41 protein-coding genes and 1 riboswitch are annotated in these 56,504 nt (G+C 72.6%); of the genes, 13 read left to right on the top strand and 28 right to left on the bottom strand.

Translation table 11 applies throughout. From position 1 onward, the window contains the following. Window positions 1–45: 45 nt before the first annotated feature. Window positions 46–2,955, bottom strand: coding sequence for a bifunctional GNAT family N-acetyltransferase/acetate--CoA ligase family protein (locus JHAT_RS13635; RefSeq protein ID WP_077798398.1), 2,910 nt, complete (start codon window positions 2,953–2,955; stop codon window positions 46–48). 175 nt (window positions 2,956–3,130) lie between these two features. Between JHAT_RS13635 and JHAT_RS13625 the strand changes: the two genes are divergently transcribed. Next, a complete protein-coding gene (locus tag JHAT_RS13625; RefSeq protein ID WP_019755624.1) occupies window positions 3,131–3,412 on the top strand; it encodes an HPr family phosphocarrier protein in 282 nt (93 codons plus the stop codon). Between the two features lie 117 nt (window positions 3,413–3,529). Here JHAT_RS13625 and JHAT_RS13620 read toward each other — a convergent pair whose 3' ends face one another. From JHAT_RS13620 to JHAT_RS13605, 4 genes are all read right to left on the bottom strand, one after another. Continuing rightward, entirely contained in the window at window positions 3,530–4,222 is a 693-nt protein-coding gene (locus JHAT_RS13620; protein ID WP_077798397.1) for a GntR family transcriptional regulator, read from the bottom strand. A gap of 259 nt (window positions 4,223–4,481) precedes the next feature. Beyond that, window positions 4,482–5,246 (bottom strand): M23 family metallopeptidase, encoded by a 765-nt coding sequence (locus tag JHAT_RS13615; RefSeq protein WP_077798396.1) that lies wholly within the window; start codon window positions 5,244–5,246, stop codon window positions 4,482–4,484. A gap of 12 nt (window positions 5,247–5,258) precedes the next feature. Next, a riboswitch (cyclic di-AMP (ydaO/yuaA leader) is annotated at window positions 5,259–5,422 on the bottom strand. A gap of 191 nt (window positions 5,423–5,613) precedes the next feature. Continuing rightward, window positions 5,614–7,002: a pitrilysin family protein gene (locus JHAT_RS13610; protein WP_077798395.1), complete on the bottom strand. Its 1,389-nt coding sequence runs from the start codon at window positions 7,000–7,002 to the stop codon at window positions 5,614–5,616. Next, entirely contained in the window at window positions 6,999–8,351 is a 1,353-nt protein-coding gene (locus JHAT_RS13605; RefSeq protein ID WP_077798394.1) for a pitrilysin family protein, read from the bottom strand. Before JHAT_RS13605 ends, JHAT_RS13610 begins: the two co-directional genes overlap by 4 nt. Before the next feature lie 298 nt (window positions 8,352–8,649). On the opposite strand from JHAT_RS13605, the gene JHAT_RS13600 reads away from it, so the two are divergent. Beyond that, window positions 8,650–11,106, top strand: a complete 2,457-nt coding sequence (locus JHAT_RS13600) for a DNA topoisomerase (ATP-hydrolyzing) subunit A (protein ID WP_077798393.1) — start codon at window positions 8,650–8,652, stop codon at window positions 11,104–11,106. Here the strand turns inward: JHAT_RS13600 and JHAT_RS13595 are convergent. Together JHAT_RS13595 and JHAT_RS13590 are read right to left on the bottom strand one after the other, a co-directional pair. After that, window positions 11,103–12,206: a GTP-binding protein gene (locus tag JHAT_RS13595; protein WP_077798392.1), complete on the bottom strand. Its 1,104-nt coding sequence runs from the start codon at window positions 12,204–12,206 to the stop codon at window positions 11,103–11,105. The genes JHAT_RS13600 and JHAT_RS13595 overlap by 4 nt on opposite strands. 135 nt (window positions 12,207–12,341) lie before the next feature. Then, on the bottom strand, window positions 12,342–13,484 hold the full coding sequence (locus JHAT_RS13590) for a citrate synthase/methylcitrate synthase (protein ID WP_077798391.1): 1,143 nt from the start codon (window positions 13,482–13,484) through the stop codon (window positions 12,342–12,344). Between the two features lie 112 nt (window positions 13,485–13,596). On the opposite strand from JHAT_RS13590, the gene JHAT_RS13585 reads away from it, so the two are divergent. The 4 genes from JHAT_RS13585 (at window position 13,597) to JHAT_RS13570 (ending at window position 18,370) form a co-directional block, all read left to right on the top strand. Then, window positions 13,597–14,871: a citrate synthase gene (locus JHAT_RS13585; RefSeq protein ID WP_077798407.1), complete on the top strand. Its 1,275-nt coding sequence runs from the start codon at window positions 13,597–13,599 to the stop codon at window positions 14,869–14,871. A gap of 54 nt (window positions 14,872–14,925) precedes the next feature. Beyond that, window positions 14,926–15,867, top strand: a complete 942-nt coding sequence (locus JHAT_RS13580) for a sucrase ferredoxin (RefSeq protein ID WP_077798390.1) — start codon at window positions 14,926–14,928, stop codon at window positions 15,865–15,867. 125 nt (window positions 15,868–15,992) lie between these two features. Further along, window positions 15,993–17,693: a sensor histidine kinase gene (locus JHAT_RS13575; protein WP_077798389.1), complete on the top strand. Its 1,701-nt coding sequence runs from the start codon at window positions 15,993–15,995 to the stop codon at window positions 17,691–17,693. Next, window positions 17,690–18,370: a response regulator gene (locus tag JHAT_RS13570; RefSeq protein ID WP_077798388.1), complete on the top strand. Its 681-nt coding sequence runs from the start codon at window positions 17,690–17,692 to the stop codon at window positions 18,368–18,370. The genes JHAT_RS13575 and JHAT_RS13570 overlap by 4 nt, the downstream gene beginning before the upstream one ends. 45 nt (window positions 18,371–18,415) lie before the next feature. Here JHAT_RS13570 and JHAT_RS13565 read toward each other — a convergent pair whose 3' ends face one another. From JHAT_RS13565 to JHAT_RS13555, 3 genes are all read right to left on the bottom strand, one after another. Further along, a complete protein-coding gene (locus JHAT_RS13565) occupies window positions 18,416–20,008 on the bottom strand; it encodes a cation acetate symporter (protein ID WP_077798387.1) in 1,593 nt (530 codons plus the stop codon). Then, complete coding sequence (locus JHAT_RS13560) at window positions 20,005–20,568, bottom strand: DUF485 domain-containing protein (RefSeq protein WP_077798386.1); 564 nt, start codon at window positions 20,566–20,568, stop codon at window positions 20,005–20,007. The genes JHAT_RS13565 and JHAT_RS13560 overlap by 4 nt, the downstream gene beginning before the upstream one ends. A 137-nt stretch (window positions 20,569–20,705) precedes the next feature. Continuing rightward, window positions 20,706–22,829: a type IIA DNA topoisomerase subunit B gene (locus tag JHAT_RS13555; protein ID WP_077798385.1), complete on the bottom strand. Its 2,124-nt coding sequence runs from the start codon at window positions 22,827–22,829 to the stop codon at window positions 20,706–20,708. Window positions 22,830–23,273: 444 nt separating this feature from the next. On the opposite strand from JHAT_RS13555, the gene JHAT_RS13550 reads away from it, so the two are divergent. Next, complete coding sequence (locus JHAT_RS13550) at window positions 23,274–23,504, top strand: hypothetical protein (protein ID WP_077798384.1); 231 nt, start codon at window positions 23,274–23,276, stop codon at window positions 23,502–23,504. Between the two features lie 139 nt (window positions 23,505–23,643). Here JHAT_RS13550 and JHAT_RS13545 read toward each other — a convergent pair whose 3' ends face one another. From JHAT_RS13545 to JHAT_RS13520, 6 genes are all read right to left on the bottom strand, one after another. After that, window positions 23,644–24,510, bottom strand: a complete 867-nt coding sequence (locus JHAT_RS13545; RefSeq protein ID WP_077798383.1) for a trypsin-like serine protease — start codon at window positions 24,508–24,510, stop codon at window positions 23,644–23,646. 155 nt (window positions 24,511–24,665) lie between these two features. Then, a complete protein-coding gene (locus JHAT_RS13540; RefSeq protein WP_077798406.1) occupies window positions 24,666–26,198 on the bottom strand; it encodes an RNA polymerase sigma factor in 1,533 nt (510 codons plus the stop codon). 518 nt (window positions 26,199–26,716) lie between these two features. Beyond that, complete coding sequence (locus JHAT_RS13535) at window positions 26,717–27,604, bottom strand: FadR/GntR family transcriptional regulator (protein ID WP_077798382.1); 888 nt, start codon at window positions 27,602–27,604, stop codon at window positions 26,717–26,719. 163 nt (window positions 27,605–27,767) lie between these two features. Next, window positions 27,768–30,203: an ATP-binding cassette domain-containing protein gene (locus JHAT_RS13530; RefSeq protein WP_077798381.1), complete on the bottom strand. Its 2,436-nt coding sequence runs from the start codon at window positions 30,201–30,203 to the stop codon at window positions 27,768–27,770. A 122-nt stretch (window positions 30,204–30,325) separates the two neighbouring features. Next, entirely contained in the window at window positions 30,326–31,084 is a 759-nt protein-coding gene (locus tag JHAT_RS13525) for an NUDIX domain-containing protein (protein WP_077798380.1), read from the bottom strand. A 294-nt stretch (window positions 31,085–31,378) separates the two neighbouring features. Then, complete coding sequence (locus JHAT_RS13520) at window positions 31,379–32,926, bottom strand: DUF4192 domain-containing protein (protein ID WP_077798379.1); 1,548 nt, start codon at window positions 32,924–32,926, stop codon at window positions 31,379–31,381. A gap of 142 nt (window positions 32,927–33,068) precedes the next feature. Between JHAT_RS13520 and JHAT_RS13515 the strand changes: the two genes are divergently transcribed. Both JHAT_RS13515 and JHAT_RS13510 read left to right on the top strand, forming a co-directional pair. Further along, window positions 33,069–35,234, top strand: a complete 2,166-nt coding sequence (locus tag JHAT_RS13515) for a RecQ family ATP-dependent DNA helicase (RefSeq protein WP_077798378.1) — start codon at window positions 33,069–33,071, stop codon at window positions 35,232–35,234. 283 nt (window positions 35,235–35,517) lie between these two features. Further along, window positions 35,518–36,132: a hypothetical protein gene (locus JHAT_RS13510; protein WP_077798377.1), complete on the top strand. Its 615-nt coding sequence runs from the start codon at window positions 35,518–35,520 to the stop codon at window positions 36,130–36,132. A 278-nt stretch (window positions 36,133–36,410) separates the two neighbouring features. Here the strand turns inward: JHAT_RS13510 and JHAT_RS13505 are convergent, their stop codons facing one another. From JHAT_RS13505 to JHAT_RS13495, 3 genes are all read right to left on the bottom strand, one after another. Next, window positions 36,411–37,061, bottom strand: coding sequence for a hypothetical protein (locus JHAT_RS13505; protein ID WP_077798376.1), 651 nt, complete (start codon window positions 37,059–37,061; stop codon window positions 36,411–36,413). 68 nt (window positions 37,062–37,129) lie between these two features. Continuing rightward, complete coding sequence (locus tag JHAT_RS13500; RefSeq protein WP_077798405.1) at window positions 37,130–37,831, bottom strand: ribonuclease HII; 702 nt, start codon at window positions 37,829–37,831, stop codon at window positions 37,130–37,132. A gap of 80 nt (window positions 37,832–37,911) precedes the next feature. Further along, the gene (locus tag JHAT_RS13495) at window positions 37,912–38,529 is read right to left on the bottom strand and encodes a TetR/AcrR family transcriptional regulator (RefSeq protein WP_077798375.1); all 618 of its coding nucleotides are present in this window, start codon (window positions 38,527–38,529) and stop codon (window positions 37,912–37,914) included. Between the two features lie 181 nt (window positions 38,530–38,710). Between JHAT_RS13495 and JHAT_RS13485 the strand changes: the two genes are divergently transcribed. Continuing rightward, window positions 38,711–40,258 carry an MFS transporter gene (locus JHAT_RS13485; RefSeq protein ID WP_077798374.1) on the top strand — a complete coding sequence of 516 codons (1,548 nt, stop codon included), beginning with the start codon at window positions 38,711–38,713 and terminating at the stop codon, window positions 40,256–40,258. A gap of 106 nt (window positions 40,259–40,364) precedes the next feature. On the opposite strand, the gene JHAT_RS13480 is transcribed toward JHAT_RS13485, so the two are convergent. From JHAT_RS13480 to JHAT_RS13470, 3 genes are all read right to left on the bottom strand, one after another. Beyond that, window positions 40,365–41,282 (bottom strand): ADP-ribosylglycohydrolase family protein, encoded by a 918-nt coding sequence (locus JHAT_RS13480; protein WP_077798373.1) that lies wholly within the window; start codon window positions 41,280–41,282, stop codon window positions 40,365–40,367. A 12-nt stretch (window positions 41,283–41,294) separates the two neighbouring features. Further along, window positions 41,295–41,954 (bottom strand): histidine phosphatase family protein, encoded by a 660-nt coding sequence (locus JHAT_RS13475; RefSeq protein WP_077798372.1) that lies wholly within the window; start codon window positions 41,952–41,954, stop codon window positions 41,295–41,297. A gap of 62 nt (window positions 41,955–42,016) precedes the next feature. Beyond that, window positions 42,017–42,622, bottom strand: a complete 606-nt coding sequence (locus tag JHAT_RS13470) for a YdbC family protein (RefSeq protein WP_077798371.1) — start codon at window positions 42,620–42,622, stop codon at window positions 42,017–42,019. Window positions 42,623–42,778: 156 nt separating this feature from the next. Between JHAT_RS13470 and JHAT_RS13465 the strand changes: the two genes are divergently transcribed. Beyond that, window positions 42,779–43,312, top strand: coding sequence for a TerD family protein (locus tag JHAT_RS13465; protein WP_077798370.1), 534 nt, complete (start codon window positions 42,779–42,781; stop codon window positions 43,310–43,312). 66 nt (window positions 43,313–43,378) lie between these two features. On the opposite strand, the gene JHAT_RS13460 is transcribed toward JHAT_RS13465, so the two are convergent. Together JHAT_RS13460 and nrdR are read right to left on the bottom strand one after the other, a co-directional pair. Further along, complete coding sequence (locus tag JHAT_RS13460) at window positions 43,379–46,273, bottom strand: vitamin B12-dependent ribonucleotide reductase (protein ID WP_077798369.1); 2,895 nt, start codon at window positions 46,271–46,273, stop codon at window positions 43,379–43,381. A gap of 165 nt (window positions 46,274–46,438) precedes the next feature. Next, window positions 46,439–46,990 carry a transcriptional regulator NrdR gene (gene nrdR, locus JHAT_RS13455; protein WP_077798368.1) on the bottom strand — a complete coding sequence of 184 codons (552 nt, stop codon included), beginning with the start codon at window positions 46,988–46,990 and terminating at the stop codon, window positions 46,439–46,441. Window positions 46,991–47,558: 568 nt separating this feature from the next. Between nrdR and lexA the strand changes: the two genes are divergently transcribed. Beyond that, on the top strand, window positions 47,559–48,338 hold the full coding sequence (gene lexA, locus JHAT_RS13450) for a transcriptional repressor LexA (RefSeq protein WP_077798367.1): 780 nt from the start codon (window positions 47,559–47,561) through the stop codon (window positions 48,336–48,338). Window positions 48,339–48,439: 101 nt separating this feature from the next. Here lexA and JHAT_RS13445 read toward each other — a convergent pair whose 3' ends face one another. From JHAT_RS13445 to JHAT_RS13430, 4 genes are all read right to left on the bottom strand, one after another. Then, on the bottom strand, window positions 48,440–50,416 hold the full coding sequence (locus JHAT_RS13445; protein ID WP_077798366.1) for an ATP-dependent DNA helicase: 1,977 nt from the start codon (window positions 50,414–50,416) through the stop codon (window positions 48,440–48,442). 132 nt (window positions 50,417–50,548) lie between these two features. Next, on the bottom strand, window positions 50,549–51,289 hold the full coding sequence (locus JHAT_RS13440) for a GNAT family N-acetyltransferase (RefSeq protein ID WP_077798365.1): 741 nt from the start codon (window positions 51,287–51,289) through the stop codon (window positions 50,549–50,551). A 47-nt stretch (window positions 51,290–51,336) separates the two neighbouring features. Continuing rightward, entirely contained in the window at window positions 51,337–53,292 is a 1,956-nt protein-coding gene (locus JHAT_RS13435; protein ID WP_375603563.1) for an IucA/IucC family protein, read from the bottom strand. Between the two features lie 48 nt (window positions 53,293–53,340). Continuing rightward, on the bottom strand, window positions 53,341–54,801 hold the full coding sequence (locus JHAT_RS13430) for an aminotransferase class III-fold pyridoxal phosphate-dependent enzyme (protein WP_375603562.1): 1,461 nt from the start codon (window positions 54,799–54,801) through the stop codon (window positions 53,341–53,343). A 307-nt stretch (window positions 54,802–55,108) separates the two neighbouring features. Between JHAT_RS13430 and JHAT_RS13425 the strand changes: the two genes are divergently transcribed. Next, a complete protein-coding gene (locus JHAT_RS13425) occupies window positions 55,109–56,338 on the top strand; it encodes a serine protease (RefSeq protein ID WP_077798364.1) in 1,230 nt (409 codons plus the stop codon). Window positions 56,339–56,504 lie beyond the last annotated feature (166 nt).

Genomic DNA, 56,504 nt, shown 5'->3' with positions numbered 1-56,504 from the left:
GGGGCCGTCCCCGCGCGGTCGCGCTCGGCCGGTGCGCCGGGGGCGTCAGTACGCCGGAAGCATCCGCGGGCCGAGGTCGTCCCGGGCGGGTGGGGGCGCGAGGCGGACGGAGGCGCCGAGGACGCTCAGTCCGCGCGGGGCGACGACGACCGGCTCCAGGGTGACCGCGACGACCTCCGGGTGGTCGTCGACCAGCCGGGAGACGCGCAGCAGCAGTTCCTCCAGGGCGGCCGCGTCGACCGGGGCCGAGCCGCGCCAGCCGAAGAGGAGGGGCGCGGTGCGGATCGAACGGATCAGGGAAGTGGCCTCCCGGTCGGTGACCGGGATCAGCCGGTGCGCCGTGTCGCCGAGGAGCTGGGTGGCCGCCCCGGCGAGCCCGAAGGAGAGCACCGCGCCGGCCGCCGGGTCGATGACCGCCCGGACGACCGTGTCGACGCCGCGCGGCGCCATCCCCTGTACCACCGGCCGCAGTTCCTCGGGCCTGCCGAAGAGCTCGGTCAGCTCGGCGTAGGCCCGGCGCAGTTGTTCCTCGTCCGCGAGGTCGAGGCGGACGCCGCCCAGGTCGGCGCGGTGGCGCAGGTGCGGGGCGGTGGCCTTGAGGGCGACGGGGTAGCCGAGCGCGCCGGCGGCGGCGACGGCGTCGTCGGGGGTGGGGGCGGGCAGGGCGCGGTGGACGTGGATGCCGTACCTGCCGAGCAGCTCGCAGGTGTCGTCGTCGCCGAGCGCCAGGCCCTGCCCGCGCGCGAGGTGGCCCGCGATCAGCTCGGCGGCGCCCTTCTCGTCGATGTCGTCGTACTCCGGGACCTTGCCGGGGTCGGCGGCGTCGCGGCGCCACTGCGCGTAGGCGACGGCCTGGGCGAGGGCGCGGACGGCGCGTTCGGCGGCGGGATAGGCGGGGATGAGGCGGGCCCCTTCCGGGGCCTGGGCGGTCTCGGCGGTCTCGGCGGTCTCGGCGGTCTCGATGGGCGGCTCCGGCGCGGGGCCGCCGTCCGCGATGTCCGGGGTGCCTGGGGTGCCTGGGGCGCCTGGGGTGCCTGGGGTGCCCGGTGCCCCCGGGAGCGGGGGGCCCGGGGCGGCCTGCGGTGCGGTGCTCGCCGCGGCGGACAGGGCCTGGGCGAGGCCGCCCAGCTCCACGTGCACCACGAGGACGGGCTTGTCGGGCACCGCGGTCGCCGCCGAGCGCAGCGCCTCGGCCAGTGCCGCGTCGCCGGCCGCCCCCTCCCCCACCGTCGGGATGGCGGTCACCACCACCGCGTCGCAGGTGTCGTCGGCCAGCGCCCGGGACAGGGCCGCGTGGAAGTCCTGCGCGGAGGCCGCCGTCGTCAGGTCCAGCGGAGGGTGCGGCCGCAGGCCCTCCGACAGACACGCGTCGTAGGTGAGCAGTCCCAGGGACTCCGAGTTCCCGAGGATGGCCACCCGTGGACCGGCGGGCAGGGGCTGGCGGGCGAGCAGCAGCCCGGCGTCGACCAGGTCGGTGATCGTGTCGACGCGGATCACCCCGGCCTGCCGCAGCAGCGCGGAGACCGTCGCGTGCGGCAGCCGCGTCGCCCGTACGGCGTGGCCCTGCGGCGCGACGCCGCCGTGCCGGGCGCCCTGCACCACGACCAGCGGCTTGGACGCCGCCGTGCGCCGGGCCAGGCGGGTGAACTTGCGGGGGTTGCCGATGGACTCCAGGTACATCAGCGCGACGTCGGTCTCGGGGTCGTCGTACCAGTACTGGAGGACGTCGTTGCCGGAGACGTCGGCCCGGTTGCCGGAGGAGACGAAGGTGGACACGCCGGTCACGCCGGTGACCCCGCCGCCGCGCCGGTGCAGCCGGGAGAGCAGGGCGATGCCGATGGCGCCGGACTGGGCGAACAGGCCGATCCGGCCGGGGCGGGGCATCTCGGGGGCGAGGGAGGCGTTGAGGCGGATCGCCGGGGAGGTGTTGATGATCCCGAAGGCGTTGGGCCCGATGATCCGCATGCCGTACGTGCGCGCCTGGCGCACGAGGGTCCGCTGGCGTTCGCGTCCCTCGGGGCCGCTGTCGGCGTACCCGGCGGAGATCACGACGAGGCCCTGCACGCCGTGTTCGCCGCACTCGGCGACGACCTCGGGCACGTGCTCGGCGGGCACGGTGACGACGGCGAGGTCGACGGGGCCGTCGATGTCGCGCACCGAGCGGCGGGCGGGCACCCCGTCGATGTCCTTCAGGTCCTCGGGGAACGCCTTGTTCACGGCGTGGAGGCGGCCGGTGTAGCCCGCGTCCCGGAGGTTGCCGAGGATGCTGCGGCCGACGCCGCCGGGGGTGCGGCCGGTACCGACGACGGCGACGGAGCCGGGCTGGAGCAGGCGCTGCACCGAGCGGGCTTCCGCGCGCTGTTCGCGCGCGTACTGCACGGCGAGCGAGCGGTCGGTGGGTTCCAGGCCGAACTCCAGGCGGACCACGCCGTCCTCGAAGCTCCGCTTCTGGGTGTACCCGGCGTCCATGAACACCTTGATCATCTTGGTGTTCGCGGGCAGCACCTCGGCGGCGAAGCGGCGGATGCCGCGCTCCCGGGCGACGGCGGCGATGTGCTCCAGGAGCGCGGAGGCGACGCCCCGGCCCTGGTGGGCGTCCTGGACGAGGAAGGCGACCTCGGCCTCGTCGGCCGGGGCGGAAGCGGGTGTTCCGCCGGCGCCGATCCGGTCGTAGCGTACGGTGGCGATGAACTCGCCGCCGACGGTGGCCGCGAGTCCCACCCGGTCCACGAAGTCGTGGTGCGTGAAGCGGTGGACGTCCTTGGCGGACAGGCGAGGGTACGGCGCGAAGAAGCGGTAGTACTTCGACTCGTCGGAGACCTGCTCGTAGAAGCTGACCAGGCGCTCGGCGTCATCAACGGTGATGGGGCGGACGCGCGCGGTGCCGCCGTCGCGCAGCACCACGTCGGCTTCCCAGTGGGCGGGGTACTCGTGCCGGTCCGACGAGGTCTGCATGGGCCCCAGAGTACGGCTCGCGTACGACAACGGCGCGGGGCAGGCTGTGGAGGACGGAAGGTCGGGCCGAGGCCGCGGTCCGACGGCCGTCCCGGACGGTGCACGGCCGTCCGGCCATGCTTCATGATGTGGGAAACTGGTCTAGACAACCTGAACACCTGAAGGGCAGCAACACATGGCTGAGCGCCGCGTCAACGTCGGCTGGGCCGAGGGCCTCCACGCCCGCCCCGCCTCCATCTTCGTCCGAGCCGCCACGGCCACAGGCGTCCCGGTGACGATCGCCAAGGCCGACGGCAACCCCGTCAACGCGGCCTCCATGCTGGCCGTCCTGGGCCTGGGTGCCCAGGGGGGCGAGGAGATCGTCCTCGCCTCCGACGCCGAGGGCGCGGACGCGGCCCTGGACCGGCTGGCGAAGCTGGTCTCCGAGGGGCTCGAGGAGCTTCCCGAGACCGTCTGATGTGACGGCACCCCGAAAAGGCTCGCCCGGACCACCGGGCGGGCCTTTTCCCACCCCCGGTCCAGGCAGCGGAAACAGCCCCCTGAATTCCCCCCTTTTTCGTATACGGCACCCGTGTTAATTCCGCAGGACCGGCATGTTTACGGGACGTTGCGCATTCCTCACACCGCCCGGACGGTCGCCGGAGGTGAAGCGCAGCCGGTGCGCCGATGCCGACCGCTCGACGTGCAGCGCCATGAGCGCCCGCGCGCGGTCCCCGTCGCCGCGCGCCACCGCGTCGACGACCGCGCCGTGCTCCGCCCAGTGCTCCGCCGCACCGGGCGGCGTCTCCACGCGGTACATCCAGTCGATCTTGCGGCGCAGCTGGGTCAGCATCGCCGCGAGCGAGGGACTGCCGGCCGCCTGGGCGAGGGTCTCGTGGAACCAGCCGCCCAGCGCGCGCAGGTCCTCGCCGCGCCCCTGCCGCGCACGCTCCTGCCCCAGCCTGACCAGGCCCCGCAGCACCCTGAGGTGGGCCTCGGTGCGGCGCCGGGCCGCGCGGGAGGCGCCGAGGGGCTCCAGCAGCGTGCGGGTCTCGAGCAGGTCGGCGGCCTCCTGCTCGGTGGGTTCCGCGACGCACGCGCCCGCGTGCCGCCGGGTCACCACGAAGCCCTCGGCCTCCAGGGTGCGCAGCGCCTCGCGGACGGGGACGCGGGAGACGCCGTAGCGGCGGGCGAGCAGCTCCTCGGTGAGCCGGCTGCCGCGGCCGTGGACCCCGGCGACGATGTCGTCCCTGATCGCCGTGCACACCGAGTGCGCCGGAATGCGCATGTCCGACCTCCGCCTTGATCCCCGTGAAACGTCGACGATGGACACGTGTTTCCGTGACTCTAGGCCAATGCGCCGCGCTTTCGGACGGAGAGCGGGAATTCGTGGATGTTTTTTGGTCGTTCACGTGCCGGAAACGGGACGGGAAACGGCGGTAGGAAACGGCGGCGGCGAAACGGCGGCGGCGAAACCGGAAAGCCCGAAGGCCCGGGCTCGGGGAGCCGGGGCCTTCGGGATGCCGTGCGGACCGTGCCGCCCGTCGTCAGAGGTTCACGCCGTGGGAGCGGAGGTAGGCGACGGGGTCCATGTCCGAGCCGTACTCCGGGCTCGTGCGGGCCTCGAAGTGCAGGTGCGGGCCGGTGACGTTGCCGGTGGCGCCGGAGAGGCCGATCTGCTGGCCCGCGTCGACCGACTGGCCGACCGAGACGCCGATGGAGGACAGGTGGCCGTACTGGGTGTACGTGCCGTCGTGCATCCTGATCACGACCTGGTTGCCGTACGCGCCGCCCCAGCCGGCCTCGACGACGGTGCCGACGCCGACCGCGTGCACCGAGGTGCCGGTGGAGGCGTGGAAGTCGATGCCGGTGTGGCTGCCGGAGGACCACAGGGAGCTGCCGGCCCGGTAGGCCGTGGACACGTAGGAACCGGCGATCGGCGCGACGAAGGTGTTGAGGCGCTCGCGCTCCGCCTCGCGCGCGGCGCGCTCCTTGGCCTCGCGCGCCTCCTCGGCGGCCTCCGCGGCCCGCTCGCGCGCGGCCTCCATCGCCGCCTCGCGGGCGGCGGCGTCCAGGGCCGCCTGCTTCTGCGCGGCGGCCTGGGCGTCGATCTCGGCGGCGATGGAGTCGCCGATGGTGACGACCGGGGTCAGCCCGGTCTGCTCGGGCTCGGGCTCCGCGGCGAGGGCCGGGGCCGCGAGGGTGCCGACGACGCCGGTGGTGGCGAGGGCCGCGACGCCCGCCGCGCGAACGGTGGTGCGGTGCATGCGGCCGGGACGGCGGTGCTTCCCGGTGGCGCGCGTGAACGCCATGTAGAGGCTGGTCCTTTCCTTCCCTCTCGCCTACCGGGTTAGCTGACGGGTTCGGAGCAGGAAGGTCTCCTACGGACCCCCTCGCCGAAGCGCGGGCGTCCGATTCACCCCAGGGACTGCGATGGGTCCCCGGCTCCCCTGGCTCGCGCCGTACGGGGACTCGGCGATGACTGTCCGGTGCCGCGGGTGCGGCGCACTGCCTGACGAACAGCCCGGACGACGCTAGACGCGGCTGTCTTCGATCCTCAAACGCAACCGGCTTTTTGTAGCGCATGCCACAGGGCAGACGGGCAGCCTCTCCCCCAATTCGGACATACGGCGGCCCCGGTGACGCTCGGGTCACCGGGGCCGTCACGCGCGCGTACCGCTACTCGGCGGCCACCACGGTGACTTCGCCGATGCCGAGGGCCTCGACGGGCTCCTTGATCTGCGCCGCGTCGCCGACGAGGACCGTCACCAGACGGTCCACCGGGAAGGCGCTGACGACCGCCGCGGTGGCCTCCACGGTGCCCGTGGCGGCGAGTTGGCGGTACAGCGTGGCCTGGTAGTCGTCGGGCAGGTACTGCTCGACCTGGTCGGCCAGCGTGCTCGCGACGGCCGCCGCCGTCTCGTACTTCAGCGGCGCCACGCCCACCAGGTTCTGCACGGCGACGTCGCGTTCGGCGTCGGTGAGCCCGCCCTCGGCGAGCGTGCGCAGCACCGTCCACAGGTCCTGCAGCGCCGGGCCGGTGTTGGGCGTGTCGACGGAGCCGCTGATGGCGAGCATCGAGGCGCCCGTGCCGTCGGGCGCGGAACGCAGGACCTGCCCGAAGGCCCGCACGCCGTAGGTGTAGCCCTTCTCCTCGCGCAGGACGCGGTCCAGGCGCGAGGTGAGGGTGCCGCCCAGGCAGTACGTGCCGAGGACCTGCGCGGGCCACACGCGGTCGTGCCGGTCGGGCCCGGTGCGGCCGATCAGCAGCTGCGTCTGGACGGCGCCGGGGCGGTCCACGATGACGACCCGTCCGGTGTCGTCGGCGGTCACCGGCGGCACGGGGCGCGGTTCGGCGGCGGAACCGGTCCACGCGCCGAGGGTGTCACCGAGCAGCGCGTCGAGGTCGACGCCGGTGAGGTCGCCGACGATCACCGCGGTGGCCGCGGCGGGGCGGACGTGCTTCTCGTAGAAGGCGCGGACGGCCGCCGCGTCGATGTTCGCGACCGTCTCCTCGGTGCCCTGACGCGGGCGCGACATGCGCGAGTCGGCCGGGAACAGCTCCTTGGACAGCTCCTTGGCCGCGCGCCGGGAGGGGTTGGCGAGCTCGTGCGGGATCTCGTCGAGCCGGTTGCGCACCAGCCGTTCGACCTCGCTGTCGGCGAACGCGGGCGCCCTGAGCGCGTCGGCGACCAGACCCAGGGCCTTGGCGAGGCGCGAGACGGGCACCTCCAGGCTCAGCCGGACGCCGGGGTGGTCCGCGTGCGCGTCGAGGGTGGCGCCGCAGCGCTCCAGCTCGGCGGCGAACTCCTCGGCGGAGTGCTTGTCGGTGCCCTCGGAGAACGCGCGCGCCATGATCGTGGCGACACCGTCCAGACCGGCGGGCTCGGCGTCCAGGGGCGCGTTCAGCGAGACCTCGACGGCGACGACCTGCTGGCCGGGGCGGTGGCAGCGCAGCACGGTGAGGCCGTTGTCGAGGCTGCCGCGCTCGGGGGCGGGGAACGCCCAGGGCTTGGGCTCGCCGGCCTGCGGCTGGGGGTGGAATTCCATGGTGGCGAGCTCGGTCACTTGGCCGCCTCCTCGTCGTCGTCGGTGGCGTCGTTCTCGTCGGCGGGGGCGGTCGGCTCGTAGACGAGCACCGCGCGGTTGTCGGGGCGCAGGCGGGCCTTGGCGACCTCCTGGACCTCCTCGGCCGTCACCTCGAGCACCCGCTGCACGGCGGTGAGGGCGAGCTGCGGGTCGCCGAACAGGACGGCGTAGCGGCACAGTTCGTCGGCGCGGCCGGCGACCGTGCCGAGGCGGTCGAGCCACTCGCGCTCCAGCTGGGCCTGGGCGCGCTCCATCTCCTCGGCCGTGGGGCCCTCCTCGGCGAACCGGGCGAGCTCCTCGTCGATGGCCGACTCGATGACGGGCACCTCCACGTCACCGGACGTCTTCACGTCCAGCCAGCCCAGGGAGGGCGCCCCGGCGAGCCGCAGCAGACCGAAGCCGGCGGCCACGGCCGTGCGGTCGCGCCGCACGAGCCGGTTGTACAGGCGGGACGACTCGCCGCCACCCAGGACGGTCAGGGCCAGGTCGGCCGCGTCGCACGCGCGCGTGCCGTCCTCCGGCAGGCGGTAGGCCGCCATCAGGGCGCGCGCCGGGACCTCCTCCTCGACGACCTCGCGCAGCTGCTCGCCCATGACGTCGGGCAGCGAGCCGTCCCGGGGGGCGGGCTTGCCGTCGTGCGACGGGATGGAGCCGAAGTACTTCTCGATCCAGGCGAGCGTCTGCTCGGGGTCGATGTCGCCGACGACGGACAGCACCGCGTTGTTCGGCGCGTAGTAGGTGCGGAAGAACGCGCGCGCGTCCTCCAGCGTCGCCGCGTCCAGGTCCGCCATCGAGCCGATCGGCGTGTGGTGGTACGGGTGGCCCTCCGGGTACGCCAGGGCGGTCAGCTTCTCGAACGCCGTGCCGTAGGGCACGTTGTCGTAGCGCTGGCGGCGCTCGTTCTTGACGACGTCCCGCTGGTTCTCCATGGACTCCTCGTCCAGGGCGGCGAGCAGGGAGCCCATGCGGTCGGCCTCCAGCCAGAGGGCGAGCTCCAGCTGGTGGGCCGGCATGGTCTCGAAGTAGTTGGTGCGCTCGAAGCTGGTGGTGCCGTTGAGCGAGCCGCCGGCGCCCTGCACCAGCTCGAAGTGGCCGTTGCCCTTGACCTGGGCGGAGCCCTGGAACATCAGGTGCTCGAAGAGGTGAGCCAGACCGGTGCGCCCCTTGACCTCGTGGCGCGAGCCGACGTCGTACCAGAGGCACACCGCCGCGACCGGGGTCAGGTGGTCCTCGGAGAGCACCACGCGCAGGCCGTTGGCCAGGCGGTGCTCGGTCGCTGTCAGGCCGCCGGAGCCTGCCTGGGCTGTGGCCGTGTGACCCATGGGCATGTACGTCCCTTCGATCGCGGAAATCCGGATGGAAACATCGGGCGGAACTGCGGAATTCCGCCGGTCCTGCCACTGTATGCAAGCGTGCGGGCCGCCGGTGGAGTTCCCGGACCTCGTACGCCGAGAGCGAGATCGGGCCGGCGACCGCCGGGGACGGGGGCGCGGGGCGAGGGCGTACCCTGCGGGCAGCGCCGGGCCGGGCAGCCCGTGACGGGTCCTGGTCGGTCGCTGTCAGTGCCGCGGTCCACAATGGACCGCGTCAGATCACCGTTCACGCTTCAGCAAGGAGCCGGCAGCGATGGCCCGCCGTAGTACGAAGACCCCGCCGCCCGACGAGTCGTACGAGGAGAAGATCCTCGACATCGACGTCGTCGACGAGATGCAGGGCTCCTTCCTCGAGTACGCGTACTCGGTCATCTACTCCCGTGCGCTCCCCGACGCCCGCGACGGGCTCAAGCCGGTGCACCGCCGCATCGTGTACCAGATGAGCGAGATGGGCCTGCGGCCCGAGCGCGGCTACGTGAAGTGCGCCCGTGTCGTCGGCGAGGTCATGGGCAAGTTGCACCCGCACGGCGACGCGTCGATCTACGACGCCCTCGTGCGGATGGCCCAGCCCTTCTCCATGCGCGTGCCCCTGGTGGACGGCCACGGCAACTTCGGCTCGCTGGGCAACGACGACCCGCCGGCCGCCATGCGGTACACCGAGTGCCGGATGGCCGAGGCCGCCGGTCTGATGACGGAGTCGATCGACGAGGACACCGTCGACTTCGGCCCCAACTACGACGGCCAGGAGCAGGAGCCGGTGGCCCTGCCCGCCGCCTTCCCGAACCTGCTGGTCAACGGCGCCTCCGGCATCGCGGTCGGCATGGCCACGAACATGCCGCCGCACAACCTGCGCGAGGTGATCGCGGCCGCCCGGCACCTGATCCGGTACCCGAACGCCGACCTCGACGCCCTGATGAAGCACGTTCCGGGCCCCGACCTGCCCACCGGCGGCCGGATCGTCGGCCTGCCCGGCATCCGGGACGCCTACGAGACGGGCCGCGGCACGTTCAAGATCCGCGCGACGGTGTCCGTGGAGACCGTGACGGCCCGCCGCAAGGGCCTCGTCGTCACCGAGCTGCCCTTCGCGGTCGGCCCGGAGAAGGTCGTCGCGAAGATCAAGGACCTGGTCGGCTCGAAGAAGCTCCAGGGCATCGCGGACGTCAAGGACCTCACCGACCGCGAGCACGGACTGCGTCTGGTCATCGAGATCAAGAACGGCTTCGTGCCCGAGGCCGTCCTGGAGCAGCTGTACAAGCTGACGCCGATGGAGGAGTCCTTCGGCATCAACAACGTCGCCCTGGTCGACGGCCAGCCCCTCACCCTGGGCCTCAAGGAGCTGCTGGAGGTCTACCTCGACCACCGCTTCGACGTCGTACGGCGGCGCAGCGAGTTCCGGCGCACCAAGCGCCGTGACCGCCTCCACCTGGTCGAGGGCCTGCTCACCGCGCTGATCGACATCGACGAGGTCATCCGCCTCATCCGCTCCAGCGAGAACTCGGCGCAGGCCAAGCAGCGCCTGATGGACCGCTTCTCGCTGAGCGACGTCCAGACCCAGTACATCCTGGACACGCCGCTGCGCCGGCTGACCAAGTACGACCGCGTCGAGCTCGAGGCGGAGAAGGACCGGCTCGACGCGGAGATCGAGGAGCTGACGCGGATCCTCGAGTCGGACGCCGAGCTGCGCAAGCTGGTCTCCGCCGAGCTGGCGGCCGTGGCCAAGAAGTTCGGCACCGACCGGCGCACGCTCCTGCTGGAGTCGGCCGGCGCCCCGGTGGCCGCCGTTCCGCTCCAGGTGGCGGACGATCCGTGCCGGGTGCTGCTGTCCTCGACGGGCCTGCTGGCCCGCACGGTGAACGACGAGCCCCTCGTCACGGACGCCCGCGCCAAGCGCGTCAAGCACGACCTGATCGTGTCCTCGGTGCCGGCCACGGCCCGCGGCGAGATCGGCGTGGTGACGTCCGGCGGGCGGCTGCTGCGGGTGAACGTGGTCGACCTGCCCCAGCTCCCGGAACCGCAGCCCGCGCCGAACCTGTCGGGCGGCGCGCCGCTGGCGGAGTTCGTGTCCCTGGAGGACGACGAGACGGTCGTCTGCCTGACCACGCTGGACGAGTCCTCGCCGGGTCTGGCCCTTGGCACGGAGCAGGGCATCGTCAAGCGCGTGGTACCCGACTACCCGTCCAACAAGGACGAGCTGGAGGTCATCACGCTCAAGGAGGGTGACCGGATCGTCGGCGCGGCCGAGCTGCGCACCGGCGAGGAGGACCTGGTCTTCATCACGGACGACGCACAGCTGTTGCGCTACCAGGCCTCGCAGGTCCGTCCCCAGGGCCGCCCGGCGGGCGGTGTGGCGGGCATCAAGCTCGCCGAGGGCGCCAAGGTCATCTCCTTCACGGCGGTGGACCCGGCGGCGGACGCGGTCGTCCTCACGATCGCGGGTTCACGCGGCACGCTGGACGACTCCGTCCAGACCACGGCCAAACTGACGCCGTTCGACCAGTACCCGCGCAAGGGCCGCGCCACGGGCGGCGTGCGCTGCCAGCGGTTCCTGAAGGGCGAGGACTGCCTGGCCCTGGCCTGGGCGGGCCCGGCCCCGGCACGGGCCTCGCAGAAGAACGGCACCCCGGCCCAGCTTCCGGACCTCGACCCGCGCCGCGACGGCTCGGGCGTGTCGCTGCCGAAGACGGTGGCGGTGGTGGCGGGTCCCGCCTAGGACGTGAGCGGCGGCTCCCCGCCGCTCGGCTCCGCCGGGTCACCGTCCGGCCCGGGGTCACCGTCCTCCGGGTCCGGTACGTAGCGCAGGACGCCCCACATGCCGTGTTCGTCGGCGTGGAGGGCGTCGCTGCGGCACGCGTCGAGCTCCTTGCCGAGCACGGTCGCGTCGATGCCGGTGCCGATCAGGACGAGTTGGGTGAGGCGCGGCTCGGCGGACGCCCAGGGCTGCGGGTAGAAGCGCAGGAACCGTCCGACGGCGTGGACGGCGTACCGGTTGCGCCGGTCGTGCGGTCCGAAGTCGACGTGGCCCTTGATCCGGTACAGGCCCTCGGGCCGGCCGTCCAGGAACCGCATCAGCCGGCGCGGGTCGAGGGGCACGTCGGAGACGAAGGACACGCTGTCGTAGGCGGTGTGCAGATGGCCGGGGTGGGCGTCGTCCGGGGAATGGTCGTGCAGGTCGTCGAAGGACAGCTGCCCGATGCGCTCCTCGCCGGGCCGGCAGTCGAAGAGGAACTCGGGGTCGATGCGTCCGTAGGCCGCGGGGAGGACGGCCGCGCGGTCGGCGAGGGAGCGGACGAGGGCGAGGACGCGCTCGGCGTCCGGGACCCGGTCGGTCTTGTTGACCACCACGAGGTCGGCCAGCGCCAGGTGCCGGTCGATCTCCGGGTGCCTGGCTCGCGTGGCGTCGAACTCGGCGGCGTCGACGACCTCGACGAGGCCGCCGTACACGATCTCCCGCTGTTCGCTGGCGAGCAGCATGCGTACCAGCTCCTGCGGCTCGGCGAGACCGCTGGCCTCGATGACGATGACGTCGACGCCGGCGTCGGGCCGGGCCAGCCGCTCCAGGTAGCCGTCAAGTTCACCGGCGTCGACGGCACAGCACAGGCACCCGTTGCCGAGCGAGACGGTGGAGTCGCCGAGGGCGCCGGCCACGGCCATCGCGTCGATCTCGATGGAACCGAAGTCGTTGACGATGGCACCGATCCGGCTGCCCCCGCTGCGGTGCAGGAGGTGATTGAGCAGGGTGGTCTTTCCGGAGCCGAGGAACCCGGCGAGTACGACGACCGGGATCCGCCGGGAAGTCGGGCACTGCCCCACCACACGTCCTCTCTCTCACCTGCGCGTACGCCGGCCCGCGGCCCGAGTGCCCGCGGAACGGAACTGCCTGTTCAGGATACGAGCAGGTGAGGTAGCCCAGGACCGGACGATCGCGTTCTTCCCGGCCCGCCCTTCTCAGGCCGCCGCGGGCACCCCGACCGGCGCCGGAGGCCCCACGTACCGCGCCGCCGGGCGGATGATCTTCGAGTCGCCCGCCTGCTCCAGGATGTTCGCGCTCCAGCCCACCACCCGCGCCGCCGCGAACGTCGGCGTGAACATCTCGCGCGGCAGACCGCACAGCTCCATGACCACGCCCGCGTAGAACTCGACGTTCGTGTGCAGTTCCCGCCCGGGTTTCAGTTCCGCGAGGATCGCCTCCACCTGCCGCTCCACCTCGACCGCGAACTCCACGCGCGGGCCGCCGAACCCCTGCGCCACCTCGCGCAGCAGCCGGGAGCGGGGATCCTCCGTGCGGTAGACGGCGTGGCCGAAGCCCATGATGCGGTCACCGGCGAGCACCCGCTCACGGATCCAGGGGTCGATGCGCTCGGGTGTGCCGATCGCGTCCAGGGTGTCCAGGGCCCGGCTCGGCGCCCCGCCGTGCAGCGGCCCGGACAGCGCCGCCACCGCTCCGGCGAGGCAGGCCGCCACGTCCGCGCCCGTCGAGGCGATGACCCGTGCGGTGAACGTCGACGCGTTGAAGCCGTGGTCGATGGTGGAGACGAGGTACTGCTCGACCGCCCGGGTGCGCCGCTCGTCCGGCTCCGTGCCGGTCAGCATGTACAGGTAGTTCGCCGCGTACGGCAGGTCCTCGCGCGGCTCCACGGGGTCGAGCCCCCGTCCGAGCCGGTACAGCGCGGTGAGCAGCGTCGGTACGGCCGCGGCGGCCACGAGGGTGTCCTGGCGGCGCCGGTCGGCGTCCAGGTCGTACACCGGCCTGAAGCCCTCGGCCGCGCCCAGCAGCGACAGCGCCGTGCGCATCCCGGCCAGTGGGCCGGAGCGTCCGCCGGCCGCGGCGACGGCGGGCAGCGCGGTCCTCACCTCGTCGGGCAGCCGCCGCAGCGCCGCGGTCTCGGCGGCGAAGGCGGCACCGCGCCGGGCGTCCGGCAGTTCACCGTGGACCAGGAGGTGCCAGACGTCCTCGAAGGTCCGCGTCCGCGCCAGTTCGACGGCCGAGTACTGCCGGTAGTGGTAGAAGCCCTCGCGCCCTCTGACGTCACCGACCTCGGTGTCGGTGACCACGACACCCGCGAGTCCTCGCGGCACGTTGACAGACATGTTTTCCTCCCTGAACTCAATGCAACTGTCTATAGTTGACTATCTGTCTGTCAACATTGATTGAATCAATGTGCAGCAAGAATCCACCCCGAGGATCGATACGGTGACCCCCATGCGCGATCAAGAACCCGGCCGGCCCGCCGCCACCGAGCAGCGCCTGACCACCCGGGAGGCCGCCGAGCTGCTGGGCGTGAAGCCCGAGACCGTGTACGCCTACGTCAGCCGCGGCCAGCTCGACAGCCGCCGTGCGCCCGGCGGCCGGGGCAGCACCTTCGACGCCCAGGAGGTGCGGGCACTGGCCCGTCGCAACCGGCGCGACAGCGGCGGCACCGGCACGACCCAGGCCTCGGGACAGGAACTGGCCGTCCGCACCCGCATCACGCTCATCGAGAAGGACCGGTACTACTACCGGGGCGTCGACGCGGTGGACCTCGCCCTGCGCCACGGCTACGAGGAGACCGCCGAGTGGCTGTGGACGGGGCGGCTGCGCCCCGGCGTCTCCTTCACCGCGCCGGAGGAGTCGGTGGCGGTCGCCCGCCGGGCCGTCGGCGCCCTGCCCGAACACGCCGGCCCCGCCGACCGGCTACGCGTCGCGGCCATCGCCGCCGCGGCCGCGGACCCGTTGCGCTTCGACCTGTCCGAGGACGCCGTGCTGGGCACCGCCCGCGTCCTCATCCCCACCCTGGTCGCCGCGCTGCCGCCCGTGCTGCCCGAGCACGAGCACGCCGGCCGGGGCCCGCTCGCCCACCGGCTGTGGACGCGGCTCAGCGGGCGTGCCGCCGACGAGGCGTCGCTGCGCGTCCTCGACACCGCGCTCTCCCTGCTCGTCGACCACGACCTGGCCGCCTCCACGCTCGCGGTGCGGGTCGCCGCGTCGGCGCGGGCGCACGCGTACGCGGCCGTGTCCGCCGGGCTCGGCGTGATCGAGGGCCCGTTGCACGGCGCGGCCGGCGGGCTCGCCCACCGGATACTGCTGGAGGTGCTCGACCAGGGCAGCGCGGCGCCGGTGATCGCGGAGGAGCTGCGGGCCGGCCGCCGGATCCCGGGACTGGGCCACCGGCTCTACTCCGGCGAGGATCCCCGCGCGCGAGCCCTGTTCACCCTCCTGGAGGACCTCCCCGGCGCCGCACCCGCCCTCGCCGCGGCCCGCGAAGTGGTGGCCACCACCGCCCGCCACACCCCGCTGCACGCCAACGTCGACCTGGCCCTCGCCGTGTTCACCGTCTCGTCCGGCATGCCCGCGAGCGCCGCCGAGACCATCTTCGCGGTGGCCCGTACGGCGGGCTGGATCGCACACGCGCTGGAGGAGTACGGGGAACGGCCGCTGCGCATGCGACCCAGCGGTCTGTACTCGGGCCCGCGGCCGCCGCAGCCCCTGCCGGAGTAGCTCGCGAGCGCGGCTGGAAGTCATCGCGAGCCGACTCAGGTTAGGCTCACCTCTGTGAGTACGTGCTCAACCGTCTCCCGGGACCTCGACGAGCCCGTTTCGGGAACGGCACCGGTCGCGAGGACCTGGCTGCTGCTGGAGCAGCCCGGCCCCTGGGGGGCGAAGGCGCTCACTTCGAGCCACCTGGACCCCGCGCTGGGCCGCGCCCTGGAGGCGGCCGTGAAGGGGACGGGCGTACGCATCGCGCTCATCCGCCGTCCCGGCCGCCACGCGGACCGCCGCACCCCCGCGGACCGCCGGGTGTACGCGGCCCACACCACGCCGGGGAACGCGTGGCTGCACGGCGCCACGCTCACGGACCCCCGCCGGCTGCTCGACCTCGATTTCGCCGCGCTCGGCAGGGGCGAGCACCGTTCCTTCGGCTCGGTGCTCACGGGCGCCCCCCACACCGGCGATCCCCTCGTCCTCGTCTGCACCAACGGGAAGCGCGACCGCTGCTGCGCCCTCCTCGGCCGTCCCCTGGCTGCCGAGCTCGCCGCCTCCGGGGCCGAGGGCGTCTGGGAGGTCACCCACCTCGGCGGGCACCGTTTCTCACCCACGGTGCTCGTCCTGCCGCACGGATACGCGTACGGCAGGGTCCGGGCCGACGACGTCAGGGACATCCTGCGCGGCGTCCGGGACGGTCGGATCGTGGTGGACAACTGCCGCGGGAGCTCCGCGTGGGACCGGCCCGGCCAGGCGGCCGAACTGGCCGTGCGCACGGCGCTGGGCGAGGACGCCGCACAGGTGCTGAGCGTCGTCCGCACCGACGGCCACGCCCCGCGCTGGGAGGTGACCGTGGCCCACGCCGACGGGCGGCACTGGCGGGTCACCGTCGCCCAGGGCGCGTCACTGCCGGCCCGCCCGGAGAGCTGCGGGACGTCGGTGCTCGGCTCCCCGGCCCGGATGGAGGTCACGGCGGTCCGTGAGCTGACGGTGACGGCACTGGCGAGCTGAGGCCCGGGGCCGGACACCGGAAGCGTCGGCCGTGCGCCCGCCCGCGCGCCTCGCGGGGCGCCGCGCGCGAGATCCGCACCACATCCCGCCACGGCACGTCGTGGCCCCCACGTACCGTCATGGGTATGAGCTCCACTCCCCCCGTTCGCCGTCTGCGCCTCGGCCTGCCGCGGCGGGTGTTCTCCCAGGTGCTGCTGATGCAGCTGGCGATCGCCGCGGGAGTCGCGGTGCTCGCGACCGGGCTGTTCCTGGCACCACTCGGTGACCAGCTGGACGACCAGGCGATGCGCCGGGCCCTCGCGATCGCGCAGACCACCGCGCAGCAGCAGCAGATCGTCCGGGACCTGCGCGGCACCCCGCCGACGCCGGACAACCCGGTGCAGCGGGAGGCGGAGCGGATCCGTGAGGCGACCAGCGCGGAGTACGTCGTCGTGATGGACCGGCAGGGAGTGCGCTGGTCGCACACCGACCCGGCGCGGATCGGCTCGGTCGTGTCCACCGATCCCGGACAGGCCCTGGCCGGCCGTGAGGTCATGGAGATCGACGACGGCACCCTGGGCCGTTCCGCGCGCGGCAAGGTCCCCCTGCGCGACGGCGACGGCCGCATCGTCGGGGCGGTCTCGGTGGGCATCGCGTACGACAGTGTCAGGGCCCGGCTGCTCCACGCCGTTCCCGGGCTGTTCGCCTACGCCGGAGGCGCCCTGGCCGTCGGCGCGCTGGCCGCCTGGCTCATCGCGCGCCGGGTCCAGCGGCAGACCCGGGACCTGGCCTTCTCGGACATCGCGGGGCTGCTCGCGGAGCGCGAGGCCATGCTGCACGGCATCCGGGAGGGCGTCGTCGCCCTGGACCGCGGCGGCCGGATCCGGCTCCTCAACGACGAGGCGCAGCGCCTGCTGGGCATCGGCTCGGAGGCCGTCGGCCGTTCCCCCGACGAGGCGCTCGGCGCGGGCCGCACCGCCGACGTCCTGGCCGGGCGGGTGACCGGCACCGACCTGCTGACCGTGCGCGGCCAGCGGGTCCTGGTCGCCAACCGGATGCCCACCGACGACGGCGGCGCCGTCGCCACCCTGCGCGACCGCACCGAGCTGGAGCAGCTCGGCCGGGAACTGGACTCGACGCGTGGCCTGATCGACGCCCTGCGCGCACAGGACCACGAGCACGCCAACCGCATGCACACGCTGCTGGGGCTGCTGGAGCTGGAGATGTACGACGACGCCGTGGAGTTCGTCGGCGAGGTGGTCGGCGACCACCGGGCCACCGCGGAGCAGATCACCGAGCGGATCCGGGACCCGCTGCTCGCCGCCCTGCTGGTCGGCAAGGCGACCGTCGCGGCCGAGCGCCAGGTCGTCCTGTGGGTGTCGGACCGGACGCGGCTGCCGGACTGCCTGGTCGACCCGAGGGGGCTCGTCACGGTCGTCGGCAACCTGGTCGACAACGCGCTGGACGCCGTGGCGGGCACACGGCACGCGCGCGTGGAGGTCGAGTTGTGCGCGGAGGGCCGCGCCGTGACGCTCACGGTGCGCGACACGGGGCCGGGAGTCCCCGCGGAACACCGCGAGCTGGTGTTCACGGAGGGCTGGTCCACCAAGGAACCGCCGGCGCACCGCCGGCGCGGCATCGGGTTGTCCCTGGTGCGCAGGCTCGCGCAGCGGCAGGGAGGCAGCGCCGTCGTCCGCGCGGCGCACGGGGGCGGAGCGGAGTTCGTCGTCGTCCTGCCCGAGGCGCTGACCGAGGCGGACCCGGAGCCCGCGCCCACCGCCCCCGCCCGTCCCGGTCCCGGCCGCACCGTCCCCGTGAACACCGCCGTCGAGGAGGATTCCCGATGATCGAGGTCCTGGTCGTGGACGACGACACGCGGGTCGCGCGGGTCAACGCCGCCTACGTCGAGAAGGTGCCGGGCTTTCACGTGGCCGGCGAGGCGCACAGCGCGGCGGAGGCGCTGCGCCGCGTGGAGGACCTGCCCCGCCTGGACCTGATCCTGCTGGACCACCACCTGCCCGACCGGACCGGTCTGGAGGTCGTCCAGGAGATGCGGCGACGCGGTCACCAGACCGACGTGATCATGGTGACGGCGGCGCGGGACGTGGCGACCGTCCAGGCGGCGATGCGCCAGGGCGCCCTGCAGTACCTGGTCAAGCCGTTCGCCTTCGCGGGCCTGCGTGTCAAGCTGGAGGCCTACGCGGAGCTGCGCCGCACCCTCGACGGCGGTGGCGAGGCGGAACAGGCGGAGGTGGACCGCATCTTCGGCGCCCTGTCCGCGCCGTCGGAGCCGGCACTGCCCAAGGGGCACTCCCCCACCACCGCCGAGCTGGTGCGCCAGTGCCTGATGAGCGCCGACGGGCCGCTGTCCGCCCAGGAGATCGCCGAGCGGACCGGGGTGAGCCGCCAGACCGCCCAGCGTTACCTGAAGCTCCTGGAGCGCACGGGACGGGCCAGGCTGACCCTCAAGTACGGCGACGCCGGCCGTCCGGAACACCGTTACCGGTGGGCCACCCGCGCCTGAGGGAGCCGGGCGTCGCCCGGGCGGGCGGAGACGGCCGTCCCCGGCTCACACGGCGCCCGCCCCCGTCAGCGACCGCACTTCCGTCTCGGCGTGCCTGGCCTCGTCGGCGACCTCCGTCGAGGTGACCGTGCCGAGCCAGCCCGCGACGAAGCCCAGCGGGATCGAGACGAGGCCGGGGTTCTGCAGCGGGAAGTACTGGAAATCGGTGCCCGGGAACAGCGACTGCGCGCTGCCCGACACCACCGGCGACAGCAGCACGAGCACCACGGCCGGGACCAGCCCGCCGTAGACCGCCCACACGGCGCCGCGTGTGGTGAAGCGGTGCCAGAACAGTGAGTAGAGCAGCACCGGCAGGTTGGCGGAAGCGGCGACGGCGAAGGCCAGTCCCACCAGGAAGGCGACGTTGAGGTCGCGGGCGAGCAGCCCGAGGGCGATCGCGACGGCGCCGATGCCGACGGCGGCGACGCGCGCCACGGCGACCTCGCTGCGCGGCTCGGCGTCACGGCGCCGCAGGGACGCGTACAGGTCGTGCGCCACGGACGCCGAGGAGGCCAGGGTGATGCCGGCGACCACCGCGAGGATGGTGGCGAAGGCGACGGCGGCGACGACCGCGAACAGGACCGTGCCGCCGGTGGAGTCCGCTCCGCCGCCGAGGTCGAGCGCCAGCAGCGGCACCGCGGTGTTGCCCGCCGCGTTCGACGCGCGGACGGCGTCCGGCCCGACGACGGCGGCGGCACCGAAACCGAGCACGATCGTCATCAGGTAGAAACCGCCGATGAGACCGATCGACCAGACCACCGACCGCCGCGCCGCGCGGGCGGTGGGCACGGTGTAGAAGCGGGACAGGATGTGCGGCAGCCCGGCCGTGCCCAGGACCAGCGCCAGTCCGAGGCTGATGAAGTCGAGGCGGGAGGTCCAGTCACCGCCGTACGCCAGTCCGGGGGCCAGGAACGCCTCGCCGTGACCGCTGCGCTCGGCCGCCGTGCGCAGCAGCCGGTCGACGTCGCCGTGGAAGCGCACCAGGACGAGCGCGGTCAGCGCCACGGTGCCGCCGAGCAGCAGAACGGCCTTCACGATCTGGATCCAGGTGGTGGCCCGCATCCCGCCCAACGACACGTAGATCACCATCAGCGCGCCGACGCCGATGACGGTCCAGGTCCGCGCCGCGTCGCCCGTGCCCCCGAGCAGCAGCGCGACCAGGCTGCCCGCACCCACCATCTGTGCCACCAGGTAGAGGACGGACACGGTGACCGAGGAGGTGCCGGCCGCGATCCGCACCGGCCGTTCCCTCATGCGCGCGGCCACGACGTCCGCGAGGGTGAACCTGCCGCAGTTGCGGACGAGTTCGGCGACCAGGAACAGCACGACGAGCCAGGCGACCAGGAAGCCCACCGAGTAGAGCATGCCGTCGTAGCCGTGGAGCGCGATGAGGCCGGAGATGCCCAGGAAGGAAGCGGCGGACATGTAGTCGCCCGCGATGGCAAAACCGTTCTCCATCGGGGAGAAGAGGCGGCCCCCCGCGTAGAACTCCTCCGCCGATCCGTGCCGGTGGCGGCTCACCCACGTCGTGATCCCCAGGGTGACGGCGACGAAGGTGCTGAACAGCATCAGGGCCAGCGTCTGGTGGTCGCCCGTCATGAGGCACCGCCTCGGACGCCGCGGGTCAGTTCCTGGGTGTCCCAGCGCAGTTCGAGCGCGGCACGGTCCCTGCGCAGCCGGGCGTGCCGGGCGTACGCCCAGGTGAGCAGGAAGGTCGTGAGGAACTGTCCGAGCCCCGCCAGCATCGCCACGTTCACGGCCCCGGCCACCGGACGGGCCATCAGTGCGGGCGCCGCCGTGGCGGTCACCACGTAGGCCACGTACCACACGAAGAAGGCGGCGACCGCCGGCACCACGAACCTCCGGTACCTGCTGCGGACCTCCTGGAAGGCCTGGCTGCGCTGCACCTCCAGGTACACGTCGGCCGTGCCCCGAGGGGCCTTGCCCGCCGCTCCCGGGCGCGGCGGGGGCACCGCCGCCAGGGGGGCTCCCACGCCCGCCGGCTCGCCCCAGCCGGAGGCGAGGGCGTCGTACCAGGGGTCGTCGTACCTCGGGCTCGCGGATGCCTCGGCACCGGCCCGGTCCCGGACCTCGCGGTGGTCGACCGCGACATCGGGGCCGTCCCCGGCGTCGCGGGGGCGATCGTTGCTTGACTGCATGCCCAAGGATGGACAGAACGGGAAGATCCCTGACTCTTCTTCCTCATCCACTTCACCCCATCAGGTGACTCACCCCGCTGGTGGTCACACGGATCCGGCCCCCGTCCGGGAGACGGGGGCCGGATCCGGGGGAAGCCCTAGGCGTCGATGCGCGACCGGTCCAGCGTCGCCGCCGAGTTGGAGATGAACTCCTTGCGGGGGGCGACGTCGTTGCCCATCAGCAGGTCGAAGACCTGCTCGGCGGCTTCCAGATCGGTCAGGTTGATCCGGCGCAGGGTGCGGCGGCGCGGGTCCATGGTGGTCTCGGCCAGCTGGTCGGCGTCCATCTCGCCGAGGCCCTTGTACCGCTGGATGGAGTCCTTGTACCGGATGCCCTTGGTCTGGAACTCCATGAGCTTGTCGCGCAGCTCGCGGTCCGAGTACGTGTAGACGTACTTGTCCTGGCCCCTCTTCGGCTGGCTGAGCTCGATGCGGTGCAGGGGCGGCACCGCGGCGAAGACCCGGCCGGCCTCGACCATGGGCCGCATGTAGCGGTGGAACAGGGTCAGGAGCAGCGTCCGGATGTGGGAGCCGTCCACATCGGCGTCGGTCATCATGATGATCTTGCCGTAGCGGGCCGCGTCGAGGTCGAAGGTGCGGCCCGACCCGGCTCCTATGACCTGGATGATCGCGCCGCACTCGGCGTTCTTCAGCATGTCCGTCACGGACGACTTCTGGACGTTGAGGATCTTGCCGCGGATCGGCAGCAGAGCCTGGAACTCGGAGTTCCGGGCGAGCTTCGCCGTGCCCAGTGCGGAGTCGCCCTCGACGATGAACAGCTCGCTGCGGTCGACGTCGTCGCTGCGGCAGTCGGCGAGTTTCGCGGGCAGCGAGGAGGACTCCAGGGCCGTCTTGCGGCGCTGGGCGTCCTTGTGCTGGCGGGCGGCGATGCGGGTGCGGGCCGCGGCGACGGCCTTCTCCATGACCACGCGGGCCTGCTGGGCGGCGTCGCGCTTGGTCGAGGTGAGGAACGCCTTGAGTTCCTTGCTGATCACGTTGTTCACGATGCGCCGGGCCGCCGAGGTGCCGAGGACCTCCTTGGTCTGCCCCTCGAACTGCGGCTCGGCGAGGCGGACCGTCACGACCGCCGTGAGCCCCTCCAGGGCGTCGTCCTTGACGATGTCGTCCTCGGCCACGCGCAGCAGCTTCTTGGCCCGCAGCACCTCGTTCATCGTCTTGGCGACCGCCTGCTCGAAGCCGGCGACGTGGGTGCCGCCCTTGGGCGTGGCGATGATGTTGACGAACGACTTGACCGTGGTGTCGTACCCGGTGCCCCAGCGCATCGCGACGTCGACCCCGAGCTCGCGGGTGACCTCGGTGGGCGTCATCTGCCCGTACTCGTCGAGGACCGGGACGGTCTCCTTGAAGTTGCCCTGTCCGCTGAAGCGGAGGACGTCGCAGACGGGCCTGTCGCTGGCCAGGAACTCGCAGAACTCGCTGATGCCGCCGTCGAAGCGGAAGGACTCCTCGCCCTTGCTGCCGCCGTCGCCGAGACCGAACTCGTCGCGGACGACGATCGTCAGCCCGGGCACCAGGAACGCGGTCTGGCGGGCGCGCTGGTGCAGCGTCTCCAGGGAGAGCTTGGCGTCCTTGAGAAAGATCTGCCGGTCGGCCCAGTACCGCACGCGCGTGCCGGTACGGCTCTTGGGGATCTTCTTGGCCTTGCGCAGCCCGCTCCCGGCCTCGAACCCGGCGTCCGGGCCCGCGCCCGTGAACGCGCCCGGGACCCCGCGCCGGAAGCTGATGGCGTGGGTGTGCCCGCCGCGGTCCACCTCGATGTCGAGCCGGGCGGACAGGGCGTTCACCACGGACGCGCCGACGCCGTGCAGACCGCCGGAGGCGGCGTACGAGCCGCCGCCGAACTTGCCGCCGGCGTGCAGCTTGGTCATGACGACCTCGACACCGGACAGACCGGTCTTGGGCTCGATGTCGACCGGGATGCCCCGGCCGTTGTCCCGGACCTCCACCGACGCGTCGTCGTGGAGGATCACCTCGATGTGGTCGCAGTAGCCTCCGAGGGCCTCGTCGACGGAGTTGTCGATGATCTCCCACAGGCAGTGCATCAGGCCACGGCTGTCGGTCGATCCGATGTACATGCCCGGACGCTTGCGTACGGCCTCGAGCCCCTCGAGGACGAGCAGGTGCCGCGCGGTGTAGTTGGATCCGTCCCGGTCTGCTCCTGCCAGCAGCGCAGTGGACGGCACGGACGTCTCGGCGGTCACGCGGTTCGCTCCTCGCTGAATTTCAGATGGGGCCCCGCTGGGTAAGGGCGCGGCTCGGTTCACCGGTCAGAGGGTACCGAGGCCTGGTAGAGCCGGTGTAACGCCACCCTCGCGGAAGACTCAGCCTAGTCCACGGTCGTATACTTGTTCGATACCTCGATGGAGTGAAGTACACATCACGTTCCCTTCGAGGCATGAACCATTTAGGCTCCGGGCACGTCCTCATGAACAAACCGGCAACCCAGCCGGCGGGACCGACCCACTGACCGACTGCGCGAACCCGTACGACACAGAGACACGCAATACGGCACATTCGCCGCCAACCGGCAACAGCCGGCCACTCGGAAGAAATTTTTTCGAGGAAAAGCCTCGAGCGGGAACGTTTTGGGGCTGGTTGGATGTTGACCCTGGTACGACAGCTCGTCGAGCTAGAGAAGAGGCGACGTGACTACTGTTCTGACTTCCGCGAGCCCGCTGACGGCCGCCGACCGCTGCGACCGCTGCGGCGCCCAGGCGTACCTGCGCGTCGTCCTGCTGAGCGGCGGAGAGCTGCTCTTCTGCGCCCACCACGGTCGCAAGTTCGAGCCGGAACTCAAGAAGATCGCCGCTGAGATACAGGACGAGACGGAGCGGCTGACGGCCGTTCCCGAGTCTTCCTCCGAGGAAGACCGCTGACGAGTCTTCCCCCGAGGAAGACCGCTGACGCTGCGCGCCCAACGACGAGCGACTCGGCACAGGCCGAACAGACGGGCGGCCGCCTCCGACACGGAGGCGGCCGCCCGCACTCGTTGCCCGGTGGGCCCTTCGAAGCGCGTCAGGCGCCCTGGTGCCGGTGCGGGGCCCTGTCCCAGCCCAGCGCCCGCAGAGCGGCGGAGACGCGCGTGTACACCCCGGGGTTGCCGGGGCGTCCGCACCCGTTCCCCCAGGACACGAGCCCGATGAGTCTCCCCTGGGCGACCAGCGGCCCCCCGCTGTCCCCCTGGCACGCGTCACGACCGCCCGCTTCCTCCCCGGCGCACAGCATGCTGCTGGGCAGGTACTTTCCGTCACCGCCCCCCGGATACGCCCGTGCGCAGAGGGCGTCGGGCAGTACGCGCACGCGTGACGCCCGCAGGCTGTTGGCGTAGTCCCCCGCGCCCGAGATGTCCCCCCACCCGTAGACCATCGCCGCGGTCTCCGGCCCGTACGCGGGGTCCCCCTCGGCCGCCATGCCTATGACCGAGCCGGCGGGGAGGTCCCGGGAGAGGGTGAGGACGGCGAAGTCCCCGGCGTTGCTGACGTCGTCGTGCGCCGGGTTCACCCAGACGCCGCGCACGGGGATCTCGTCCCCCTCGTCCGAGAGCAGGTCCGTGCGTCCCGCGATGACCTTCAGGTCACGCACCTGTTCGGGCGGGGATCCCAGGACTCCCTCGCTCAGGCAGTGGGCCGCCGTGAGCACGGTGGTCCGGCCGACGGCGACTCCTCCGCAGAACTGCCCCGCCCGCGTACCTCCGAACCGGTCACGGCTGGACAGGGCCACGGTCCACGGGCTGTCGGACACGTCGACCGGAAAACCCCCGACGACGATGCTGTCGGTGACGGCGGAGGCAGTGGCGGGGGCGGCGGACGCCAGCGGTATCGCGGTCGCCACGGCCGCCAGGACGAGCGGCCGGGTCATTGCCCGGGCAAAGAGGCGACGCATGCAGACTCCTCACTGAGGGGTGGTCAGGGAACACCCAGAGTGATCCACCCCGTCGCGCCTCGCACCCGCTGGTCAGCACGAAGGCCCGGTCCCCCACCGGGGGAACCGGGCCTCGCCGGTCGTACGCCCGCCTCGGCGGGACGTGCGGCCGTTGCCTAGTCGAGGTAGTCGCGCAGCACCTGGGAGCGCGACGGGTGACGCAGCTTCGACATGGTCTTCGACTCGATCTGGCGGATGCGCTCGCGCGTGACGCCGTACACCTTGCCGATCTCGTCGAGGGTCTTCGGCTGACCGTCGGTGAGACCGAACCGCATGGAGACGACGCCCGCCTCCCGCTCGGACAGGGTGTCCAGGACGGAGTGCAGCTGCTCCTGGAGGAGCGTGAAGCTGACGGCGTCGGCCGGGACGACGGCCTCGGAGTCCTCGATGAGGTCACCGAACTCGCTGTCGCCGTCCTCGCCCAGCGGGGTGTGCAGGGAGATCGGCTCGCGGCCGTACTTCTGGACCTCGATGACCTTCTCCGGGGTCATGTCGAGTTCCTTGGCCAACTCCTCCGGGGTGGGCTCGCGGCCCAGGTCCTGGAGCATCTGACGCTGCACGCGCGCGAGCTTGTTGATGACCTCGACCATGTGCACCGGGATACGGATGGTGCGGGCCTGGTCGGCCATCGCGCGGGTGATCGCCTGACGGATCCACCAGGTGGCGTACGTGGAGAACTTGTAGCCCTTGGTGTAGTCGAACTTCTCGACCGCGCGGATCAGACCGAGGTTGCCCTCCTGGATCAGGTCCAGGAAGAGCATGCCGCGACCGGTGTAGCGCTTGGCCAGGGAGACCACCAGGCGGAGGTTGGCCTCCAGGAGGTGGTTCTTGGCGCGGCGGCCGTCCTCGGCGATGATCTCCAGCTCACGCTTGAGCTTGGGCGCGAGCTTGTCGGAGTTCGCCAGCTTGTCCTCGGCGAAGAGGCCCGCCTCGATGCGCTTGGCGAGCTCGACCTCCTGCTCGGCGTTGAGCAGGGGGACCTTGCCGATCTGCTTGAGGTAGTCCTTGACCGGGTCGGCCGTGGCGCCCGCCGCGGCGACCTGCTGGGCCGGAGCGTCGTCCTCGTCCTCGTCGGACAGCACGAAGCCCGCGTTCTCGGTGCCCTCGGGCTCGTCGGTCGCGCCCTTCGGCTCCTCGATCACCTCGTCCTCGAGGAGATCGCCCTCGTCCTTCTTGGCGGTCGTCTTCTTGGCCACCGCCTTCTTGGCGGTGGTCTTCTTCGTCGCCGCCTTCTTGGCGGTGGTCTTCTTGGCCGCCGCCTTCCTGGCCGGCGTCTCTTCCTCGACCGCGGCGTCGACGGAGGGCGTCGCCGAGGTGGCGGGGGCGGCGACCTTCCGGCTGGTCACCGTCTTCGCCGCGACCGTCTTGGTGGCGGTGCGCTTGGCCGGGCTCTTCGCTGCGACGCTCTTTCGGGTGCGCTTGGGCTCTGCGGCACTGACCATCAGCGTCACACCCTCTTCCTCGAGGATCTGATTGAGGCTGCGCAGTACGTTCTTCCACTGAGTGGCCGGAATCTGGTCAGCTTCGAAGGCCCGACGCACGTCATCGCCGGCGATCTGCCCCTCAGCCTTTCCCCGCTCGATGAGCGCCATGACAGAGACGGACTCGGCGATCTCCGGCGGGAGCGTACGGGATGTGCTGGCCGACACGAACAACCTCTCGGAACGTTGGAAAACGGCTTCCGGCCCTGTCCACGACGGACAGGAGCCGACCGCCGGCTTGGGGATGGGCCGACGGCGCGGGCGGGGGCCGGGGAGATGCACAGCGCCGTGAACGGCGTCCGTATTCCCTCCGCGGCTGTCACCTCTTAGGTCATCGTGTTGTTCCCACGAGCGTTACGCCCAATCCGCGTGGCCCGAGTCACACCCCGTAAGCACTCAAAAACGGTCAAGTGAAGACAAAGAAGGCCATCAATCGTCCCCGTCCGACCGCCTCCCGCCCGCCTACGAGGCCGAGCGCGCAGGGGACCGGCCACGCACGGGACCGATCACGCACAGGGCCGACCACGCACAGGATCCGAGCGTTTCGTCACACCGTCGGAACGGAACACCGTCGGACCTCGCGGGGCCCCGAAGATCCCGCGAGGTCCGCGGCGGCGGCGGACCGGCCGGCCGCACCGGAGGAGGGAGCCGGTGCGGCCGGCGCGCGCCGTGCCGGTGGAGCGCGGTCAGTGCTCGCGCGGGGCGGGCACCACGCGGTCCACCTCGGGGTGGACGGTCAGGAGCTGGCGCATGGCCGACTCGGCCGCCGCGCCGTCCCCGGCCGCCAAGGCGTCGACGATCCGGCCGTGCTGCGCCAGCGAGGCGTCGTTCGGCCGGTCACAGCCCGTGACCGGCCCGCCGGAGACGTGGAGGGCGGCGGACACGATCCCCGAGAGGTGGCCCAGCATGCGATTGCCGGCGACCTGGATGAGCAGCGTGTGGAACTCGGCATCGGCGCGCGAGAAGGTGAGCGCGTCGCCCTGCCCCATGGCGTGCCCCATGATCCCGACCATGTCGCTCAGCCGCTGCTGGACGTCCTCACGCCCGTGCCCGGCGGCCAGGCGAGCGGCGAGCGGCTCGATGGTCCAGCGCAGCTCGCTGAGCTCGCGGCGCTGGTCGTCGCGCTGCGGCCCGAAGGCACGCCATTCGATGATGTCGGGGTCGAGGAGGTTCCAGTCGCTGACGGGACGCACCCGCGTACCGACGTTCGGGCGGGCACTGACCAGGCCCTTGGCCTCCAGGACACGGAGCGATTCGCGGACGACGGTACGGGACACCTCGAAACGCTGGCCGATCTCCTCCGGTACCAGGGGGCGGTCGGCCCCCAGGTCGCCCGAAACGATCATCTGGCCGAGCTGCTGGACGAGTTGCCCGTGCAGTCCGCGTCCGCGGCTGCCCGCGGCGCGCCGGCCCACCCGTCCCAGCTCGGGCTCCACGCCTTCCCAGGCGGGGACCCCCACACGGTCGGCGGCGGGCGCCTCGGCGAAGGGGTAGCGGTCGAGTTCGCCCGAGTTCGCGAGGTCGGAGTCGGCGGAGCGGGCGGCGGTCATCATGGTGTGCGCAAGGGTAGTCACGCATCCTTTGTCGGCCGCGTCCCCAACTCCCTTGAGGGCTTTGGTGAAAAGCACACGAAAGGGTGATCGCTCACGCCGTCGCAATTGACGCCTTATCGGAAAGAAATGGGCTTTCCCCGGGGGAGTTGCGCACACGGTCGAACCGGAAGAGAACGTGCGGTTGTCACCGGGCCCTGCCGCGCAGGGTCATGAGCAGATATGCGCAGAGCAGAACGGTCAGCGACAACGTCAGTGCGCTGCCCACGGGTTGGGCGAGCACCCGCAGGACCTCGCCGAGGTAACGCTGTCCGCCGAAGGGCCACTGCGTCAGGAGCACCTCGCGCAGCCTCATCGGAAAGCCGACGGCGGTCCGCACGGACGGACCCTGCCAGACCCTTTGTACGAGAGGGACGACGAGGACGGGAACGGCGACCACCGCGGCGAGCCCGGCCGTCGTGGACCGGAAGATCCCCGCGGCCAGCACACCGGACCAGGCGCATCCGACACAGAGCCCGAGCCAACCGGCGCCCAGCGCGGGCCAGTCGGCGGGAACCCGCGAGAGCTCAGGGCCGTAGAACAGGTGGAGCATCTCGGCGTCGCAGCCCACCGTGAGGACGGCCAGCCCGATCGCGGTGGCCGCGGAGACGACGAGTTTGGCGGCCAGCAGCCCCAGTCGGCGGGGCACGGTGCCACGGTCCGCCGCCAGGGCGGGGTGACGGAACTCGTCGCCGAAAGCCAGCGCACCGAGCAGTCCCGCGCCGAGCGCGGTGGGCGGCAGCGGCAGTTCCCGCGGCCATGCGGCCAGCAGGCGTGGCTGCGGGGTGTGTCCGACGCGGGCGAGGACCACGGCGATGACGGCGGACACGAGCAGGACGACTCCCCCGATGAAGAACCCGGTGCCGACGCCGGTCGCACGGCGCAGCTCGTACCTGAGCGGGCGGAGAGGGCTCGGGGCGGAGCGGACGGAGAGAGGGGGCGGGAGGGGGGACAGGGGGCGGCCGGCAGCCGCTGCGACGGGGGTGAGCGCGGTACGCGGAGGCGGTGCCCCCCGGGAGGCGGGAGCCGTGCGTACGGGCGCGGTGCGGGAGGCGTCCGGCGCCGGGGTGGTCTCCTCGGCCTCCGGTTCGGCGTCGCTCCCGGCCCGGGGGGCGTCGTCCGGCACGGACGCCTCGGGAGTCGAAGGGCCCGCTTGAACGCCTGGGGGCGGCGCCTCGTCCGAGGCCGGCTCGGGCTCGCCTGCGCGGAGGGGCGGTTCGGTGGCGGCGGACCTGGGTGCGGCGGCCCGGGGAGCGCCGGCGGGGCTGGGGATCCGGTAAGGGCCGGCCGTCCTTGGCGCGTCGGCGGACACGTGCCGCAGGTCGGCGGGCGAGGGGCGGGTGTCCGGGGCCGAGGGGCGGGTGCCTGAGGTCGAGGAGCGGTTGTCCGGGGCCGAGGGGCGGGTGCCTGAGGTCGAGGAGCGGTTGTCAGAGGTCGAGAGGCAGGCGTCCGGGATCGAGGGGGCGGCGGCGACCGAGGGGTCCGTCCCGGTGACCGACGGATCGACGCGGGTGGTCCCGGGATCTGTGCCGGTGGCCCGGGGGCCCGTGCCGGCGGCCGAGGGAGCCGTGCCGGCGGCCGGGGCGTCGGTGCCCGCGGCCGAAGGGCCCGCTCCGGTCGCCCGGCGGGGGCCCGGGGACGGGGCGCCCTCGATGGCCCGGTGCCACCGGACCGGACGTGCCTCTCCCGCGGGCGACGTGCCCGCTCCCGGTCCCATGTCACCCACCTCGTCGGCCAGTTGGTGCACAAGGATGCCGTGGCGGAAGGCGGTCTCGCCGATGTCGGCGCACGTACTGCCGTACACGGCGAGGCGGTTGCCGCTCTCCTGCACGACCTCGACGGAACGGCGGCCCGTGCGGGCCTCCTTGACCAGGAGGGCGGCGAGACGGGCCGCGTGCGGACTGCGCACGGCGACGCGGGGGCGCAGACGGGTCCGGGAGAAGTCCGCGGCCTCCTGGTCGGCGACGACCCTGCCCTGCTCCAGCGTGACGACGTGGTCGGCGGCGCGCGCCGCCTCCTTGGGGTCGGAGGTGCTGAACAGGACGGTGCCGCCCTGCGCCGCGTGGGCGCGCAGGGCGTCGTGCAGCCAGCGGGCCTCGCGGGCGGAGAGCGCGCCGGCCGGATCGTCGAGCACCAGGGTGTGCGGATCGGCCAGCAGCGCGCAGGCCAGGCCGAGGCGCCGGTCCATACCGCGCGCCAGGGTGCCGAGGCGTTCGTCGCGCAGGCTCACGAGGCCCACCGACTCCAGGACTTCGTCACCACGCCGGGCGGGAACGCCGGCAGCCGCGCACAGCATCCGCAGATGGCCGCGGACGGTGCGGGACGGATGCCCCGGAACGTCGCCCAGCAGCACACCGACTTCGCGCGAGGGGTGGGCGATGCGGTGCAGGGGGCGGCCTCTGAAGTAGGTGATGCCGCGGCCGTGTTGGAGTTCGAGCATGAGTCTGAGCACCGTCGTCTTGCCCGCGCCCTGGGCTCCGAGCAGTGCGGTGACGCGGCCCGCGCGCGCCTCGAAGGAGACGTCGTCGACGGCGGGGGGTTGCTCCTTGCGGGGGTTGCTGGTCAATCCGAAGGCCTGGATCACTCGCAGCAAGATAGCGCGCAATGTCCTTTTTTTCGGTCACCGCGCGCATTTTCGTACATAAGGGTCGATCGTGCCGGTCCGCCGTCCGCCGTCCGCTCCGGGGCCCGTCCCGAGTCCCGGCGTCACACCTCGGGGCGCAGCATCGGGGGGTTGAGAAGGGTCGCGCCACCGGCTCGGAAGAGCTGGGCCGGGCGGCCGCCCTGGCGGGTGGTCGTACCGCCGGTGGGCACGAGGAAGCCCGGGGTGCCCGTCACCTTGCGGTGGAAGTTGCGCGGGTCGAGGGCCACGCTCCACACCGCCTCGTAGACACGGCGCAGCTCGCCGACGGTGAACTCTGGCGGGCAGAACGCGGTGGCCAGTGACGAGTACTCGATCTTGGAGCGGGCCCGTTCCACCCCGTCCGCCAGGATCTGGGCGTGGTCGAAGGCGAGGGGCGCCACGGGCTCGCCGTCATGGCCGCAGCCGCCCTGCTCCAGCAGCTCCTCGACCGGTGCCCAGCGCGCGTCGCCGGCGTCGCCGCCCGCCCGGGGTGCGGGCAGGTCGGGGGCGAGCGCGAGATGCGCGACACTGACCACGCGCATCCGGGGGTCGCGCTTCGGGTCGCCGTACGTCGCCAACTGCTCCAGGTGGGCGCCGTTGTCCTGGGCGGGGGCGGCGGGGTCGTGGACGCGCAGTCCCGTCTCCTCGGCCAGCTCCCGTGCCGCCGCCTGCGCCAGGTCCTCGTCGGCCCGCACGAAGCCGCCGGGCAGGGCCCAGCGCCCTTGGAACGGCGGCTCGCCCCGGCGCACCGCCAGCGCGCACAGGGAGTGACGGCGCACGGTCAGCACGACCAGGTCCACGGTGACGGCGAAGGGCGGAAAGGCTGACGGGTCGTAGGGCATGCGGCGATCATAGTCGTCTGCCTGACGATAAACACTCCCTTCGCCGACCGCTGCGGTGGCCGTCCACTCCGGTGCGGCGTCCGCCCCCCGTCCGCGGCCCGATCCATACGGATCGCGTCGTGCCAGGTCAAGCCGTCGGCCACGGTCCGTCGGGCGCCTCTTCGAGCAGGGCCGGGCGGACCAGGCCGGCCGCCCCTCCAGGGCCCAGGGCCCGGCGCCGGGACGGACGCCCGCCGCACCGGGTCGCCGGCCGCCTGCGTCCCGGCGGCGACGGTCGCCGTTCGGTCCCGCGGTCTACTCACCCCCGGTTCCGGGCTCCCCCGCACCCGTGTCCGCCGGGCAGGTCCCCCGTCCGCCCGCGACCTCCCCGTCCGAGACCCGGGGGCGCGTACGGCTCGGTCGCGTCCCACCGGGGCGGGCGCCGCCCGCCGGATTCCGGGGACGTACCGCGTCCGTCCCCGGCGCACGGCCCTGCGTCCTCACCCGGCGGCGGACGGCGGCGTCGGCCGCGGCGCCCGAACGCGTCCGGCGGCGACGGGCCGGGCGCGTCTCCGGTGCCGCCGGGGCTTCGGCCGTCGCGCGACGCGTCGGCCCGTCGGCTCGCTCCTCGTCGTCCGGCCCGCCGGTTCCGGCCGGTTCGCCGCCGGCGCGTTCGGCGCGCAGGCAGCGCCGGACCGACTCGGGGTCGAGGCCCTCGTTGCACGCCTGGTGCAGGAGCCTGGCGAAGAGGTAGTCGGGGTCCGCGCCGAGTGCCATGGCCAGGGCTTCTCGGGCCTCCAGTTCGTCACCGGTGGACCAGGCGACCCATCCGGCGAGGGTGAGGGGCGCGGCGGCGTGTTCGCCGTACGGTCCGACGCAGCGGCGGGCCAGTGCTCGCCACAGGCGCAGCGCGGGGCCCGCCTCGTCGCCCTCCATCCACGCGGCCGCGCGGTCGCGGGTCGTACGGTCCTGGAGGCCGAGGATCAACGCCGCGGCCTCGTCGTGTCCGAGCAGGCGGTCGTCCCGCAGGTCCTCCGCGGACACGCCGGAGACCGGCGGGGCGGCGGCCAGGCGGCGCATGACCCGCTCGGCCAGGGCGAGCGTCTCTTCGGCCACGCCCGCGCACCGGGCGTCGTCGAGAAGCCGGGAGACGATCGTCATGCCGGCGGAGTCCAGGGCGGCCTCCTGTTCGCGTGCCGCGGAGTCCTCCCACGGGAGCAGCCTGGCCCGCAGCTCGCGCAGCGAGCCGCGCACCTGGATCCCGGCATAGGTGGCCGCCGCGGCCAGCACGGACGTGCCCGCCAGTCCCATGGGAACGCCCTCGGTCGGGCAACAGGACTCGTCGTCGCAGCAGTACGACCAGAAGCGCCCGTCCGAGATGCACAGTGCCTCGACCACCGGTACGTCGAGGGCGCCGCACTCGACGCGCAGCTTCTGGGCCAGTGGCCGCAGGCGCTCCATCACCTGCCGGCCGGATTCGCCCCGGGACGGTTCCTGGCAGAGGTAGGCGACCATCTGCTCGGGCCGGGCGCCGCGGCGCTCGCTGCCGGTCACCAGGCCGTGGACCAGCTGCCCGGCCGCGCTCGTCCAGTCCTCCTCGTTCGCGGGGATGCCGAGGCGGGCCCGGCCGCCGAACCGGCCCCGTCCGTCCCTGTCGCGCAGGGCGACCAGGACGATGCTGTCCTCGGGGCGGTACCCGAGGAGGTAGGGCAGGGCGTCCGCCAGTTCGGCCGGGGTGCGCAGGGTCACCTGGGGCTCGCCGGCAGGGCTGTCGTACGAGGTCCGCGCCGTCCGTTCCGGTCGGGTGGGTCCGGTGATGCCGCCGTTCTCCGCGGGTCCGGTCGTTTCGCTGTGGTTCGTCATGACCCGACGATCTCGCGGACTACGACATTCCGTTTTGCCTGTGGATAACCTCGACCAGGGACACGTCATTTCAGCCCGCCGTCCTCCCCGTCCCTCCCGCCCGTCGCGCCGGCTGTCAGTCCCGTCCTGTTGTATGGAACGCATGGAGCACACGAACAACGCGGACCTCCGGACAGCGGCCGACACGGTCCTCGCCCGCCTCGTCGGGGACCCCTCCGGCGCCGCCCGCCTGCGGGAGGACCAGTGGCTGGCGATCGAGGCACTGGTCGCGGACCGGCGCCGGGCCCTGGTCGTCCAGCGCACGGGATGGGGCAAGTCCGCGGTCTACTTCGTGGCCACCGCGCTGCTGCGGGACCGGGGCAGCGGTCCCACCGTGATCGTCTCCCCCCTGCTCGCCCTGATGCGCAACCAGGTCGAGGCCGCGGCCCGGGCCGGCATCCGGGCCCGGACCATCAACTCCTCCAACACCGAGGAGTGGGGCGCCGTCCGGGACGAGATCGCCGCGGGCGAGGTGGACGTCCTGCTGGTGAGCCCCGAGCGGCTCAACAACCCCGACTTCCGCGACCAGGTGCTGCCCGAGCTCGCCGCCGCCACCGGACTGCTCGTGGTGGACGAGGCGCACTGCATCTCCGACTGGGGCCACGACTTCCGCCCGGACTACCGGCGGCTGCGCACGATGCTCACCGATCTCGCGCCCGGTGTGCCGGTCCTCGCGACGACCGCCACCGCCAACGCGCGCGTGACCGCCGACGTCGCGGAGCAGCTGGGCACCGGGGGCACGTCGGACGCGTTGGTGCTGCGCGGACCGCTGGACCGGGAGAGCCTCAGCCTGAACGTGCTGCGGCTGTCCGACGCCGCGCACCGGATGGCCTGGCTCGCCGACCACCTCCACGAGCTGCCCGGCTCCGGGATCGTCTACACCCTCACGGTGGCCGCCGCCGAAGAGGTCACCGCCTTCCTCCGCCGGCGCGGCCACACCGTCGCCTCCTACACGGGGAAGACCGAGAACGCCGACCGGCAGCAGGCCGAGGACGACCTGCTCGCCAACCGGGTCAAGGCCCTGGTCGCCACCTCGGCGCTGGGCATGGGCTTCGACAAACCGGACCTCGGTTTCGTGGTGCACCTCGGCTCGCCGTCCTCCCCCATCGCGTACTACCAGCAGGTGGGTCGCGCCGGACGCGGTGTCGATCACGCCGAGGTGCTCCTGCTGCCGGGCCAGGAGGACGAGGCGATCTGGGAGTACTTCGCCTCGCTGGCCTTCCCGTCCGAGGACCTGGTGCGCCGCACCCTCGACGTCCTCGCGCGCGCCGAGCGGCCCCTGTCGCTGCCGGCCCTGGAGCCTCTGGTGGAACTGCGCCGCTCCCGTCTGGAGACCATGCTCAAGGTCCTCGACGTCGACGGCGCGGTGAAACGGGTCAAGGGCGGCTGGATCGCGACCGGCCGGCCGTGGACGTACGACGCCGAGCGCTACGACTGGGTCGCGCGGCAGCGCAGGGCCGAACAGCAGGCGATGCGCGACTACGCGTCGACGACGGACTGCCGGATGGAGTTCCTGCAGCGCCAGCTGGACGACGAGGGCGCCAAGCCCTGCGGCCACTGCGACAACTGCGCCGGCCCGCGCTTCACGGCGGACACCTCCCCCGCCGCCCTGGACGCCGCGCGGGCCGATCTGGGCCGGCCCGGCGTCGAGGTGGAGCCGCGCCGCATGTGGCCGACCGGCCTCCCGGCGATCGGCGTCGGGCTGAAGGGGCGCATCCCCGCCGACGAGCAGGCGGCGACGGGGCGCGCGTTGGGGCGTCTTTCCGACATCGGCTGGGGCAACCGGCTGCGCCCGATGCTGGCGGCGCACGCTCCCGACGGTCCGGTGCCGGACGATGTCGCGAAGGCCGTCGTGACGGTGCTGGCCGACTGGGCCAAAGGGCCGGCCGGCTGGGCCTCCGGCGCGGCCGGCGCCCCACCGCGACCCGTCGGCGTGGTGACGGTCGCCTCGCGTTCGCACCCTCGGCTGATCCACTCGCTCGGTGCGCGCATCGCCGAGGTGGGCCGGCTGCCGCTGCTCGGTTCGATCGAGTACACGGGGGAAGCGCAGCCGGTGTCCCGCAGCAACAGCGCACAGCGCCTCAAGGCGCTCGACGGGACGCTCACGGTGCCGCCCGCCCTTGCCGGCGCGCTCAGCGGTCAGGAGGGTCCGGTTCTCCTCGTGGACGACTACACGGAGACCGGCTGGACCCTCGCGGTCGCCGCCCGGCTGCTCCGTCGCGCGGGCGCCCCGGGGGTGTTGCCACTGGTCCTGGCCGTGCAGGGCTGACCGCCCGCCGGTGCGCGCACGACCGGGCCGGACCACCCGACGTCCCCCGGGGCGGTGCGCCCCATGCGTCGCCCGGCATCCCTGTGGGTAGGGATATAGGACGCGCATCATCCGATAACGGTCGACGGTCCCAATTGCTCGTTGCCGCATCCCAGTTCGACAGGAAGAATTGAAGTCCGCTCCCCGCACGGCTCGTCCGTGTCCCGGCAGGGCTTCACTGCGGTGCGCGCTCCCCCGAATCCGACCCCGCCCGCAGTGTGGGCGCGTAGCCGAAGGGAGGAACGTGACCTTCGGATTCGCCTCGTCCTCGGCGGCATCTTTGTCGCCGTCCACCACCTCCGCCACCCGCCTGCTCGAACCCGCGGAGTGGGCCTCGGCCGGAATTCCACTGCTGCGCAATCCGCGGGAGGTCGTCAGCGGACTGCACTCACGGCACCGTCCCGAGCCGGCGACCGCGATCGTGGCCGTGCTCGACCCGGACGAACGGCTGTGCGCGAGCGCGTCGTTCACCGTCCGCCGTGCGCCGGCGGACGGATGGATGTTCCGCAACGCGCTGCTCGCCCAGCTCCGCCGGGTCATCCCGCACGACCTGCGGCGCCGCACTCCGGTGCGCACCGCCGTACTGCTCTACTGCCGTGAGGGCGACGCGCGCTGGACGGAGGAGGACGGCGCGTGGATGTGGGGACTGCGTGACGCCTGCACGCTGCACGGACTGCGCTGCGGGGCGTACGTCACGCTGACCCGTGACGGATGGCAGGTCCTCGGCGAGGGCCGCGGCGGCCGTCGGCCCAACGCGGTGTCGGCGCCGGAGCCGTTCGCCACGTCGGAGGCACCGCTGCCGCCGCCGCGTACCGGTGGTGTCGCCTCGGACGTACTGCGCCGCGCGGCGGCCCGCTGAGCGACGGGGGCCCCGGTGTGCCGCTTCCGCGCACCCGAGCCCCGGACGCCGAGGCCGACCGGACACCCGGCACCGCCCGCACTCCCCCGCCGTCCCGGACGGCGCACCGGCCTGCCGCACCACGGGGGCACCCGGCCCGCACCCCGCGCGAACGGCGGTGCGTCCCGGCCGACGTCGGCCGGCGGGACAGGCCGGCGCCGTCACCGAGAGCGCGCCGACGCGACGGTCGCCGGTGCCGCGCCAAGCCACCGGAGTCCGGAGCCTGTGACGCGAACGGCTCAGGCGCTCGCGTCCAGCACCGGGTTGATCCGCTGCGGATCACCGCAGACGATCAGCAGGGCGCCCGCCCGGGAACGCGCCGCCGAAAGGGCTGTGACGACAGCGGATTCGGGACCTCCGTTGAGCGCGACGACGACCACGGGGCGCGCCGCGGCACGCTCGACGACGGCGGCGTCCGCGTAGAAGACGTCGTCGCCCGCGTCGTGCTGCGCCCAGTAGGCGGCGTCGCCGAAGGACAGTTCGTGGGCGGCCCACGGATGCGGTTCGCCGGTGGTGACCACCAGTACGTCACCCGGAGTGCGGCCCGAGTCCAGCAGCAGGTCCACGGCTTCCTCGGCCGCGTCGAGCGCGCCCTCAGGAGAAGCGGGGATCAGCTGGATCTGCGGGCCGGCCGGGGTGGCGGCGGGAGTTGCCGGACCCGAGGGTCCGGGCTTGGCCGGGGCCGCGTCGCGCGAGGTGCGCTGCGCCGGCGGCGTCGGCCGCAGGGGGCCGGGACGACCGGGGCGCGGCGGAGCCGCGGGACGGGGGCCGGGTACGGGGCGGGGGCCGGGTACGGGGCGGGGGGTCGGCGCGGTGCGGCCGCTGGCCGGAGTGGCGCGGGGACCCTGGGCCTTCTCGTGAATCTGAGGCTCCTCGGGAATGAGAGGCATGAGCTGATTTTTATCAAACATTGGTGCGGCTCGCGTCGGCGGGTGGCGCATGCCTGCGAGCGGAACCGTCAGAAATCGAAGCCGAGCTGACCCTCGATTTCCGGAACGCTTCCGTCCACCCCACTGCGGACCTTCTTGAGGTGCCGCCACTGGGGCAGCGCATCAAGATACGCCCACGACAACCGGTGGTACGGGGTGGGGCCCCGCTCCGCCAGTGCGGCCTTGTGCACGGGCGACGGATACCCGGCGTTGTCCGCAAAACCGAAGTCTGCATGGTCGATACCCAGTTCGGCCATCATTTTGTCGCGCTGGACCTTGGCGAGCACCGAAGCCGCCGCGACCGCCACGCACGACCGGTCGCCCTTGATGACCGTACGGACCCGCCAGGGCGCCCCGAGATAGTCGTGCTTGCCGTCGAGGATGACGGCGTCGGGACGGACCGGCAGGGCCTCCAGGGCGCGTACCGCGGCCAGTCGCAGCGCCGCGGTCATCCCCAGTGCGTCGATCTCCTCCGGAGAGGAGTGCCCCAGGGCGTAGGAGTCCACCCAGTCCCGCAGTTCCGCGGCGAGCTCGGTCCGCCGCTTGACGGTGAGCAGCTTGGAGTCGGTGAGGCCCACCGGGGGCCGCCGCAGTCCGGTGACCGCCGCGCAGACGGTGACCGGGCCGGCCCACGCACCGCGTCCCACCTCGTCGACACCGGCAACGATCTTGGCTCCGGTCGTGGCGCGCAGAGAGCGCTCGACGGTGTGAGTGGGTGGTTCGTACGGCATGACGCCCACAGCCTACGCCGCCCCGGACCGCCGTCGACACCCGCCTCCCCGAGCGGCGCCGGACCTCTCGAAGCTTGGGGTCAGGCACCTTCGGGCCGCAGCAGCGGGACCATCAGCCGGTCGATCATCTCCTCGATCTCCACATCCGTCCATTCACTACCGCAAACTTTCGATCGGTACATCATCATCGCCGGAACGGCGTCGAAGACGTAACCGTTGGCCGCCTCCCGGCGAACCTCTCCACGCTCGATTCCCCGGATGATGACCTCGCGCAGCATCTTGATGGTCGGCTCGACGACCCCCTCGAAGATCACCGCGTGGAACTGCTCCGCCTGCATCGTGTCGCATTCGTGAATGACCGATCGCAAGGCGAAGCCGGAGCGCGAGAACATCGCGTCGCGAGCCCGCCGGCACAGTGCCAGGAGATCGTCGCGCACGCTCCCGAGGTCGGGCACGGCGTCGAAGCTCGGCAGTCCGGACCGCAGGGCGTCCGCGACGAGGTCCTCCTTGGACGGCCAGCGACGGTAGACCGCCGCCTTGCCCGTCTGGGCACCGGCGGCCACCCCCTCCATCGTCAGACCGTTCCAGCCGACGGTGCCGAGCTGCTCCAGCGCGGCGTCGAGGATCGCGCGTTCGAGGACCGCACCGCGCCGGCGGGAGGGCGTCCGGGCGGAAGCGGCGCAGTGCGAGGGAACCATTCGGGGATCTCCAGGAAGCGATGAGCGGTTTTCGGGGGGCGGAGACGCGACGCGCCCACGACGGGGGACGGAACGCGCGACGACGTCGCGAGTGAACGCTTGCGTTCACTGTCGGGGAGTCACTACCGTTGACGCAACAGTGAACGCCACCGTTCACTAAGTCATTCGTGGGGGACACATAGTGACGACCTCTTCCTTGATCAAAGACCAGAAGCCGGGAGCCGCCCGCCGGGAGGGGCGTCCCGGCATCGCGCTCACGGTCATCGCGGCCTGCCAACTCATGGTGGTACTCGACGCGACGATTGTGAACATCGCCCTCCCGCACATTCAAGAAGCACTCGCCTTCAGCACCACCGACCTCACCTGGGTCGTCAGTGCCTACACGCTCACCTTCGGCGGTCTGCTGCTGCTCGGCGGCCGGGCCGGCGACATCCTCGGCCGACGCCGCGTCTTCATGACCGGCATCCTGCTGTTCACCCTCGCCTCGCTGCTCGGCGGCTTCGCCCAGGAGCCCTGGCAGCTGCTGGCGGCACGCGTCCTGCAGGGCGTGGGAGGCGCGATCGCGTCACCCACGTCGCTGGCGCTCATCACCACCACCTTTCCGGAAGGGCCGGAACGGAACCGGGCCTTCGGCGTCTTCGCGGCCGTCTCCGCGGGCGGCGGCGCCATCGGCCTGCTCGCGGGCGGCATGCTCACCGAGTGGCTCGACTGGCGCTGGGTGCTCTTCGTCAACGTGCCGATCGGCGTCCTGATCGCCGTGCTGACGCCGCTCTACATCAGCGAGTCCGAGCGGCACTCCGGACGCTTCGACATCGCCGGAGCGGTGACCTCGACGACAGGCATGGCGTCCCTCGTCTACGGCTTCATCCGTGCCGCGGACGAGGGCTGGCGGGACACCCTCACCATCGGGTCCTTCGCGGCGGCGGCGGTACTGCTGCTGGCCTTCACGCTCATCGAGTCGCGGGCCAAGGAGCCGATCACCCCGCTGAGGATGTTCGCCGACCGCAACCGCTCCGGCACCTACGTGATCATGCTGTGCCTGGCAGCGGCGATGTTCGGCATGTTCTTCTACATCGTGCTCTTCGTCCAGAACGTGCTGGGCTACACCCCGATCCAGGCCGGCCTCGCCTTCCTGCCGGTCACGGTCGTGATCGCGATCGGTGCGGGTCTGTCGCAGCGCTTCCTGCCCGTCTTCGGCCCGAAGCCGTTCATGCTCGCGGGCTCGGCGCTCGCGACGCTCGGACTGGGCTGGCAGGCCCTCATCAGCTCCGACAGCTCCTACGTGGGCGGCGTGCTCGGCCCGATGCTGATCTTCGGCTTCGGCATGGGCCTGAACTTCGTGACCCTGACGCTCACCGCGGTCTCCGGAGTCGCCCAGCACGAAGCCGGCGCGGCGTCCGGACTGCTCAACGCGATGCAGCAGGTGGGCGGATCGATCGGTCTGGCCATCCTGACGACCGTGTTCGGCACGGCGAGCAAGGACGAGGCGGCCAAGGTACTGCCGGACTTCCTCGCCAACGGCTCGGCCGAGCAGAAGGCGGAGTTCGCCAGGACCCACCAACTGCCCGCTCCCTGGGGGCACGAGGTACTGGCCGAGGGGATCTCGGCGGCCTTCGTCCCCGCCGCCGCCATGGCCGTACTCGCCCTGGCCACGGCGTGGCTGGTGATCCGGGTCCGCAAGAGCGACCTGGAGGCCCTCGCCGGCACGGCCGGGCCCGGGATGGGCTGAACGCGGCCGGGCCGGCCCCGAAGCACCGGCGGCCGGGTGCGTCAGGCGTGACTCCAGGCGTGATTCGTCGGCCCCTGCCCCGCCGAGCGGGGCAGGGGCCGACGAATCATCCGGCAGAGCCGTCCGCGCCGGCCGTCCAGCTCGGCAGCGCCTCGGTGCGGGCCGCCCACTCGGCCGGCGGCGCGCCCGCCCGGCCGGCGGCGACCACCCCGCCCACGATCGCGCAGGTCGTGTCCACGTCCCCGCCGACCTGGGCGGTCGTCCAGAAGGCGCGCTCGTAGTCGCCGAGGGCCCGCGCGGCGGACCAGAGCGCGAAGGGCACCGTGTCGTGGGCGGTCGTACGCCTGCCGCAGCCCAGTACGGCGGCGACGGTGGCCGCGTCGCCGTAGTCGAGCATGTCCCGGGCGCGGCGCAGCCCGGCGGCGACGGCGCTCTTCGGTACCAGCGCGATCACCCCGTCGAGGAGCGCGTGCCCCTCGGGCGGGCCGCCGGCCGACGCGGCCAGCGCGGCGGCGGCGGCGACGGCCATGGCGCCGACCACCGCCTCGCGGTGCTGGTGCGTGGGGTAGGCCGAGATCTCGGCCTGGTGCGTCGCCTGCTCCGGGTCGTCCGCGTACCAGGCGCCCAGGGGGGCGATGCGCATCGCGGCACCGTTGCCCCAGGACCCCTGGCCGTTGAAGAGCGCGGCGGCCAGCTCGCGCCAGTCACCACCCTCCCGGACCAACCGCAGCAGCCGGTTGACCGCCGGGCCGTAGCCGCGGTCGAAGTCGTGGTGCTCGGCGAAGGAGCGTGCCAGGGCGTCCTGGTCGATGCGGTGGTGGGCGGCCAGGACGGCGACCACGGAGGCGGCCATCTCGGTGTCGTCGGTCCACTGCCAGGTCCCCGGCGGCAGCTCGCGGCGCCCCAGCAGCGGGTAGTTCACGGGCACGAAGAACTGTGAGCCCAGCGCGTCCCCCACCGACAGTCCGCGCAGGCTGGCCAGCGCCCGGTCCAGGCGCTCGTCGGGAGATGAATGAGCCGTCATCGCCCTGCCACCCTATCCCGTGATCCCGTACGGCTCCGGTTTCCGCCACCGTTCGAAGGGCCTGTCCAGGGCGTACTTGCCGTCCTCGCCCAGGACGAGCATCCGGAACTCGCCGTTGCCGGGGTTCGACAGCGACTCGAACTCCGCGACCGTCCAGTGGAACCACCGCATGCAGAACAGGCGCATCGCCAGTCCGTGGGTGACGATGAGGACGTTCGGCGGATGGTCGGGGTCCTCGAAACTGCGGAACAGGCTCTCCAGGAAGCCGCCGACCCGGTCGTAGACGTCGGCGCCGGACTCGCCCTGCGCGAAACGGTAGAAGAAGTGGCCGTAGGCGTCGCGGTAGGCCTTCTGCAGGCGCACGTCCTCGCGGTCCTGCCAGTTCCCCCAGTCCTGCTCGCGCAGCCGGGGTTCCTCGCGTATCCGTATCAGCTCGGGGTCGAGGTGGAAGGCGCGCAGCGTCTCGTGGGTGCGGCGGTACGGGGAGACGTACACGCTGACGCGTTCGCGGCCGAACATCTCGCGCAGGGTCTTGCCCGTCTCCTCGGCTTCCGCCCAGCCCTGCTCGGTCAGGGCGAGCGCGTGGTCGGGTTCGCGTTCGTAGACGGAGTCGTCGTGGTTGCCGACCGATTCGCCGTGCCGGACGAGAACGATGCGCCGTGGTCGTGCCATGTCAGAACCCTAGATCGTGGAACGGGGAACCGAGGACTCCCGCCTGCCCCGTACGGCGTAGGTCACACGGTCCAGGAGGGTTCCAGCTGCACGATGTCCCCCGTGAGGGCCGCGATGTCGGCCTCGGTCTGGGCGCGCAGGGCGAGCCGCTCCACCCTCTCGGCGCGGTACTTGCCGTGTTCGGCGGCCGACCGCCACATCGACAGCACCAGGTACTCGTTGCCGGGTGCCTCACCGAACAGTCCGCGGATCATGCCGGGCGAGCCGGCCATCGCGGGGTTCCAGACCTTCTCCTGCATCAGCACGTAGTGCTCGGCCCGGTCCTCGTGGACGCGGCAGAGCGCCACCCGCAGCAGGTCGGCGTCCGTGAAACGGGGTTCGAACCCGGTCTTCACGTCGAACCGGTGGTCGAAGAGTCTGACCTGGGCGTCCTTGAAGGTGCCCGCCTGGGCCGAGGCGAGCCGGTCGTGCGAGCGCGCCATGAAGGAGTCGTAGAAGGCCCTGCTCTCCCAGAAGGCGAAGACGTGCGCCACGTCCGGCCGTCCCCGGCTCCAGCCGCCCCCCTGCCCCCGAAAACCCGGCTCCCCCGGAAGCCCCGCCCACTTCCGCTGCCCCCGCTCGAAACCGCGGCGGTCTACCACGGTGCAGCGAATCCACTTGACCAGCACCGCGCCATGGTAAGGCCAGGGGGCGTGGCGCCGGTCACTGTCCGGCGGACTGCTCTCCCGCTGCCGCGTCCGGGTGCATGGCAGGATGGACAACCGGCCGACACTGCTCGGCAGTTGGGGTGGCGGGGCAAGGCAGTACCGGGGAAGGGGAAGTCTGTGAACGCCCTCAGCAAGGGGATCCGCAAGGTCGAGGTCGCGTTGCGTTGGGACCCGAGTCCGGCGGGAGCGCCACCCGCCGACCTGGACGTCGTCGCCGGAACCTACCCGGCGGACGATCCGTACGGTGGTCCCTCCTACGTGGTGCACTTCGACAGCCGTTCCCCCGACGGCACGATCTATCTGAATCGGGACAGCAGGGACGGCAAGGGCTTCGGCTACGACGAGGTCATGACGCTGGAGCTGGAGCGGCTCGACGCCCGGTACGCGCGCGTGGTCGTCGGGGTCGTGATCCAACAGCGCTCCGGGCGGCGGACGTTCGACGGCGTGACCAACCCGGGTCTGCGCATCCGGGAGGGCTACACCGTGCTGGCCGAGGACGGTTTCGACGGTGTTCCGGCGGCGACGGCGGCGACGGTCGCGGAGTTCGTCCGGGACGGGACGGGGGCGTGGGAGTTCCGTCCCGGTGTCCACGGCTTCGAGGGCGACCCGGCGACGTTCACCGGTGTCATGGGCGCGGCTCGCAGGCCCTGAACCGGTGGAAGGGGTGAGGGGGCGCCGGCCAAGGCCGGCGCCCCCTCACTCATGGGGTCCTACCGATCAGCTGCAGCCGCTGGTCGAGCCGCAGCCCTCGCAGATGTAGCAGGAACCGGCCCGCTGCATCTTCGTGCCGCAGGAGAAGCACAGCGGGGCGTCGGCCTGGATGCCCAGCTGCATCTCCACCAGCTCGGCGCTGGTGTGCGCCTCCTTCGGAGCGGGCTTGACCACCTCGGCCTCGGCCTTCGGCGTGGCGACCGCCTTCAGCTCCTGGGCGCGCGGTGCCGACTGGGCCAGGCCCTCGACGTCGACCTCGTCGTCGGACGGCTCGTACGAACCGGTCTCCAGGTGCCGCTGGCGCTCCTCGGCCGAGTGGATGCCGAGGGCGGAGCGGGTCTCGAAGGGCAGGAAGTCCAGCGCCAGGCGGCGGAAGATGTAGTCGACGATCGACTGCGCCATCCGCACGTCCGGGTCGTCCGTCATGCCGGCCGGCTCGAAGCGCATGTTGGTGAACTTCGAGACGTACGTCTCCAGGGGCACGCCGTACTGGAGGCCGACGGAGACCGCGATGGAGAAGGCGTCCATCATGCCCGCGAGGGTGGAGCCCTGCTTGGACATCTTCAGGAAGACCTCGCCGAGACCGTCGTCCGGGTAGGAGTTGGCGGTCATGTAGCCCTCGGCGCCACCGACCGTGAACGAGGTGGTGATGCCGGGGCGTCCCTTCGGGAGGCGCTTGCGGACCGGGCGGTACTCGACCACCTTCTCGACCGCGGCGCGGATCGTCTCCTCGGCCTTCTCGGTGACCTCGGCCTTCTCCTTCTCCTTGGTCTTCGCGGAGAGCGGCTGGCCGACCTTGCAGTTGTCCCGGTAGATCGCGAGCGCCTTGACGCCGAGCTTCCAGGCCTCGTAGTAGATCTCCTCGACCTCCTCGACGGTCGCCGACTCCGGCATGTTGACCGTCTTGGAGATGGCGCCGGAGATCCAGGGCTGGATCGCGGCCATCATGCGGACGTGGCCCATCGGGGAGATGGCGCGCTCGCCCATGGCGCAGTCGAACACCTCGTAGTGCTCGGGCTTGAGGCCGGGGGCGTCGATCACGTTGCCGTGCTCGGCGATGTGGGCGACGATCGCCTCGATCTGCTCCTCCTGGTAGCCCAGGCGGCGCAGGGCCTGCGGGACGGTGCCGTTGACGATCTGCATCGAGCCGCCGCCGACGAGCTTCTTGAACTTGACCAGGGCGAGGTCGGGCTCGACGCCGGTGGTGTCGCAGGACATGGCCAGGCCGATGGTGCCGGTCGGGGCGAGCACGGACGCCTGCGAGTTACGGAAACCGTTCTTCTCGCCGAGGCGCAGCACGTCCTGCCAGGCCTCGGTGGCGGCGGCCCACACCGGGGTGTCCAGGTCGTCCATGCGCACGGCGGTGCCGTTGGCGTCGGAGTGCTGCTTCATGACGCGCTGGTGGGCGTCCGCGTTGCGGGCGTAGCCGTCGTACGGGCCGACGACCGCGGCGAGCTCGGCGGAGCGGCGGTAGGCCGTGCCCGTCATCAGGGAGGTGATGGCGCCGGCGAGGGCGCGGCCGCCGTCGGAGTCGTAGGCGTGGCCGGTGGCCATCAGCAGGGCGCCGAGGTTGGCGTAGCCGATGCCGAGCTGGCGGAAGGCGCGGGTGTTCTCGCCGATCTTCTGGGTCGGGAAGTCCGCGAAGCAGATCGAGATGTCCATCGCGGTGATGACCAGCTCGACGACCTTCTGGAAGCGCTCGGTCTCGAAGGACTGGTTGCCCTTGCCGTCGTCCTTCAGGAACTTCATCAGGTTCAGCGAGGCCAGGTTGCAGGACGTGTTGTCCAGGTGCATGTACTCGCTGCAGGGGTTCGAGCCGTTGATCCGGCCGGACTCCGGGCAGGTGTGCCAGTGGTTGATCGTGTCGTCGTACTGGATGCCCGGGTCGGCGCAGGCCCAGGCGGCCTCGGCCATCTTGCGGAAGAGGGACTTGGCCTCGATCTCCTCGATGACCTCGCCGGTCATACGGGCCCGCAGGCCGAACTTGCCGCCCTGCTCGACCGCCTTCATGAACTCGTCGTTCACGCGGACGGAGTTGTTGGCGTTCTGGTACTGGACGGAGGTGATGTCGTCGCCGCCCAGGTCCATGTCGAAGCCCGCGTCGCGCAGGGCGCGGATCTTCTCCTCCTCCTTGACCTTGGTCTCGATGAAATCCTCCACGTCGGGGTGGTCGACGTCGAGGATGACCATCTTGGCGGCGCGGCGGGTGGCGCCACCGGACTTGATGGTGCCGGCGGAGGCGTCGGCGCCGCGCATGAAGGAGACCGGGCCGGAGGCGTTGCCGCCGGAGGAGAGCAGCTCCTTGGAGGAGCGGATCCGGGAAAGGTTCAGGCCGGCGCCGGAACCGCCCTTGAAGATCATGCCCTCTTCCTTGTACCAGTCGAGGATCGACTCCATGGAGTCGTCGACGGACAGGATGAAGCAGGCGGAGACCTGCTGCGGCTGGGGCGTGCCGACGTTGAACCAGACCGGGCTGTTGAAGCTGAAGATCTGGTGCAGGAGAGCGTAGGCCAGCTCGTGCTCGAAGATCTCGGCGTCGGCGGGCGAGGCGAAGTACTTGTGGTCCTCACCGGCCTTCCGGTACGTCTTCACGATGCGGTCGATGAGCTGCTTCAGGCTCACCTCGCGCTGCGGGGTGCCGACGGCACCGCGGAAGTACTTGCTGGTGACGATGTTGACCGCGTTCACCGACCAGAAGTCGGGGAACTCGACGCCGCGCTGCTCGAAGTTGACCGAGCCGTCGCGCCAGTTGGTCATGACGACGTCACGACGCTCCCAGGCCACCTCGTCGTAGGGGTGGACCCCGGGGGTGGTGTGGACGCGCTCGACGTGGAGTCCCTTGCCCGCCTTGGTGCCCTTGGCGCGGGAGCTCCGTGCCGGACCGCTCGCCGTCTCTGTCATGCCGCCTCCCATGTACGGACGAAAACGCCCTGAAGTGCCCCGATTGTTCCCGTGGCACGGTGTTCTGTCTGGTGTCGCGGGCCCCTCTGGATCCGCCCGCGACAGGTCTTTCTCACTCGCCGCCGCCCGCCGGGCCCGGTTCCTGCGTCCGGGTCCGGCCGCCGGTCAGTCGGCGGCGCCTGCGGGTTCGGGGACCTGTGCCGTCCCCGTGGACCCGCGGTCGTCTTCCTGGCTCCCCGGGCCGGCCTCGTCACCGGCCCCGCCGGGGTGCCCCGTCGCCTCCCGCAGCTCCGCGATCGCGGCCTCGAAGTCATCGAGCGAGTCGAACGCCCGGTAGACCGAGGCGAACCGCAGATAGGCGACGAGGTCGAGCTCCTGCAACGGGCCGAGTATGGCCAGTCCCACATCGTGGGTGGTCAGCTCGGCGCTTCCGGTGGCCCTCACCGCCTCCTCGACGCGCTGGCCGAGCTGGGCGAGCGCGTCCTCGGTGACGGGCCGGCCCTGGCAGGCCTTGCGCACACCATTGATGATCTTGATGCGGCTGAACGGCTCGGTGACCCCGGACCGCTTCACCACCATGAGCGAGCACGTCTCCACGGTCGTGAAACGACGGGAGCAGTCGGGGCACTGGCGGCGCCTGCGGATCGACGTGCCGTCGTCGGTCGTACGGCTGTCGACCACGCGGCTGTCGGGGTGCCTGCAGAAGGGGCAGTGCATGAATTCCCAACCCTCCTCACAGCAGACCAAAGAGCCCCAGGAGGCCCTTCAGGCCCCTCGAAGCAGCCTCAAGCATAGGCGATCACGGCGGGCCCGAAGACCAGGGGCACCACAACTTGTGGGCTGCTCCCGTAATCCAACCACTACATGTGGTGCTTGACCCATGCATTCACGCCTCGCACGCGTGTCGCACCCGTGTATACGAGGGACGTGGGCCCCCGTACCGCACGGGGACGCGCGCCGGACGCGCCCGCACCGCCGCCCCGGCGCATGCGGAGATACGGTGGGCGCCCCGGGGAGGGGCCGTGGGACTACCGCACAGATGGGCGCCGGCCCCCGCCGGACGGGACGCCCGATGACAGACTGGGGGCGACGATCGGCGAGGTCGCCGCCCGGCGGCGAGGGTACAGCAACGGGCCTTCGCACCCCCCGGACGCCGCGATGGCTATACACCCGGACCCCTTCTCCGGGTGGGCGATTCGCGTTTTTTCACTCGAACGTGTGTTTGGCGCAACCTTTCGAAAGCTACTACCGTTGTGCAGCAGGGAGACCATCGAGAGGGGCCGACGTGACCACCACCGCCGACAGTGCCACCATCACTGCCCAGGACCGCCCCCAGGGCCGACCTGAGCCGGTACACGCCATGAGCGACGCCATGAATCCCGAGGGGCCCAAGCGCTCCCTGCCGGGCCGACCTCCCGGCATCCGGGCGGACAGCTCGGGCCTCACCGACCGCCAGCGCCGGGTGATCGAGGTCATCAGGGACTCCGTGCAGCGGCGGGGCTACCCGCCGTCGATGCGGGAGATCGGCCAGGCCGTCGGCCTCTCCAGCACCTCCTCCGTCGCACACCAGCTGATGGCACTGGAGCGCAAGGGCTTCCTGCGCCGCGACCCGCACCGCCCGCGCGCCTACGAGGTGCGCGGCTCCGACCAGGCCGCCACCGTGCAGCCCACGGACACCGCCGGCAAGCCCGCCGCGTCGTACGTCCCGCTCGTCGGGCGCATCGCCGCCGGTGGTCCGATCCTCGCCGAGGAGTCCGTGGAGGACGTCTTCCCCCTGCCCCGGCAGTTGGTCGGTGACGGCGAGCTCTTCGTCCTCAAGGTCGTCGGCGACTCGATGATCGAGGCCGCCATCTGCGACGGCGACTGGGTCACGGTCCGCCGCCAGCCGGTCGCCGAGAACGGCGACATCGTGGCCGCGATGCTCGACGGCGAGGCCACCGTCAAGCGCTTCAAGCGCGAGGACGGGCACGTCTGGCTCCTCCCGCACAACTCGGCGTACGAGCCCATCCCCGGAGACGACGCGACCATCCTCGGCAAGGTGGTGGCCGTACTGCGCCGCGTCTGAGCGCCACACCGGACGGATCCCGCACGACAGCGGCCCGCCGGTACCGACCGGGCCCCGGAACCTCTGCGCCGGTTCCGGGGCCCCGCGCTGTCCGGGCCCCCTCAGCCGTCCTCAGCCTGCCGCGCCGCCGCGTCGATGGCGGCCAGCGACTTGCGCACCTGGTTGCGGTCCGTGGTGAACCAGAAGTCCGGCAGTGACGCCTTCAGATAGCTCCCGTACCGGGCCGTGGCCAGCCGCTGGTCCAGGACGGCGACCACACCGCGGTCGCCCGACGCGCGGACGAGGCGTCCGGCGCCCTGCGCCATGAGCAGCGCGGCATGTGTGGCGGCGACCGCCATGAAGCCGTTGCCGCCGGCCTCCTCGACCGCCTTCTGGCGAGCGCTCATCAGAGGATCGTCGGGGCGCGGGAACGGGATCTTGTCCATGACGACCAGCTGACAGCTGGGACCGGGGACGTCCACGCCCTGCCACAGGGACAGCGTGCCGAACAGACAGGTCCTCGGATCGGCGGCGAAGTTCTTGATCAGCTCACCGAGCGTCTCCTCGCCCTGGAGGAGGATCGGGTACTCGGGGATGCGGGAACGCAGCTCTTCGGCGGCCAGCTGAGCCGCCCGCATCGAGGAGAACAGACCCAGCGTGCGGCCGCCGGCCGCCTGGATCAGCTCCGTGAGCTCGTCGAGCATGTCGCCGCGGTCGCCGTCCCGTGCGGGCCGTGCCAGGTGCTTGGCGACGTACAGGATGCCCTGCTTGCGGTAGTCGAAGGGCGAGCCGACGTCGACGCCCTTCCACGGGGGGAGGTCGTCGCCCTCCGTCCCCTCGGGAGCCAGGCCGAGCGAGGCGCCGACACCGTTGAAGTCGCCGCCCAGCTTCAGCGTCGCCGAGGTCAGCACGACGGAGCGGTCGGTGAAGAGCTTCTCGCGCAGCAGGCCCGAGACGGACATCGGTGCGACGCGCAGGGACGCGCCGAAGCGGTCGTGGCGCTCGTACCAGACGACGTCCCACTCGGAGCCGTTCGTGATCCGCTCCGCCACGTCGTGGACGGACTCCACCGAGGCCAGTGCCTGCTTGCGGACCGCGTCCTCGTCCTGCACGGACCTGTCCCGCGTGGCGCCGATCGCGGAGATGACCGTGCGGGAGGCGTCGCGCAGCGCCATCAGGGCGTAGCCGAGGTCCTCCGGGATCTCCTCGAGCCGGCCCGGCAGGGCCAGCTCCATCAGCCGCTCGAAGCCCTCCGCGGCCGTCTGGAGCTGGTCGGCGGCCTTCTCGTCGACGAGCTTCGCGGCCCGCCGCACCGCCCGGTTGACCTGGCCCGGAGTGAGCTCGCCGGTGGCCACGCCGGTGACCCGGGAGACCAGTTCGTGCGCCTCGTCGACGATCAGCACCTCGTGCTGCGGCAGTACCGGCGCGCCCTCGATGGCGTCGATCGCGAGCAGCGCGTGGTTGGTGACGACGACCTGCGCGAGCTTGGCCTGCTCCCGGGCCGTCTCCGCGAAGCACTCCGCGCCGTAGGCGCACTTCGAGGCGCCCAGGCACTCCCGCGAGGACACCGACACCTGCGACCAGGCTCGGTCGGAGACGCCGGGCGTGAGGTCGTCGCGGTCGCCCGTCTCCGTCTCGTCCGCCCAGTCCCGCATCCGCAGCAGGTCCTGGCCCAGCTTGCTGGTGGGGGCGGCGGCCTCGAACTGGTCGAACAGGCCCTCCTCCTCGTCCTGCGGAACGCCCTCGTGGAGCCGGTGCAGGCACAGGTAGTTCGACCGGCCCTTGAGCATCGCGAACTCCGGGCGGCGGCGCAGCAGCGGATGGAGCGCGTCGACCGTGCGGGGCAGGTCCCGCTCGACCAGCTGGCGCTGCAGGGCCAGGGTCGCCGTGGCCACGACCACCCGCTCCCCGTGCGCCAGCGCGGGCACGAGGTACCCCAGCGACTTTCCGGTGCCGGTGCCGGCCTGGACCAGCAGATGGGAGCCGCTGTCGATCGCTTCCGCGACGGCTTCGGCCATGGCCACCTGGCCGGGGCGCTCCGTACCGCCGACGGCGGTGACGGCGGCGTGCAGGAGTTCGGGGAGTGAGGGCTTCGTCATAGCGCGACCACCCTACGGCCCGGGACCGACAGACGGGTGAGGGTGGTGGGGAGCGGGGCCGGGAGAGGACGAGGGGACGGCGGGGACAAGGGTGGCCTCCTCGGCAGGCGGGACGGGTCGGGTCGGGCAGGCCTAGGACAGCTCTCGCGCGCACCGGTCCCGGACCATGAGGGCGGCTCGCTTGGCGGGCAGCTCGACCTCGGCGGCGAGCCGGAACCCGGCTTTCAGGAAGGCCGCGACGGACGGCGTGTTGCGCACGTCGGGTTCGGCGAGGACGCGGGTGCAGCCGGTCCGCCTGGCGAGGACCAGGTCGGCCACGGCCCTGATCAAGGTGGTGCCGAGGCCCCGTCCGCGGTCGGCGGCGTCGCCGATGAGGAGGTGGATGCCCGTGTCGTGCGGCCGGACGGGACAGTACCGGGCCAGCGGATCGAGGTCGGCCCGGTAGATCTCCCAGTAGCTCATCGGCGTCCCGTCCAGCAGGCCGAGGCACGGCACGCTGCGTCCGTCGCCGGCGAGCTGGGCCCGCAGGTGGTCCTCGGTCACGCTCTGCGGCCCGGTCAGCTCCCAGAAGGCGGCCACGGCGGGGTCGTTCATCCAGCGGCCGATGAGCGCGACGTCCCGATCGGCACGGACGGGCACCAGCCGGAACAGGCCCGCGGAGGTGGCGGTCGGGCCCCAGTCGGCGACGCGGTCGAGCAGGTCGTCGCCGGCGCCCGGGTCCGGACGGGAGCCGGCCGGCGGTTCCCGGAAGAGGGCGACGAACTCCTCGGGCAGATGCAGGTCGAGGGTGTCGTCCCCGTCCGTGTCCGTGCCGGACTCCGGGTCGGTGCCGAGGGCGGCGGGGGCGTCGGCGCCCGCGTCGGTGGAAGCCACGGTGTCGCTCCTTTCGGAAGGCGGGGTCGGGCGTGGTCGTCGGGTGCTCAGGAGTGCAGGGGGTTGGCGATCGTGACGTAGACGGACTGGGTGTCGACCGGACCGACGAGTTCGTCGAGGCCGTGCAGCCGAGTCAGCAGGTTGGCCTTGCAGCGCAGCACGGGCGAGTCGAGCAGGCGGGCGGGCAGCGGGCTGCGCAGCGGGGCCGGACCCGAGGCGAGCCGGCCGAGGAAGCGGCGGAAGGCGGCGAGCAGCAGCCGTTCGTCGGCGAGGTGCTGGGAGCCGAAGGCTCCGATGAGGCCGAACACGTTGTTGACGGCGAGGTAGTAGGCGAAGCGCTCGTCGGTGACCTCGTCGGGGACGAACGTGTCACTGCGGACGCCGACGCCGGGCAGCCGGGCGTCGAGTTCCGCCCGGCGGGACTCGCGGAAGTAGTAGCCCTGGTTGTCGCGGTAGCGGCCGCCGGCGGGCCAGCCGTCGGCGTCCAGCAGGAGCAGCGTGTTCTGCTGGTGGGCCTCCAGGGCGATGCCGGCCTCCGCGTCCAGCCACAGCACGGGGCGGACGACGTGTTCGAGGTACCGCAGGAACCACTCGGCGGCGACCGCACCGCGGGGGCGGCCGGTGCGCCGGGCGAGGCGGGTGACGGTCTCGCCGAGCCGGGAGCTCACGACGGGGGCGCTCCCGTCCGCGCCGTCGGCCGGCCGGGGCAGGCCGGGCGAGGCGAGCGCGGCGACGCAGGAGACGTCGTCGGAGGGGCGGAACGGGTTGTGCCGGATGACGGCGTCGAGCCCCCGCACGGGCGTGCCGTCCGGTCCGTCGACGGCGATCCAGGCCGGGTCGCGGACGATGTCGAAGTCCGGGTGCGCGGCCCGCCACCGCCGGGACAGGCCGACACGCAGCAGGCGGTGGACCTCGACGCCGCGGTGGAGTTCCTTGCGGAGGTTCTCCCGGCGGGAGTTGGTGATGTGCAGCGCCAGGGACAGCTTGAGCATGGCGGGGGCACCGCTTCGGTAGACGGTCCGCAGGGAGGACGTGGGGTACCAGGGATCGCCGTGCGGGCCGAGGTCCCGCAGCAGTCCGGCGTCCAGCAGGTCCCGGGTCTCGGGCCGCCGGCGGGCCTCGCGGAACTGCCAGGGGTGCAGGGGCAGGGCCGCGTGGCCGTCCGGCAGTGCCGGGCCCGTTCCGGCGAGGCGTGCGGTGAGCCGGGACGCGGCGACCGGACGTCCGCGTTCGGTCCAGGCCGAGTCGGTGGCGAGCACGGAGGGCGCGACGGCCAGCCAGTGCAGCGGGAAGGAACCGCGCAGTTCGGGTGAGTACGGCAGGACCTCGGTGTCGGTGAGCCCTTCGCGGCTCTTCGGGGCGGGATGGAAGGGGTGGCCGAGGAGGAGGGCCTGTTCGGCGGCGAGGAAGAGGTCGGGGCCGTCGCCGGGGCGGTCGCGGCGGTCGCGGAGGAAGAGGGCGGTACGGCGGGCGGAGTCGGCCACGCGCGCGACGAGCTCGGTGCCGTGGGCGCCCGCGTCCCCGGCCGCCTCCCTCGCGAGGAGCGCGGCGACCGTCACCGCGTCCGCCGGTGGTGCGGACACGGGGGCGCCGGCCAGGCGTGCGGGGCCGAAGCGGTGCCGTCCGGTCGGGGACCAGTAGAGGACGGGGACGACCAGGGCCGTGCCGCTGGCGGGCAGCGGCACGCGCAGGAGGCCGTCGGCCGGCGCCGGAAGGCCGGCCTCGCGGGTCCAGCAGCGCAGCAGGTTCTCCACGGTGGCGGCCTGTGCGGTGCGGTGCGGGCCGGGATCGTCCCGGCCCGGGTCGTCCGGGCCCTGACCATCCGGTCTCGGGCGCTCCGGGGCCGAGCAATCCGGGGCCCGGCGATCCGGGACCGGGCGATCCGGGGCCGGACGGTGGGGGACGGAGCGAACCGGACGGTTCGGGTCCGCGGGGCCCTGGGGCCCGGGGACGGAGGAGGTAGCGGTGGCGGTGGCGGATTCGGGCGCGGGGGTGATGGGCAACGCGGGTCCTCGATGACGTGCTGTGCGGGGCGGCGGGGGCGGCGGGCATCAGCGCGGGGCGCCCGGCCCGCAGGACGGGGCACGGCCGGTACCGGGTGGCGGTGCCGCCGCCACCGCCTGCACCGCGTCGGTCAGTCGGTCCAGTACCGCCGTCGCCTGTTCCTCGGTGATGGTCAGCGGCGGAGCGAGTCGTACGACGTTCTCGGACGGGCCCGCGCGGTCCACGATGAGCCCGCGTCGCAGGCACTCCCGCTGGACGGCGGCGGCCGTCTGCGGGGCCGCGGGGCCCCGCACGGTGGTGTCGGCGGCGGTGTGCCCGCCGTCCGCCGCCACCAGCTCGATCCCGATCATCAGTCCCCGTCCGCGCACGTCACCGACGCAGGGGAACTCCTCGGCCAGGTCCCGCAGTCGGGCCAGCATGCGGGCGCCCACGGAGCGGGCGTGTTCGGCGAGCCGGTGTGTGCGGATGTGGGCGAGGGTCGCCGTGCCCGCGGCCAGGGCGAGTTGGTTGCCGCGGAAGGCACCGGCACCCGCGTCCTCCCCGTGCAGGTCGTCGCGGTGGACGAGCGCGGCCAGCGGCAGGCTGCCGCCGACGGCCCTGGACAGGACGAGCACGTCCGGGGTGATCCCGCTGTGTTCCACGGCCCAGAAGGCTCCGGTCCGTCCGGCTCCCGTCTCGGTCTCGTCGGCGATCAGCGGCACGGACCGTTCGGCCGTGATCCGCCGGACGCACCGCAACCAGGCGTCGGGGGCGGGGACCACCCCGCCCTCGCCGTCCACCGGTCGGACGAGCAGCCCGGCGGGCAGCGCCTGCTCCGGCCGGTGGCCGCCGAGTACGGACGCGGCCCGCGGGGCGGCGGGCCCGGCCCCGTGTTCCCCGCCGGATCCGGGGGCGCGGCGGTGGTCCCGCGGGTACGGCAGGCGTACGAACCGCGCGCCGGTGGTGTCGCCCGGTGCCGCGAACTCCTCGGCCCGCGTGCCGTGGTGGGTGTCGGCGAAGGTGATCACCCGGTCCCGTCCGGTGGCGGCGCGGACGAGTCCGACGGCGGCGGCGGTCGCGTCCGTGCCGGCCGGTCCGCAGAACCGCACGCGCGCGTGGTCGGCCAGTCCGGACGGCAGGGTGTGCAGCAGCTCGGTGACGAAGGCGTCCTCCGCCGGGGTGGTGAGGTCCATGACCTGGAGCGGGGCTCCGGAGTCGAGCACCTTGCGGATGGCCTCCAGCACGACGGGGTGGTTGTGTCCCAGTGCCAGCGTCCCGGCGCCGGAGACGCAGTCCAGGTAACGCCGGCCGTCCGCGCCCTCGATGGTGAGGCCCCGGGCCCGGACCGGCACGATCGGCAGGGCGCGCGCGTAGGTGCGGGCCGCGGACTCACGCGCCGGCTGCCGCTTCGGTGCGCCCTGGGGCACGGCGCGCGCCCGGGGGGCCGCCCCGCCCGCCGGGCTCCGGCCGGCGGACCGCCCGGCGCTCCCGGCCTCGAACGCCCGCTCCCCGCACACGGTTTCCGCCACGGTTCCCTGTCCTCCCGCTGTCCACAGGCGCGTCGCGTGCCGCCCTCGTCGCCGCCCTCGGCATGGGGACCGCGTCCGGACAGCAGGCCCCCCACCGCTACCAACCCCCGGCCGTTCACCGGGTTACGGGTTGCTCCAAGATCCTTGCCGTGACGCAACCGTTGCCGTTCCGTCGGAACTCCCCCACAGCGACCGCATAGTGTGTGGTGCCGTTCCAGGACGCCGTGCGGACCGCGCGGGCCCGACCCGGGTCCGGCGGCAAGCACGGCCGCAGCACCACTCGTTCACAGCTGGGGGAGTCAACACCATGCGATCCATACGGCCGTCGTTCACCACGCGCGGGCACAGGAACGGGCGGCGCAGGACCTCCCCCGTACCGGCCGCCGTGGCACTCGTCTCGGCACTCGTCCTCACCGCCACCGCCTGCGAGTCGGGCGACGCCGAGGCGGGGGGCGACGCGTCGGCCTCCGCGTCCACGGCGGACGGCGGCAACGGTGAGATCAGGATCCCGGACCGCATCAAGGACAAGCTCAAGGAACACGGGATCGACATCGACGAGTGGAAGAACGGCGCCTGGAAGAACTGGGACAAGGACGACTGGCTGCGCGAGGCGCAGGACTACGTCAACCCGATCATCGAGGACCTCTGGGACCCGGACCGCATGCGGGACGCCGAGGAGCCCGGCAAGGAGGTCGACGACAGCGACCTCTCCGGTGACCAGGGCGTCACCGACCCGGAGCCGCAGCCGGTCCAGGCCGAGGCCGTAGCGCCGTCGTACCACGAGAACGCCGCCACGGCCGGCAAGGTGTTCTTCGACTCCCCCGAGGGCACCATGGTCTGTTCGGCGACGGTCGTGCAGGACCCGGCGCACCCCGGCAAGTCGAACATGGTGTGGACGGCGGGCCACTGCGTGCACGCGGGCAAGAAGGGCGGCTGGTACCGCAACATCGCCTTCGTGCCGTCGTACAACGACTCCGGCAGGTCGACCGCCGAGCTGGAGAACGCGACGAAGGAGGAGGTCGCTCCGTTCGGCGTGTGGTGGGGTGACTGGGCGCAGACCTCGGACCAGTGGATCGAGCAGGGCGGTGCGACGGGCGGTGACGGCGCCTCGTACGACTTCGCGGTCATCCACGTGACGCCGGAGAAGGGCGGTGACGGCAAGTCGCTGGAGGAGACGGTCGGTTCGGCGTTGCCGGTGGACTTCAAGGCGCCCGCCGTGCCGCAGGTCGAGAGCATCACCGCGACCGGTTACCCGGCCGCGCCGCCGTACGATGGCCAGAAGCTGTTCCAGTGCGCGGACAAGCCGGGCCGGCTGTCGCTGAGCGCCTCGGACCCGACGATGTACCGCATCGGCTGCACCATGACCGGCGGTTCGTCCGGCGGCGGCTGGGTCGCGGCGGGCTCCGACGGCAAGCCGGCGCTCGTGTCCAACACCTCGATCGGCCCGGTGACGGCCGGCTGGCTGGCCGGTCCGCGCCTCGGCGAGGAGGCCGAGGGCGTGTACGAGGCGGTCAGCGGCAAGTTCGCCGGTCAGTGACCGGGCGCTGAGCACACGGGGCGACGGGGTGCGCCGGGCGGACGCCGGCACCCCGCCGCGCCTTCCACGAGGTTCGTCCGACGGACCAGTGGCTCGGTGAGGCCGAGGACTCCGTCAACCCGGTGACGGAGGGCCCGTGGAAGCCGGGCCGGACGAGGTCCGCGAA

The sequence above is a fragment of the Streptomyces sp. JHA26 genome (genome assembly GCF_002005565.1).
Lineage (GTDB): Bacteria > Actinomycetota > Actinomycetes > Streptomycetales > Streptomycetaceae > Streptomyces.
The sequence above is the reverse complement of the archived record's forward strand: the minus strand, read 5'-3'. Positions and strand labels throughout refer to the sequence as shown.

Excerpts from the sequence above, each read along its gene's own strand:
- JHAT_RS13635 (WP_077798398.1), bottom strand. The coding sequence starts at position 2,955 with ATGCAGACCTCGTCGGACCGGCACGAGTACCCCGCCCACTGGGAAGCC.
- JHAT_RS13625 (WP_019755624.1), top strand. The coding sequence starts at position 3,131 with ATGGCTGAGCGCCGCGTCAACGTCGGCTGGGCCGAGGGCCTCCACGCC.
- JHAT_RS13620 (WP_077798397.1), bottom strand. The coding sequence starts at position 4,222 with ATGCGCATTCCGGCGCACTCGGTGTGCACGGCGATCAGGGACGACATC.
- JHAT_RS13615 (WP_077798396.1), bottom strand. The coding sequence starts at position 5,246 with ATGGCGTTCACGCGCGCCACCGGGAAGCACCGCCGTCCCGGCCGCATG.
- JHAT_RS13605 (WP_077798394.1), bottom strand. The coding sequence starts at position 8,351 with ATGCCCATGGGTCACACGGCCACAGCCCAGGCAGGCTCCGGCGGCCTG.
- JHAT_RS13600 (WP_077798393.1), top strand. The coding sequence starts at position 8,650 with ATGGCCCGCCGTAGTACGAAGACCCCGCCGCCCGACGAGTCGTACGAG.
- JHAT_RS13590 (WP_077798391.1), bottom strand. The coding sequence starts at position 13,484 with ATGTCTGTCAACGTGCCGCGAGGACTCGCGGGTGTCGTGGTCACCGAC.
- JHAT_RS13585 (WP_077798407.1), top strand. The coding sequence starts at position 13,597 with ATGCGCGATCAAGAACCCGGCCGGCCCGCCGCCACCGAGCAGCGCCTG.
- JHAT_RS13575 (WP_077798389.1), top strand. The coding sequence starts at position 15,993 with ATGAGCTCCACTCCCCCCGTTCGCCGTCTGCGCCTCGGCCTGCCGCGG.
- JHAT_RS13570 (WP_077798388.1), top strand. The coding sequence starts at position 17,690 with ATGATCGAGGTCCTGGTCGTGGACGACGACACGCGGGTCGCGCGGGTC.
- JHAT_RS13565 (WP_077798387.1), bottom strand. The coding sequence starts at position 20,008 with ATGACGGGCGACCACCAGACGCTGGCCCTGATGCTGTTCAGCACCTTC.
- JHAT_RS13560 (WP_077798386.1), bottom strand. The coding sequence starts at position 20,568 with ATGCAGTCAAGCAACGATCGCCCCCGCGACGCCGGGGACGGCCCCGAT.
- JHAT_RS13545 (WP_077798383.1), bottom strand. The coding sequence starts at position 24,510 with ATGCGTCGCCTCTTTGCCCGGGCAATGACCCGGCCGCTCGTCCTGGCG.
- JHAT_RS13525 (WP_077798380.1), bottom strand. The coding sequence starts at position 31,084 with ATGCCCTACGACCCGTCAGCCTTTCCGCCCTTCGCCGTCACCGTGGAC.
- JHAT_RS13520 (WP_077798379.1), bottom strand. The coding sequence starts at position 32,926 with ATGACGAACCACAGCGAAACGACCGGACCCGCGGAGAACGGCGGCATC.
- JHAT_RS13515 (WP_077798378.1), top strand. The coding sequence starts at position 33,069 with ATGGAGCACACGAACAACGCGGACCTCCGGACAGCGGCCGACACGGTC.
- JHAT_RS13505 (WP_077798376.1), bottom strand. The coding sequence starts at position 37,061 with ATGCCTCTCATTCCCGAGGAGCCTCAGATTCACGAGAAGGCCCAGGGT.
- JHAT_RS13500 (WP_077798405.1), bottom strand. The coding sequence starts at position 37,831 with ATGCCGTACGAACCACCCACTCACACCGTCGAGCGCTCTCTGCGCGCC.
- JHAT_RS13495 (WP_077798375.1), bottom strand. The coding sequence starts at position 38,529 with ATGGTTCCCTCGCACTGCGCCGCTTCCGCCCGGACGCCCTCCCGCCGG.
- JHAT_RS13480 (WP_077798373.1), bottom strand. The coding sequence starts at position 41,282 with ATGACGGCTCATTCATCTCCCGACGAGCGCCTGGACCGGGCGCTGGCC.
- JHAT_RS13475 (WP_077798372.1), bottom strand. The coding sequence starts at position 41,954 with ATGGCACGACCACGGCGCATCGTTCTCGTCCGGCACGGCGAATCGGTC.
- JHAT_RS13460 (WP_077798369.1), bottom strand. The coding sequence starts at position 46,273 with ATGACAGAGACGGCGAGCGGTCCGGCACGGAGCTCCCGCGCCAAGGGC.
- nrdR (WP_077798368.1), bottom strand. The coding sequence starts at position 46,990 with ATGCACTGCCCCTTCTGCAGGCACCCCGACAGCCGCGTGGTCGACAGC.
- JHAT_RS13445 (WP_077798366.1), bottom strand. The coding sequence starts at position 50,416 with ATGACGAAGCCCTCACTCCCCGAACTCCTGCACGCCGCCGTCACCGCC.
- JHAT_RS13425 (WP_077798364.1), top strand. The coding sequence starts at position 55,109 with ATGCGATCCATACGGCCGTCGTTCACCACGCGCGGGCACAGGAACGGG.